This is a genomic window from Streptosporangium subroseum (assembly GCF_900188345.1).
Lineage (GTDB): Bacteria > Actinomycetota > Actinomycetes > Streptosporangiales > Streptosporangiaceae > Streptosporangium > Streptosporangium subroseum.
The window spans coordinates 98,941-155,797 of sequence record NZ_FZOD01000004.1 but is presented as its reverse complement, the minus strand read 5'-3'; the positions used below and the strand labels follow the sequence as shown (position 1 = coordinate 155,797).

The 56,857-nt window shown below is 69.6% G+C and carries 53 protein-coding genes (2 of these 53 running past the window's edge); 35 read left to right on the top strand and 18 right to left on the bottom strand.

Annotated elements, in window-relative coordinates; all coding sequences use genetic code 11:
- From hisH to hisF, 4 genes are all read left to right on the top strand, one after another.
- Window positions 1–553, top strand: partial view of an imidazole glycerol phosphate synthase subunit HisH gene (gene hisH / locus CHC08_RS05920; RefSeq protein WP_089206130.1) — the 3' portion only. The gene continues 80 nt to the left of window position 1, outside the view; only the last 553 of its 633 coding nucleotides appear in the window; the start codon falls outside the window, past its left edge; its stop codon occupies window positions 551–553.
- A gap of 79 nt (window positions 554–632) precedes the next feature.
- On the top strand, window positions 633–974 hold the full coding sequence (locus CHC08_RS05915; protein ID WP_089206129.1) for a hypothetical protein: 342 nt from the start codon (window positions 633–635) through the stop codon (window positions 972–974).
- Window positions 975–978: 4 nt separating this feature from the next.
- Window positions 979–1,701, top strand: a complete 723-nt coding sequence (priA, locus tag CHC08_RS05910) for a bifunctional 1-(5-phosphoribosyl)-5-((5-phosphoribosylamino)methylideneamino)imidazole-4-carboxamide isomerase/phosphoribosylanthranilate isomerase PriA (RefSeq protein ID WP_089206128.1) — start codon at window positions 979–981, stop codon at window positions 1,699–1,701.
- Between the two features lie 191 nt (window positions 1,702–1,892).
- Window positions 1,893–2,663 (top strand): imidazole glycerol phosphate synthase subunit HisF, encoded by a 771-nt coding sequence (gene hisF, locus CHC08_RS05905; protein ID WP_089206127.1) that lies wholly within the window; start codon window positions 1,893–1,895, stop codon window positions 2,661–2,663.
- Between the two features lie 35 nt (window positions 2,664–2,698).
- Here hisF and CHC08_RS05900 read toward each other — a convergent pair whose 3' ends face one another.
- A complete protein-coding gene (locus CHC08_RS05900) occupies window positions 2,699–3,277 on the bottom strand; it encodes a Uma2 family endonuclease (protein ID WP_143653123.1) in 579 nt (192 codons plus the stop codon).
- A gap of 102 nt (window positions 3,278–3,379) precedes the next feature.
- Between CHC08_RS05900 and CHC08_RS05895 the strand changes: the two genes are divergently transcribed.
- A complete protein-coding gene (locus CHC08_RS05895; RefSeq protein ID WP_089206125.1) occupies window positions 3,380–4,513 on the top strand; it encodes an IS630 family transposase in 1,134 nt (377 codons plus the stop codon).
- A 7-nt stretch (window positions 4,514–4,520) separates the two neighbouring features.
- On the opposite strand, the gene CHC08_RS05890 is transcribed toward CHC08_RS05895, so the two are convergent.
- Window positions 4,521–5,231: a class I SAM-dependent methyltransferase gene (locus CHC08_RS05890; protein WP_245878154.1), complete on the bottom strand. Its 711-nt coding sequence runs from the start codon at window positions 5,229–5,231 to the stop codon at window positions 4,521–4,523.
- Between the two features lie 1,029 nt (window positions 5,232–6,260).
- Here CHC08_RS05890 and CHC08_RS05885 point away from each other — a divergent pair.
- A complete protein-coding gene (locus tag CHC08_RS05885) occupies window positions 6,261–6,512 on the top strand; it encodes a hypothetical protein (protein WP_089206123.1) in 252 nt (83 codons plus the stop codon).
- Between the two features lie 298 nt (window positions 6,513–6,810).
- Here CHC08_RS05885 and CHC08_RS05880 read toward each other — a convergent pair whose 3' ends face one another.
- Window positions 6,811–8,511 (bottom strand): NsdA family TPR-like regulatory protein, encoded by a 1,701-nt coding sequence (locus CHC08_RS05880; RefSeq protein WP_089206122.1) that lies wholly within the window; start codon window positions 8,509–8,511, stop codon window positions 6,811–6,813.
- Window positions 8,512–8,732: 221 nt separating this feature from the next.
- Here CHC08_RS05880 and CHC08_RS05875 point away from each other — a divergent pair, with 221 nt between their 5' ends.
- Both CHC08_RS05875 and CHC08_RS05870 read left to right on the top strand, forming a co-directional pair.
- The gene (locus tag CHC08_RS05875) at window positions 8,733–9,191 is read left to right on the top strand and encodes an ATP-binding protein (RefSeq protein WP_089206121.1); all 459 of its coding nucleotides are present in this window, start codon (window positions 8,733–8,735) and stop codon (window positions 9,189–9,191) included.
- A gap of 249 nt (window positions 9,192–9,440) precedes the next feature.
- The gene (locus CHC08_RS05870) at window positions 9,441–10,706 is read left to right on the top strand and encodes an APC family permease (protein WP_245878153.1); all 1,266 of its coding nucleotides are present in this window, start codon (window positions 9,441–9,443) and stop codon (window positions 10,704–10,706) included.
- A 31-nt stretch (window positions 10,707–10,737) separates the two neighbouring features.
- On the opposite strand, the gene CHC08_RS05865 is transcribed toward CHC08_RS05870, so the two are convergent.
- Window positions 10,738–11,865: a hypothetical protein gene (locus tag CHC08_RS05865; protein ID WP_089206119.1), complete on the bottom strand. Its 1,128-nt coding sequence runs from the start codon at window positions 11,863–11,865 to the stop codon at window positions 10,738–10,740.
- A gap of 519 nt (window positions 11,866–12,384) precedes the next feature.
- On the opposite strand from CHC08_RS05865, the gene CHC08_RS05860 reads away from it, so the two are divergent.
- Both CHC08_RS05860 and CHC08_RS05855 read left to right on the top strand, forming a co-directional pair.
- On the top strand, window positions 12,385–13,317 hold the full coding sequence (locus CHC08_RS05860) for an SRPBCC family protein (protein WP_089206118.1): 933 nt from the start codon (window positions 12,385–12,387) through the stop codon (window positions 13,315–13,317).
- 10 nt (window positions 13,318–13,327) lie between these two features.
- The gene (locus tag CHC08_RS05855) at window positions 13,328–14,497 is read left to right on the top strand and encodes a zinc-dependent alcohol dehydrogenase (RefSeq protein ID WP_089206117.1); all 1,170 of its coding nucleotides are present in this window, start codon (window positions 13,328–13,330) and stop codon (window positions 14,495–14,497) included.
- 62 nt (window positions 14,498–14,559) lie between these two features.
- Here the strand turns inward: CHC08_RS05855 and CHC08_RS05850 are convergent, their stop codons facing one another.
- Entirely contained in the window at window positions 14,560–15,213 is a 654-nt protein-coding gene (locus CHC08_RS05850; RefSeq protein ID WP_089206116.1) for a VC0807 family protein, read from the bottom strand.
- A 205-nt stretch (window positions 15,214–15,418) separates the two neighbouring features.
- Here CHC08_RS05850 and CHC08_RS05845 point away from each other — a divergent pair, with 205 nt between their 5' ends.
- Window positions 15,419–16,000: a TetR-like C-terminal domain-containing protein gene (locus CHC08_RS05845; protein ID WP_089206115.1), complete on the top strand. Its 582-nt coding sequence runs from the start codon at window positions 15,419–15,421 to the stop codon at window positions 15,998–16,000.
- A 164-nt stretch (window positions 16,001–16,164) separates the two neighbouring features.
- Here the strand turns inward: CHC08_RS05845 and CHC08_RS05840 are convergent, their stop codons facing one another.
- From CHC08_RS05840 to CHC08_RS49330, 3 genes are all read right to left on the bottom strand, one after another.
- On the bottom strand, window positions 16,165–17,331 hold the full coding sequence (locus CHC08_RS05840) for a winged helix DNA-binding domain-containing protein (RefSeq protein ID WP_089206114.1): 1,167 nt from the start codon (window positions 17,329–17,331) through the stop codon (window positions 16,165–16,167).
- Window positions 17,332–17,677: 346 nt separating this feature from the next.
- Complete coding sequence (locus CHC08_RS05835; protein ID WP_089206113.1) at window positions 17,678–19,072, bottom strand: glutamine synthetase family protein; 1,395 nt, start codon at window positions 19,070–19,072, stop codon at window positions 17,678–17,680.
- Between the two features lie 143 nt (window positions 19,073–19,215).
- A complete protein-coding gene (locus CHC08_RS49330; protein ID WP_179281901.1) occupies window positions 19,216–19,377 on the bottom strand; it encodes a hypothetical protein in 162 nt (53 codons plus the stop codon).
- Between the two features lie 489 nt (window positions 19,378–19,866).
- Here CHC08_RS49330 and CHC08_RS05825 point away from each other — a divergent pair, with 489 nt between their 5' ends.
- From CHC08_RS05825 to CHC08_RS05800, 6 genes are all read left to right on the top strand, one after another.
- Complete coding sequence (locus tag CHC08_RS05825; RefSeq protein ID WP_089206111.1) at window positions 19,867–20,571, top strand: alpha/beta fold hydrolase; 705 nt, start codon at window positions 19,867–19,869, stop codon at window positions 20,569–20,571.
- A gap of 68 nt (window positions 20,572–20,639) precedes the next feature.
- The gene (locus CHC08_RS05820; protein WP_089206110.1) at window positions 20,640–21,878 is read left to right on the top strand and encodes an NAD(P)/FAD-dependent oxidoreductase; all 1,239 of its coding nucleotides are present in this window, start codon (window positions 20,640–20,642) and stop codon (window positions 21,876–21,878) included.
- Window positions 21,875–22,546 carry a DUF1365 domain-containing protein gene (locus CHC08_RS05815; RefSeq protein ID WP_245878152.1) on the top strand — a complete coding sequence of 224 codons (672 nt, stop codon included), beginning with the start codon at window positions 21,875–21,877 and terminating at the stop codon, window positions 22,544–22,546. The genes CHC08_RS05820 and CHC08_RS05815 overlap by 4 nt, the downstream gene beginning before the upstream one ends.
- A complete protein-coding gene (locus tag CHC08_RS05810; RefSeq protein ID WP_089206108.1) occupies window positions 22,543–23,760 on the top strand; it encodes a class I SAM-dependent methyltransferase in 1,218 nt (405 codons plus the stop codon). The genes CHC08_RS05815 and CHC08_RS05810 overlap by 4 nt, the downstream gene beginning before the upstream one ends.
- The gene (locus CHC08_RS05805; protein WP_089206107.1) at window positions 23,757–24,986 is read left to right on the top strand and encodes an SAM-dependent methyltransferase; all 1,230 of its coding nucleotides are present in this window, start codon (window positions 23,757–23,759) and stop codon (window positions 24,984–24,986) included. The genes CHC08_RS05810 and CHC08_RS05805 overlap by 4 nt, the downstream gene beginning before the upstream one ends.
- Entirely contained in the window at window positions 24,986–25,810 is an 825-nt protein-coding gene (locus CHC08_RS05800; protein WP_089206106.1) for a DUF1295 domain-containing protein, read from the top strand. Before CHC08_RS05805 ends, CHC08_RS05800 begins: the two co-directional genes overlap by 1 nt.
- A 90-nt stretch (window positions 25,811–25,900) precedes the next feature.
- On the opposite strand, the gene CHC08_RS05795 is transcribed toward CHC08_RS05800, so the two are convergent.
- On the bottom strand, window positions 25,901–26,530 hold the full coding sequence (locus CHC08_RS05795; RefSeq protein WP_089206105.1) for a TIGR03085 family metal-binding protein: 630 nt from the start codon (window positions 26,528–26,530) through the stop codon (window positions 25,901–25,903).
- Between the two features lie 168 nt (window positions 26,531–26,698).
- Here CHC08_RS05795 and CHC08_RS05790 point away from each other — a divergent pair, with 168 nt between their 5' ends.
- A complete protein-coding gene (locus CHC08_RS05790) occupies window positions 26,699–28,474 on the top strand; it encodes an ABC transporter ATP-binding protein (RefSeq protein WP_179281918.1) in 1,776 nt (591 codons plus the stop codon).
- Window positions 28,471–30,243 carry an ABC transporter ATP-binding protein gene (locus tag CHC08_RS05785; protein WP_089206103.1) on the top strand — a complete coding sequence of 591 codons (1,773 nt, stop codon included), beginning with the start codon at window positions 28,471–28,473 and terminating at the stop codon, window positions 30,241–30,243. The genes CHC08_RS05790 and CHC08_RS05785 overlap by 4 nt, the downstream gene beginning before the upstream one ends.
- Here CHC08_RS05785 and CHC08_RS05780 read toward each other — a convergent pair.
- The 4 genes from CHC08_RS05780 to CHC08_RS05765 are packed head-to-tail and all read right to left on the bottom strand — an operon-like array spanning window position 30,240 to window position 33,434.
- Window positions 30,240–30,710: a GNAT family N-acetyltransferase gene (locus CHC08_RS05780; protein WP_089206102.1), complete on the bottom strand. Its 471-nt coding sequence runs from the start codon at window positions 30,708–30,710 to the stop codon at window positions 30,240–30,242. The two genes, CHC08_RS05785 and CHC08_RS05780, sit on opposite strands and share 4 nt — an antisense overlap.
- Window positions 30,707–31,705 (bottom strand): ABC transporter substrate-binding protein, encoded by a 999-nt coding sequence (locus CHC08_RS05775; protein WP_089206101.1) that lies wholly within the window; start codon window positions 31,703–31,705, stop codon window positions 30,707–30,709. The genes CHC08_RS05780 and CHC08_RS05775 overlap by 4 nt, the downstream gene beginning before the upstream one ends.
- A 20-nt stretch (window positions 31,706–31,725) precedes the next feature.
- A complete protein-coding gene (locus CHC08_RS05770) occupies window positions 31,726–32,490 on the bottom strand; it encodes an amino acid ABC transporter ATP-binding protein (RefSeq protein WP_089206100.1) in 765 nt (254 codons plus the stop codon).
- Window positions 32,487–33,434 carry an amino acid ABC transporter permease gene (locus CHC08_RS05765; protein WP_245878151.1) on the bottom strand — a complete coding sequence of 316 codons (948 nt, stop codon included), beginning with the start codon at window positions 33,432–33,434 and terminating at the stop codon, window positions 32,487–32,489. The genes CHC08_RS05770 and CHC08_RS05765 overlap by 4 nt, the downstream gene beginning before the upstream one ends.
- Window positions 33,435–33,886: 452 nt before the next feature.
- Here CHC08_RS05765 and ppk2 point away from each other — a divergent pair, with 452 nt between their 5' ends.
- The gene (gene ppk2, locus CHC08_RS05760) at window positions 33,887–34,867 is read left to right on the top strand and encodes a polyphosphate kinase 2 (RefSeq protein WP_089206099.1); all 981 of its coding nucleotides are present in this window, start codon (window positions 33,887–33,889) and stop codon (window positions 34,865–34,867) included.
- Between the two features lie 97 nt (window positions 34,868–34,964).
- Here ppk2 and CHC08_RS05755 read toward each other — a convergent pair whose 3' ends face one another.
- The 4 genes from CHC08_RS05755 to CHC08_RS05740 form a co-directional block, all read right to left on the bottom strand.
- Window positions 34,965–35,774: an ABC transporter permease gene (locus CHC08_RS05755; RefSeq protein ID WP_089206098.1), complete on the bottom strand. Its 810-nt coding sequence runs from the start codon at window positions 35,772–35,774 to the stop codon at window positions 34,965–34,967.
- On the bottom strand, window positions 35,771–36,634 hold the full coding sequence (locus CHC08_RS05750) for an ABC transporter permease (RefSeq protein WP_089206097.1): 864 nt from the start codon (window positions 36,632–36,634) through the stop codon (window positions 35,771–35,773). The genes CHC08_RS05755 and CHC08_RS05750 overlap by 4 nt, the downstream gene beginning before the upstream one ends.
- Window positions 36,635–36,739: 105 nt before the next feature.
- Window positions 36,740–37,972 (bottom strand): ABC transporter substrate-binding protein, encoded by a 1,233-nt coding sequence (locus tag CHC08_RS05745; protein WP_089206096.1) that lies wholly within the window; start codon window positions 37,970–37,972, stop codon window positions 36,740–36,742.
- Between the two features lie 16 nt (window positions 37,973–37,988).
- Entirely contained in the window at window positions 37,989–39,032 is a 1,044-nt protein-coding gene (locus CHC08_RS05740) for an ABC transporter ATP-binding protein (protein WP_089206095.1), read from the bottom strand.
- Between the two features lie 213 nt (window positions 39,033–39,245).
- On the opposite strand from CHC08_RS05740, the gene hisI reads away from it, so the two are divergent.
- The 13 genes from hisI to CHC08_RS05675 all read left to right on the top strand — a co-directional run bounded on the left by hisI (window position 39,246) and on the right by CHC08_RS05675 (window position 49,584).
- Complete coding sequence (hisI, locus tag CHC08_RS05735) at window positions 39,246–39,593, top strand: phosphoribosyl-AMP cyclohydrolase (protein ID WP_089206094.1); 348 nt, start codon at window positions 39,246–39,248, stop codon at window positions 39,591–39,593.
- On the top strand, window positions 39,590–40,189 hold the full coding sequence (locus CHC08_RS05730) for a TIGR02234 family membrane protein (protein ID WP_179281900.1): 600 nt from the start codon (window positions 39,590–39,592) through the stop codon (window positions 40,187–40,189). The genes hisI and CHC08_RS05730 overlap by 4 nt, the downstream gene beginning before the upstream one ends.
- Before the next feature lie 197 nt (window positions 40,190–40,386).
- Window positions 40,387–40,785 carry a DUF4190 domain-containing protein gene (locus CHC08_RS05725; RefSeq protein WP_089206092.1) on the top strand — a complete coding sequence of 133 codons (399 nt, stop codon included), beginning with the start codon at window positions 40,387–40,389 and terminating at the stop codon, window positions 40,783–40,785.
- Window positions 40,786–40,907: 122 nt separating this feature from the next.
- On the top strand, window positions 40,908–41,321 hold the full coding sequence (locus CHC08_RS05720) for a DUF2752 domain-containing protein (RefSeq protein WP_245878150.1): 414 nt from the start codon (window positions 40,908–40,910) through the stop codon (window positions 41,319–41,321).
- 168 nt (window positions 41,322–41,489) lie between these two features.
- Entirely contained in the window at window positions 41,490–42,299 is an 810-nt protein-coding gene (gene trpC, locus CHC08_RS05715; RefSeq protein WP_089206090.1) for an indole-3-glycerol phosphate synthase TrpC, read from the top strand.
- A gap of 3 nt (window positions 42,300–42,302) precedes the next feature.
- The gene (trpB, locus tag CHC08_RS05710) at window positions 42,303–43,547 is read left to right on the top strand and encodes a tryptophan synthase subunit beta (protein WP_089206089.1); all 1,245 of its coding nucleotides are present in this window, start codon (window positions 42,303–42,305) and stop codon (window positions 43,545–43,547) included.
- A 70-nt stretch (window positions 43,548–43,617) separates the two neighbouring features.
- A complete protein-coding gene (gene trpA, locus CHC08_RS05705; protein ID WP_089206088.1) occupies window positions 43,618–44,412 on the top strand; it encodes a tryptophan synthase subunit alpha in 795 nt (264 codons plus the stop codon).
- Between the two features lie 368 nt (window positions 44,413–44,780).
- Entirely contained in the window at window positions 44,781–45,311 is a 531-nt protein-coding gene (locus CHC08_RS05700) for a MauE/DoxX family redox-associated membrane protein (protein WP_245878149.1), read from the top strand.
- Complete coding sequence (locus CHC08_RS05695; RefSeq protein WP_089206086.1) at window positions 45,311–46,063, top strand: DsbA family protein; 753 nt, start codon at window positions 45,311–45,313, stop codon at window positions 46,061–46,063. The genes CHC08_RS05700 and CHC08_RS05695 overlap by 1 nt, the downstream gene beginning before the upstream one ends.
- 27 nt (window positions 46,064–46,090) lie before the next feature.
- Window positions 46,091–47,344, top strand: a complete 1,254-nt coding sequence (gene lgt / locus CHC08_RS05690; RefSeq protein ID WP_245878148.1) for a prolipoprotein diacylglyceryl transferase — start codon at window positions 46,091–46,093, stop codon at window positions 47,342–47,344.
- On the top strand, window positions 47,341–48,045 hold the full coding sequence (locus CHC08_RS05685; RefSeq protein WP_089206085.1) for a VIT1/CCC1 transporter family protein: 705 nt from the start codon (window positions 47,341–47,343) through the stop codon (window positions 48,043–48,045). Before lgt ends, CHC08_RS05685 begins: the two co-directional genes overlap by 4 nt.
- Window positions 48,046–48,048: 3 nt before the next feature.
- The gene (locus CHC08_RS05680) at window positions 48,049–48,936 is read left to right on the top strand and encodes a hypothetical protein (RefSeq protein WP_143653121.1); all 888 of its coding nucleotides are present in this window, start codon (window positions 48,049–48,051) and stop codon (window positions 48,934–48,936) included.
- Between the two features lie 30 nt (window positions 48,937–48,966).
- Window positions 48,967–49,584, top strand: coding sequence for a hypothetical protein (locus CHC08_RS05675; protein WP_089206083.1), 618 nt, complete (start codon window positions 48,967–48,969; stop codon window positions 49,582–49,584).
- Between the two features lie 160 nt (window positions 49,585–49,744).
- On the opposite strand, the gene CHC08_RS05670 is transcribed toward CHC08_RS05675, so the two are convergent.
- The gene (locus CHC08_RS05670; RefSeq protein ID WP_245878147.1) at window positions 49,745–51,490 is read right to left on the bottom strand and encodes a bis-aminopropyl spermidine synthase family protein; all 1,746 of its coding nucleotides are present in this window, start codon (window positions 51,488–51,490) and stop codon (window positions 49,745–49,747) included.
- A 202-nt stretch (window positions 51,491–51,692) separates the two neighbouring features.
- Between CHC08_RS05670 and gltB the strand changes: the two genes are divergently transcribed.
- The gene (gene gltB, locus CHC08_RS05660) at window positions 51,693–56,198 is read left to right on the top strand and encodes a glutamate synthase large subunit (protein WP_179281899.1); all 4,506 of its coding nucleotides are present in this window, start codon (window positions 51,693–51,695) and stop codon (window positions 56,196–56,198) included.
- Window positions 56,199–56,382: 184 nt separating this feature from the next.
- Window positions 56,383–56,857, top strand: the 5' portion of a protein-coding gene (locus CHC08_RS05655) for a glutamate synthase subunit beta (RefSeq protein ID WP_089206081.1). 1,004 nt of this gene lie beyond the right edge of the window; only the first 475 of its 1,479 coding nucleotides appear in the window; it begins with the start codon at window positions 56,383–56,385; the stop codon falls past the right edge of the window.

The following is a 56,857-nucleotide window of genomic DNA, read 5'->3' as shown; positions in this document are numbered from 1 at the left end:
CGTCACGGTGACCTCCGACTACACGGAGGCGATGGAGGCCGACGGCCTGGTCGTCCCGGGCGTCGGGGCGTTCGCCGCCTGCATGACCGGGCTGCGCGCCGTACGAGGTGAGCGCATCATCGGGCGGCGCCTGTCGGCGGGGCGGCCGGTCCTCGGCATCTGCGTCGGCATGCAGATCCTCTTCGAGACGGGCGTCGAGCACGGCGTCACGACCGAGGGCTGCGGCGAGTGGCCGGGGACGGTGGAGCGCCTCGAGGCCCCGGTCCTGCCTCACATGGGCTGGAACACCGTCAAGGCACCCGCCGACACCGTGCTGTTCGCCGGAATCGACCCGGACACACGCTTCTACTTCGTCCACTCGTACGGTGTGCGGACCTGGGAGCTCCAGGCGGGGCCGGGTTTCGACGACCCCCTGGTCACCTGGTCGGAGCACGGTGTCCCGTTCGTGGCGGCGGTGGAGAACGGCCCGCTGATGGCCACCCAGTTCCATCCCGAGAAGTCGGGCGACGCCGGAGCCCAGCTGCTCACGAACTGGCTCGGAACCGTAAGGTGAGCGCTCGGCAGGTCTTTCGGCCGGGTCCTCGATCGAGCCTCTCGCCGGTTCCCTTACCGGTCCTCCCATGGGATCTGCCATGAGCAAGGAACGGGCCCGGCGCAGGGCCGAACGCGAGGCCGAGCAGGCACGCCAGGCGGCCCGGGTCGCCGAACGCGAGGCCAAGCTGGTGCGGCGCCGCCAGTGGGTCGGCAGGGTCACCGCCCTCCTGCCCGGCAGGCCCGTCCGGATCGCCTCCCAGGGCGGGATCATCGCCCGCCGCCGCCGCGCGCAGAACGGCGGCGTGGCGGTGCTGTTCATGATCGTCCAGGTGATCGCCTGGCTGCTGTGGTCCTCGTGGAGCGCACGGTTCGGGGTCTTCGTCCTGTCGCTGCTCTTCGTACCGCTTATCGTCACCCTTGTCTTCGACCGGAGGTCCTGATCAGATGTCGCTAGAGCTGCTCCCCGCCGTGGACGTCGCCGACGGCCAGGCGGTCCGCCTGGTCCAGGGCGCGGCCGGCACCGAGACTTCCTACGGCGACCCTCTCTCCGCGGCGCTCGCCTGGCAGGAGGCCGGCGCCGAGTGGATCCACCTGGTCGACCTCGACGCCGCCTTCGGGCGCGGTACCAACCGTGACCTCCTCGCCACCGTCGTGGACGCGCTCGACGTCAAGGTGGAGATGTCCGGCGGCATCCGCGACGACGCCTCCCTGGAGGCCGCGCTGGCCACCGGCTGCCGCCGGGTGAACATCGGCACCGCGGCCCTGGAGAACCCGGCCTGGTGTTCCAAGATCATCGCTGAGTACGGCGACAGCATCGCGATCGGCCTCGACGTGCGCGGGACCACCCTCGCCGCCCGCGGCTGGACCCAGGAGGGTGGCGACCTGTGGGAGGTCCTCAAGCGCCTTGAGGCCGACGGCTGCCCCCGTTACGTCGTCACCGACGTCACCAAGGACGGCACACTGCTCGGCCCCAACCTGGAGCTGCTCCGCGAGTTCTGCTCCCGCACCGACAAGCCGGTGGTCGCCAGCGGCGGCGTCTCCTCCCTGGACGATCTGCGCGCCCTGGCCGCACTGGTCCCGATCGGCGTCGAGGGCGCGATCGTGGGGAAGGCCCTCTACGCGCAGGAGTTCACCCTCGAAGAGGCCCTCGCCGCGGTGAGATCGTAGGTCGCGTGAAGTCGCGGTCGTGGGTCGCGAGGGCGGGGGAAGTCGTGGTCGTAGGCTGCGGGGAGAGTCGCGGCCGTTGGTTACGGGTGCGGGGAGAGTCGCGGTCGTAGGTTGCGGTCAAGGGGAGGTCGCGGTGGCCCGCCGCTGCGGACGAGGCGGAGGCGGAGGCCTGCCGTGGATGAGGAGCTTTGATGAGTGTCGCGGTACGAGTGATCCCCTGCCTGGACGTGGACGCCGGGCGGGTGGTCAAGGGCGTCAACTTCGAGAACCTCCGTGACGCCGGAGACCCGGTCGAGCTGGCCCGCCGCTACGACGCCGAAGGCGCCGACGAGCTGACGTTCCTCGACATCACGGCCTCCAGCTCCGACCGGTCCACGATGTACGACGTGGTCAGCCGGACGGCCGAGCAGGTGTTCATCCCGTTGACCGTGGGCGGGGGAGTGCGCTCGGTCGAGGACGTCGACAGGCTGCTGCGCGCGGGCGCGGACAAGGTGGGCCTGAACACCGCCGCCATCGCCCGTCCCGAGCTGCTGACCGAGGCGTCGCAGCGGTACGGCGCGCAGTGCATCGTGCTGTCGGTGGACGCCCGCCGGGTCACAGACGGTCCGCCGACCCCGTCCGGTTTCGAGGTGACCACCCACGGCGGTCGCCGGGGCACCGGCATCGACGCGGTCGAATGGGCCCGCAGGGGCGCGGAGCTCGGCGCGGGGGAGATCCTGCTCAACTCCATGGACGGCGACGGCACCCGTGACGGTTACGACCTGGAGATGATCCGCGCCGTACGGCGGGCCGTGTCGGTCCCCGTGATCGCCAGCGGCGGCGCCGGCTCCCTGGAGCACTTCCCTCCGGCCGTCGAGGCGGGGGCGGACGCGGTCCTGGCCGCGTCGGTGTTCCACTTCGGCCAGCTCAAGATCGGCGAGGTCAAGGAGACCCTCCGCCAGGCGGGCCACCCCGTCCGCTGACGCGGGCGGTTGCCCGGCATTCGAGAGCGCGGTGGTCAGGCGAGGGTGCCGGGGTCGATCGTCAGGGGAACGGGGCCGGGCAGGGTGGCGGTGGTGCCGGGTGCGATCGCTGCCACCTGCCGGTAAAGATCACCGTCGAGCTGGTAGACGTCGATGACGAGAGTGTTCTGGTCGACGATCCAGTACCACTCGCATTTGGTCCGGGCGTACCGGCTCATCTTGGTGAGGCGGTCGCGGTTGGAATTGGTGGACGTGACCTCCGCGAGGACCTCGATCTCGTGTGGCTCCACATAGAGATCGCTGTCGGTGTCACGGCGGAAGACGGCGATGTCGGGAGCGAACACGGTGTCGGAGTTGAGGCGGTAGTTGACCGGGCCCTCCACATCCAGGTCCAGACCGTCGGCCTGCAGGCATGCCTCGATGGCGTTGATGAGGCGCCGGGCGATGCGCTGGTGACGGATGGAGGGGGCGGGGGTCATGACGATGCAGCCGTCCTCAAGCTCGAAACGGCGGCCGAGGTCGCCGAAGTCGTGATGCATGAACTCATCCGCGCCCCAGTAGCGCGGAGCCCCCGGAGACGCCTCGTGGGGTTCGGACCCAGGCACAGCAGTCATGCCGACCACGCTAGTGCCGCATCAGGCAATGTTTGCCCTGTTGTGACGTGACGTGCCGCTCGGGTTCTGTCCAGGGCGGCGTGCGGCCGTCATGCTGTCCGGGTGGCAGATCGGGTACGCGTCCGTGAGATCGATGACGACGAGGGCAGGCGGCTGCTGCGGATCATCCGCCGCGGCACCGGGTCGGTGGTGACCTGGCGGCGGGCCCAGATGGTGCTGCTGTCCGCGCAGGGCATGCAGGTGGCGAAGATCGCCGAGGTATCGTTCACCAGCGACGACCGGGTTCGGGACGTGGTCCACAACTTCAACGCCGACGGCTTCGAGTCTCTGTATCCGAAGTACAAGGGTGGCCGGCCCAAGACGTTCACGCTGCCCGAGCGGCGCGAGATCAAGAAGATCGCCAAGTCCAAGCCGACCGAGCACGACCTGCCGTTCTCGACCTGGAGCCTGACCAAGCTGGCGGACTTCCTGGTCGCCGAGGGGGTGGTCGACGACATCAGCCACGAGGGCCTGCGCATCCTGCTCCGCGAGGAAGGAGTCTCCTTTCAACGCCTGAAGTCCTGGAAGACCTCCCGCGACCCGGACTATGCGGCAAAGAAGGCCCGCGTGGAGCATCTCTACGCGATCGCAGACGGCGAGGTCATACCCGAGGAAGGCGAGCCTGAAGTCATCTTCTGCATGGACGAATTCGGGCCGCTCAACCTGATGCCCCACCCAGGTCGGCAATGGGCTGAACGCGGCGGCAGGCACAAGGACCCTGACCGCGAGCCCCGCCGCCGGCGCCGGGCGACCTACAACCGATACGGCGGGGTCCGCCACCTGTTCGCCGCCCTGGACCTCAAGCGTGACAGGCTCTACGGCCACATCAAACCGATCAAAAAGCGGACCCAGTTCCTGGAGTTCTGCCGCTACCTGCGTACCCTCCACCCGCCCGAGGTTCGCATCGCGATCGTGTGCGACAACTTCTCCCCGCACCTGAGCACGAAACGATGCCAACGGGTCGGCACCTGGGTGGCGGCCAGCAACGTCGAGATCGCCTACACCCCGACCAACTCCTCCTGGCTCAACCGCATCGAGGCCCAGTTCACCGCCCTGCGCTACTTCGTCCTGGACGGCACCGACCACGCCGGTCACAAAGAGCAGGGCAGCATGATCCGCCGCTACATGATCTGGCGGAACCGCCATACCAACGACCGCCGCCTCCGAGCCGTCGTCGCCAAGGCAAACGTGGCCTGATACGGCATCAGTCGGCCTGAAGAACGAAGAACAGGAAGCACAGGAAGGCCCCCGAGGGCTTGTCCGCGAAGACATCGGGGAACAATTCGCGGGCCCCCGGTGCGGGGAACGGTTCGCTGATGACGGCGATCCGGAAGCCGGCTGCGGTGAAGGCGTCGGTCATCGCGTGCAGCGGCCGGTGCCAGAAGCTCATCTGGGCGGTCTGCCCGCCCATGGTCCATTCTTCGATCCGGTTACGGGTCTCGAAATAGCTGGGCTTTTCCCCTGCCATGTGACGCATGAGGGTGATGACGAAAGGATGATCGACCGAGACGAGGAGTCGGCCGCCAGGCCTCAGTACGCGTCGCAGTTCGGCCAGTGTCGGTCCCCAGTCTTCCAGGTAGTGCAGCACCAGGGACGCGATGACGTCGTCGAACGCGTCGTCGGGAAAGGGCAGTGGGTTGGCCAGGTCGGCGACCCGCAGGTCCGCGTCGGCGCCCAGCCGCTGCCGGGCCAGCTCCAGCATCCCGGCGCTCGCGTCGATGCCGGTCACGATGGCGCCCCGATCACGCAGCGCGTGGAACAGGGGGCCCGAGCCGCAGCCAGCGTCGAGGATGCGCCGGCCGGTCACGTCCCCGGCGAGCTCCAGCATCGCGGGCCGCTCGTAGTACGCGTTGAGGAGGTTGGTCTCGTTCTCGGTCGTGTACCCCTCGGCGATCCTGTCGTAGTCGTTGAGCACAGCCTGCTCTGTGGGCTCGGCGGAACCTTCGGGAACAGGGCGGATCCACGGCGGCTGCGTGGGGGCTGCGGTGTCTGCTTGCCCGGCAGAACTCTTAGGAGCGAAAGTCATACGGGCGATCTTGGCACGCTCGGCATATCCGGCATCGGGTGTTTCACGATCGTCCTGCGCACCCTGGGTGCCGATTAGCGCCACACAGGGCAAACGTTCTCTGACGCGGCACTAGCGGGGCTCTGGGGTGTCTCAAAGCGTGGCTGCTTTGTGATCATCGATCGCAGATGCGAGACCCTGCGGATCTTCCGCATCCGGATGCCCTCAATGATGGATGGCCCTCGACTGGCATCGTCTCTCCTCAAAACGAACGTATGCGAATCGTATAAGGATGATTACGGAGAGACACTGCAATGGGGAAAGTGGAGCGCTCGGCGGTTGGCGGGAGCGGGCGTGGTCGCGCTGCGGTGGGTCGGCGTTCCGGCCGGCCGTCGTGGTCGCGGTCTGGTGTTCCAGGCCTCCGGCCTGCGCGAGCGTGATGGTTGCGGTCCCTTTTTACGCCGGCCGAAACACCGGCCCACCTCCGCGCCCCTCTGCTCCGCCGTACCGGGTGCGGGCCGTAGCCGCTCTGTTTCCGGCCGCCCGGAATGCGTCCTGACGCTGAAGCGTCCGTGCGGACCGATTCGGGGTTGATCGCCGTTGCTGAAGCGACCCCGGCGGAGAGGAGCGCATGGTCGGGCACAGGGGGCGTATGACCCGCGCGATCTCGTTCTCCATCAGGTTCAGCGTGCCTACCGGGCTACTGTCGATGACTTCCCGGTGGATCCAGGATCAACTGCCATGCCAGCGAAAGCGTCGACAACTCTGACATGCTGCTTTGGTCGGGTTTGTGGTAATCGCCAGGCCTGCCGGCGGGAAGTGGGAGATGTGGAGCTCGATATAGATTATCCGGAAAGAATTTTCCGCCTATGGAGCTATGTGCCATCGCATTCTAGGCTCCTGATACGGAGCGGCAAGGAGACTTCCGGTACCACCCGAATGGACATCGCGTTCGGAGATGTTTTGGCGGTTGGCCTGCCTATCGCGTTGGATGGTGTGACCCTAGAAAAGGCGGACTCGCAGTTCATTCGCACAATAGCTCCTCAACTTGGATCCAGCCTGGATCTCGATAACCTTATTGTTATTCGTGGGCGGGATTATCGAGGATACGTGGTGGCGAGCATCGTCGAGATAGACGAGAGTGATCGCTTTTTGTGGGAGCCTGACAAGTGGGGGATCTGTGCGGATTGAACTGAACCTGGGAGGTCGGGTGCCCCAACACGCTGCGGCCGCTCTTCCGGAACCCCGGTGAATGATTACTGATCATGTGAGTCCGAGGATGGTCGGGGTGCGGGTGGCATCGCGGGCCGGGCGCAGAGCGACGATGGCGAGGTTGCGCAGGCCAGCCATGTTTTGGGGCGCGTTGCCGGTGCGAGTCTGGCAGTGCTCTTCGCCGTAGGTGAGGTCACAGACCCAGTGCGGTCGGTTTTCGATCGACCAATGGCCGCGGATCCAGGTGGTGATCCGGATGGTTCGCGAGGGAAGCTCTTCAGTGGACGATGGAGAACTCGCGGAGCCTTTGATCTAGATCTCGAACATATTTGTTATCTTCCCAGGGCCGGAGGCGGCGGCGGGCCTGTCGTACGGAGTTGGCGAGTCTGGTGGAGCTGTGGCTTGTAACGATCTGGGCGGTTTCGCCGATCATCGCGGCGGCTGCGGGGATCTCTCGCTTCTTGATCAACGTAGTGGCGTATTCGAGTTGCAGGATTCCTCGCTCCCGATTCCATCCGGGATCCATCTTCGCCATGATCCGATCTGCTTCGGCTATCGCTTGGTCGGGTCGGTTGAGCTCAACCAGGCAGAACACAATGTGACGGTCGATGTGGTCAGGGTTGCACCAGAAGAGATGCCGAAAATCGGCATCGTTGGGCTTCGCGCTCGCCAGGGCGATGGCGCGGTCAAGCACTCGCAGGCCGGCGTCGTCGTGACTGGCTCCGGAGAGCACTCGTGCGACCACATTGAACGTCGCTGCCTGCTGCAGGCGATTGTGGCTTTTCTTGGCCCATCCTTCGGCGGCGAAGCTGTGATCCATCGCGACGGTGGGTTTCCTCTGGTGAAGCGCCATATCGGCTAGCAGGCCATGCAGATGGGCGAGAAGGGCAGGAGCCTGTAATTCATGAGCTGCCGCGAGCCCTTCGGTATAGCGGCGGGTGGCGTTCGGAAAGTCCAGCAGGTCGTAGTGGCACCAGCCGCTCATGTGGGACAGGCTCCAATAGAGGCGGAGCAAGCGGTTTCGGAGGACAGGGCTGAGGGAGCTTTGATGGAGGAGGTCGTTGATCAGGGCGCGTTTGGCCTCGGCCACGGGGAGGACCTGTTGCGGGCCGAAGGATTCGTCTGCTTCCCAGAGGCGACTTGTGAGGCGTTCCAGCAGGTCGATGGTGCGGCTATCGATCGGCATTTGCTGTCGGGCGGTGAAGGCCAGACGTTCGTGTTCGGGTGGGGTGAGGTGGCGCAGCAGACTCAGGGCAGGGGTGCCGCCGAGAAGTAGAGCGAGCTCGAAGAGCAGTTCGCGTCTTTTCACGTCGGCCTCCTCGGCGCGCAGGGCGCGCAGAAGTTCGGTGTAGTGCGCAGGGTTTAGGGGCAGGACCCGCGCGGGAACCGGCTGCGGTTCCATGCTGTCACGGAGGGGCGCCGTCGTCACCAGGCCCCATGTGGAGAGTGGCTCGTCATAAGCGGCCAATCTGGGTGTCGATTCTCGTGGGGGAGCTTCGCCGTAGGCGGTCGACTCTCGCGCGGGGAACGCTTCGTTATAGATGGTGGGGGAACGTGGGTGACGATGTTGGTGGGGATCGAGATGGCGATGGTCGGCTCGATCGAGGGGATCGCGGTCGCGCGTGTTGTAGGAGGCGTAGACCTCGTCGGACAGTAGGCATCGGGCCGTGGTCTGGTACAGGCGGGCGAAGATGGCGATGATTCGAGCGGGGACGCGGCGGCCGGTGATCGGCCAGGCCTCGTAGTCGTAGAGCCGGGCTTCGCGCAGGGAGGCTGCGCCGGCAGGGTCGAGGTCGTTGTGAGCGGCCACTACGTCGGATGCTGTACGGCCGTGGGCGTAGCGGTACAGGCGCAGTGGGCTGGCGTCGTAGTCCAATGCCAGGACGTCGGCGATCTGGTCGAAGGTGAACGATCGGGCGCGTAGCGCCTTGCTGCGTCGTCGGCAGTCGAGCAGGATCCGATAGCCCTCGCCTGGCATTGACTCTCCTTGATGGACAGTAAAACGAATCGTACATAAGCGCTAACAGAAAGTGACATATCTGCGGGAAGATGGGGATGCTCAGGCGATTTGAGCGGCATCAGCGCAGGTCAAACGCATGGATGATGGGGTGGCTTGGAGCTGTCATACGGGGGTTACCTGGCGAGGCGGGCTGAGTCATCGTTCTGGAGGTGATTCCCGAACTCTCAGCAGGAGCCGATGTGACCATTACCCGAAATGACGTGGCCCCGGCGTTGATCGACGCGATGGTGGGGCTCCGGCCGGGTGGGATGACCTACCGGCGGACCTTTGCCGGTCGCCCGGATCAGATTCCTCGGGCTCGCTGTTTCATCAGATTTCTCCTGGAGGACTCGCCATGCCGGGATGACGCCGAGCAGATCGTCGCCGAGCTTGCGGCCAACGCCGTCGCCCACACGAGCAGCGGGCAGGCCCACGGCACCTTCATCGTCGAGCTGACCCGCAAGGTCGCGGTCATCCGGGTCACCGTCTACGACTGCGGCTGGGGCGGCATCCCCAGGTTCAATCGCCGCCGGGAGGCGGACCCGCTCGCCGAGCACGGCAGGGGGCTGGCAGTGGTCGCGGCACTGGCCTCCAAAGTCGGTTGTCGTGGCACGCAGGCGGTAGGTCACGCGGTGTGGGCCGAGCTCTCCCAGACTTGATCGTCGTATGTGCCCTGGCCAGAGTGGCAGCTGGGTGAGCTCGGGGAAGAGGCTCCGGCGAGCTTCCGGATCCTGCGGTGCGCCTTCTCCAGTTCACCGGCGAACTCCACGCCCAGTTCGTCCAGCTCCGGCTTCGCGATGGCGATCGTACGGACCGCTCAGTCGCCGGGCCCAGGCGGTGCCTGCGCACCGGGGCCCGTTATGGTGACGCGGTATCGAGTTCCGGTCTGTTCGAGGTGCGGGGGCGCTGTGACGGGGACGTCTGCCGGAACCGGGCAGCCGGGGTTGGAGCGCCGCCTGGGGCCGGCGGACGCGGTGGTGATCGGCCTGGGGTCGATGATCGGCGCCGGGGTCTTCTCGGCGCTCGCCCCGGCCGCGGCGGCGGCCGGATCAGGGCTGCTGCTGGGACTGGGTCTCGCGGCGGTGGTGGCCTACTGCAACGCCACCTCCTCGGCCCGGCTGGCGGCGCGCTATCCCGCCTCCGGCGGCACCTACGTCTACGGCCGGGAACGTCTGGGTCCCTTCTGGGGCTACCTGGCCGGCTGGAGTTTTGTGGTGGGCAAGATCGCGTCCTGCGCGGCGATGGCCCTGACCGTGGGCGCCTACGTGTGGCCGGGACACCAGCGGGAGGTGGCCGCGGCCGCAGTGGTGGCACTGACCGCGTTGAACTACACCGGAGTGCGGAAAGCCGCGTGGCTGACCCGCACGATCGTCGCGGTGGTGCTCCTCGTACTGGCCGCCGTGGTGGTGGCGAGCCTGCTCAGCGGGCAGGCGCGGGCGGCGCGACTGGACATCGCCTCCGACGCGGGCGTGGGCGGGGTGCTGCAGGCCGCGGGCCTGCTGTTCTTCGCCTTCGCCGGCTACGCCCGCATCGCCACCCTGGGTGAGGAGGTGCGTGACCCCGCCCGGACCATTCCCCGCGCGATCCCCATCGCCCTCGGCATCACCCTGGTCGTCTACGCGGCGGTGGCCGTCACCGCCCTGGCCGTCCTGGGGCCGCAACGACTGGGCGAGACGGTTGCCCCACTGGCCGAGGTGGTCGGGGTCGCGGGCGTGCCGGCTCTGGTCCCCGTCGTCCGCGCCGGGGCCGCCATCGCCGCCCTCGGGTCGTTGCTGGCACTGATCCTCGGCGTCTCCCGCACCACCCTGGCCATGGCCAGAGATCGTCACCTGCCGCCCGCCTTGGCCGCCGTGCACCCGCGTTTCAAGGTGCCGCACCGGGCCGAGCTCGCTGTCGGCGCCGTCGTCGCCGTGCTCGTACTGGTCAGCGATCTGCGCGGGGCCATCGGCTTCTCCTCCTTCGGCGTGCTGGTCTACTACGCCATCGCCAACGCCTCCGCCTGGACTCTTTCTCCCGGCGAAGGCCGACCGCCCCGGGCGATTCCCGTCCTGGGTCTTGTCGGCTGTGTGGCGCTGGCGTTCAGCCTCCCGCCGTCCGCGGTGCTCTCGGGCGCCGCCGTTCTGGGGGTCGGCGCCGTCGTGTACGGGGCCCGCCATCTGCTGAGCCGTCGATGACCCCGTCACCCGACAACCATCGCGCTGTGTATCAGGAGTCCGCTCGGCCGGCTCCAGGATCGGCTTCGCTGCTTTTCTGCTGCTCCCGGCGGCTGCGCTGGCGCCGGCCGTAGGCGGCGTTGTGGACGGTGCCGTCGTCCTCGAGCCCGGAGCCGAAGGCTCCGCCGATCATCGCGAGGGAGGTGACGAACCAGCTCAGGGCCAGATAGTCGGTGACGGTGGGGCGGTGTGCCAGGGCCTGGTCAAGTACGGAGGGGCTCAGCAGAAGGGCGGCGACGGCGTTGAGGACGACGAAGAGCACCGCGTACAGGAAGAGCACGCCCAGCCCGATGGTGAGGCTGGTGACAAGGTTGTAGAGGCGGGAGAGGGCGCGGGGAAGGTCGCCGTCGGGGCGCTCCCACAACTTATGGTCGACGATGATCCAGGCGGTGAGGGCGAGAACCGACAGGACGGTGACCAGAAACTGGCGCCAGGTATCCAGGGAGGCGGCGATCTGCCAGGCGGTGTTGTTGATCATGCCGTAGGCGGCAGTGGCGAAGACGCCGGCTAGGGCGCGGGAGAGAGCGGTGAACAGCCGCCAGGGGCGATTGGCTCGCACCATGCCTGCGATGAGATGGAGCATGCCACGCGGACTGGGCACGATGTAACGCTCAGGGACGGGCCCGTCGGCCGTGGGATCCAGCGGAGCGCCGGGGGTACGGCGGCCGATCACCTGGGACCGGCGACGGGCCGGGCCGCCGGTGTGGGTGCCGCCGGAACTGAGCGACCCGACCACGCTCAGCACGGCCTGGGCGGCCCGCCGGTGCAGGCGCAGAGAGCCGAGAGCGGGCAGGGAGATCAGGGCGACGTGGTCGGCCGGACTGACCTCGGCGCTGACCGGGCTCAGTCCGGCACGGCGAGGAAGATCGGTGAGAAAGACACCGATGTCCCAGTCAAGGCCATGCAGGTGGGGGCGGACACTACCGACCATGCCGGAGACGTCGACCTGTTCGTCCGTGATCAGGGGGGCGGTGACCATCAGCACCTGCCAGTCGGTTTTGGGGGTCTGCTGCTGTAACAGGTCAGGAAGGTCGTAGGCGAGGTTGCGGGCGATTTCGGTGGGTAGACCGGGGTCGGCGACAAGGACGACCCGCAGGGTGGTGGGATTCGTCGCGTTCACAGGCGTCTCTTCACTTCCCGGCGAGTGCGTCGGCCAAGAGCGGCGTTCGTCTCAGCGCCCCCACCGGCCGGACCAGGCGCCGGCAGCGGTTGCGGTCGGCGCCATCGTGACCGGGCGGCCTAGTTCGATGTCCCGGCGTTTGATACCCCGGCCCTCAGGCTCGATCACTACGAAGGATAAAAAACAGGCATAAGACCTCTTGTGGATGAACGGCTCGTCGATCATGAACCGGTCATGCGGCTCTGATCGACGTTCGAGGCGCCATCGCCCGCAGCGGGCGGCACGACGAAAAGACGAGCCGCGGTGAGGTGGTTCTGGAGTATCCCAAACAATTCGGACAATTGGTGTTATTGGGGACGCTCAGGGTACTGCCTGTGATTATGTGATTACTTATCAGGTTCGCCGTCGGCTGGGGTGACGATCATTGGGGTGGACGGCGTCCGCGTCATAGGCAGCGAAGCGGTGGGAAGAGGGGCCGGTGGACTGGGACCGAGAAGCAATCAGCCATGTGGGGGCGACATGAGCGAAGAATACGACCGCACAACCGATCGTCTTGCCTGCGCCCTGGGCTGGGCCAGTCTGGGCCTGGGCGCGGTACAGCTCGCCGCGCCGGACGCCGTCAGCAGGATCAGCGGCGTCGACGACTCGGCTGGGGCCCGCAGCGCGGTATCGCTGGTGGGCGCACGAGAGCTGTTTCACGCGGGGGTGCTGCTGGGCAGCCGCGAACCCGCCCCCTGGGTGTGGACCCGCGTCGCGGGCGATGCCCTGGACCTGATGCTGCTGGGCCGGTCGCTCGCCGACCGCACCGGCTGGAGGCGCCAGCGTGTCGCGGCCGTCATGGCGGCGGTCGCCGGCATCACGGTCGTCGACCTGTACACCGCGGTACGCGCGAACCGGAGCCGCGGGACTAGAAGGATGGAGCATCCGATGGACCTTCATGCCGCCATAACGATCAATCGCCCCCGCAAGAAGGTGTACCGCCACTGGCGCGACGTCGAGAACCTTCCCCGCTTCATGGCGCACCTGGAGTCGGTGGAGACGACCGGCGACGGGCACTCGCACTGGAAGGTGAAAGGGCCCCTGAAGAGGACCGTCGAGTGGGAGGCGGAGATCGTCGAGGACCACCCGGACGAGCTGATCTCCTGGCGTTCCACGAAGGGCGCCCTCGTCGGCAACAGAGGTTTTGTGCATTTCTCCGACGCTCCCGGCGGGCGCGGCACGGAGGTGCGGGTGAAGCTCATCTACGACCTGCCGGGCGGAAAGGTCGGCGAGGTCGGCATGGCCCTCGCCAGGTTGCTGGGCGAGCATCCCGAGCAGCAGATACGAGACGACCTGCGCCGGTTCAAGCAGGTCATGGAGACCGGCGAGGTGGTTCGCTCCGAGGGCAGCCCGGAGGGCACCCTCACATCGCGCCAGGTCAGGCAGCGTCCCGCCCAGCCCGCGATGCGGTAAGGAGAGTCACATGAAGGCCAACTGCTGGATGGGCCGGAACACCGTCGAGGTCCGCGAGGTTCCCGATCCCAGGATCCTGAACGCCCGCGACGCCATCGTCCGCGTCACCTCGACCGCGATCTGCGGCTCCGACCTGCACCTGTACGACGGCTACATCCCGACCATGAAGAAGGGCGACATCCTCGGCCACGAGTTCATGGGCGAGGTGGTGGAAGTGGGCCAGAAGGTGTCGACCCTGAAGGTCGGCGACCGGGTGGTCGTCCCCTTCCCGATCGCCTGCGGCAACTGCATCGCCTGCGAACACGGCCTGTACTCGGTGTGTGAGAACTCCAATCCCAACGCGGGGCTGGCGGAGAAACTCATGGGCCATGCCCCCGCGGGCATCTTCGGTTACTCCCACATGCTCGGCGGCTACCCGGGGGGCCAGGCGGAGTACGCGCGCGTGCCGTTCGCCGACGTGGGGCCGATCAAGATCGAGAACGGCCTGACGGACGAGCAGGTGCTGTTCCTGTCCGACATCCTGCCCACCGGCTGGATGGGCGCGGAGATGTGCGACATCAAGCCCGGGGACGTCATTGCCGTGTGGGGAGCCGGACCCGTCGGTCAGTTCGCGGTCGCCAGCGCCTTCCTGATGGGGGCAGAGAAGGTCATCTCCATCGACCGTTTCCCGTACCGGCTGAAGAGGGCCGAGCGGGCGGGCGCGCAGACGCTCAACTACGAGGAGGTCGACGTCCTCGACGCGCTACGGGAGATCACCGCCGGGCGGGGCCCGGACGGGTGCATCGACGCCGTGGGCATGGAGGCCCACCACCCCACCGGGGTCGTGCACGCCTACGACCGGGTCAAGCAGGCGACCCGGATGGAAACCGAGCGGCCGCACGCCCTGCGCGAGGCGATCATGTCCTGCCGCAACGGCGGGACCGTCTCCGTGATCGGTGTCTACGGCGGCCTGCTCGACAAGTTCCCGATGGGCTCGCTGATGAACCGGTCACTGACGCTGAGAAGCGGCCAGTGCCACGTGCAGCGGTATCTGGAGCCCCTGCTGGGGAGGATCCGCAACGGCGACATCGATCCCAGCTCCGTCGTCAGCCATCGCATGCGGCTGGAGGACGCCCCGCGCGGTTACGAGATGTTCAAGAACAAAGAGAACGAATGCAACAAGATCGTCCTCACTCCCTAGCAGGACTCTGCCGGCTCGCGGTGGTCGTGCTCGGTCCGTCGGCGGATCTCGTAGGGCCGCGCTCACGGAGTGCCGACGGCCTCCGGGCCGGAGGGGAGTCGCTGCGCCGCCTGCTCGCCGCGCCTGCCGTACCAGGAGCTCCACAGGGCGAGCAGCCCGATGGTCCCTATCAGGAGGATCGATGACAGGCCGACCATGACGTCGGTCGGCAGCAGGTAGATCAGTGGGATGCGGATGGCCGACTCGGCCAGGAGGGTGATGCCCCACACCAGGGTCATCACCAGGTAGACGCGGCGGAAGGCCGGCTCCGCGGCGTACAGGGCCTCCCAGCGTCGTACGGTGTCCGCGTTCTCGGCGCCGAAAAGCTTGGCCACGGCGAAGGCGGCGGGACGGCCGAGGGCGCAGGTGCCCAGGAAGATCAGGCCGGCGACCGAGGTGGTGACGGACTTGACGGCCATCAGGAACTTCTCGTCCCCAGAAAGGAGGGACAGGACCAGTCCCACACCGAAGACGGTTCCCATGAAGGCGGCGAAGCCGTCGAAGCGGCGCTGCCGGAGGGCGACGTAGGCCACGCGCAGGAATCCGACGCTCGCCGCCGTCAGCATGGCGGCGTACTCGCTCACGCCCAGGGCGCGGCATCCGTAGTACGTGGCGATCATCGGTGCGATGTCCCACAGCACCACCGAGGCGATTCCACCGTTGCCAGACCGGTTCATTCCATGCTCCCGAGGGGTTTCGTCCAGCCGGTCGCCGATGCGGGTCGTTGAGGGATGACGCTCTGATCCGGGGATGAGCGCCGCCGCGTGGCTGTGGCCCGCATTTCGCGAGGACCAACGGCCCTTAACGCAAGTTTTCTTGCGTTGAGGGAAGCGTAGAGCGGCGGAAAATTTAAAGCAAGTATTTTTGCGTTAGGCTGTTCCGGTGGAAGCAGAGCAACCCGCCCGCCGTCCCGGGGGCCGTACGGCACGCGTCCGGGCGGCGGTGCACGAGGCCGTCGTCGACCTGCTTCGCGAGGAGGAGTGGGGCGACCTGAGCATCGCGCTGGTGGCCGAGCGGTCCGGCGTCCACCAGACGACGCTCTACCGGCGTTGGGGCACCCTGGCCGCATTGATCGACGACGTGGTCACCGAGCGGCTGACGCGTTCGTCGCCCGTCCAGGACACCGGGACGCTCCGGGGTGATCTCGAGGCCTACGCGGTCCAGGTGGCGGAAGACGTGGCCAGCCCCCTGAGCGCCGTGTTCCTCCGTGCCGCGATGGTCGGCACGCATGCGGAGGGGGGAGAGCCGCCCCGGCAGATCTACCTCCTGGAGCGGGGCGTGCAACTGCAGGCCATGCTCGACCGCGCCCGGGACCGTGGGGAGAACCCGCCCACCCTGCTGGAGCTGCTGGAGGTCGTGCTGGCGCCGCTCTACTTCCACGTGATCTTCTTCAACAGCCCGGCCGGCGCGGACCACGCGCGAGGGCTGGTGGACAGGTTGCTCGCCCTCACCGCGAGCACGTGAGTCCTGCCGCCGCGACGAGCCCGGCCTGATCCCCGGCGTCCGGGCTCAGGCGGACCGGAAGCGGCTCAGGTGCCCGCGGACATCCACGACGCCCCTGCCCGCCTGTTTCCCGGCGTCCGGGCTCGGACGGTCCGGGGCGTGACGCCCCTGCCCGGGCAGCGGATCTAGGCGTGGCCGCCCACGGTCACGACGCCGATGGTCAGCCGGGGCCTGGCTTCGAGGATCTCTCCGACGCGTTCTCCCTGGTGGTCGAGCTCGTCGCGTTGCGAGGCCGTGAGCCGCACGAGGGGCTCGACGGTGATGTCGATCCGGCGGCCCGAGCGGCGCTGGTGCCACAGTCCGGCGACGACGCCGTCGACCAGGAGGACCTGGAAGTTGCCGGGCAGCACGCGCCCGGCCGCGCGGCCGGGGTAGAGCAACTCGGGTGGCTGGTTGCCGACCCGGTAGGCGTAGCCGTCGAAGTACGGGAGCAGCCGCACGCCCCGGGGCGGGGCGGAGGGAACCTCGGTGTCGCCGGCCGTCACCCACGCGGAGGCGCCCTCGACCTCGACCCGCTGGAGCTCGCCGGCCAGGGACTCGAAAAGGTCGCTCGCCCAGCGGACCGGGGCGCTCAGCCAGTGCGCGAACCGTCGCGGGGTGGCCGGTCCGTACGCGTGCAGATAGCTCCTCACCACGTGGGATAGGGCGGCCGAGGTGTCGGCCGGCTCGGAGCCGGGCAGCCATCGGCTTGGGCTGGTGTAGGTGACCTTGCGGCCCCGGTTGGGGCCGAAACACAGGGCGCCCCGCATTCCGGCCAGGTGCATGACCTGGCGCCAGCGAGGCCACATGCCCTGGAACGCGGGCATGACAAGGTCTCCGGCCCACGGCCCCGTACGGTGGACCACCGCGTCGCCGAGCTCGTCGATCGTGAGTTCGTCGTCCCGCAAGGCGTCCGCGATGGCCGCGAGGACCGCTTCGACCTGGCCGGGGCTCATCCGCACGTCGTCGGAGAAGCCGTTCTGAGAGGGCGGGAGGGCTGACAGCGCCGTGACCCACAGGGGCAGGTCGCGGGTGGGGAACAGGTGAACGGTGCCGCGCGGACCGAACGTCTTGACCAGGCTGTGCTCGGTCCAGAGGGCCTCACGGACGTCGGTGCGCGTCGCGCCGGCGAGGCGGAGCCCGATGGCCAGTTCGGCGGCGGACATGACCTGCGCGTGAGTGCCGGCCATGGCACCGACGATGTCGGCGGGCCGGGCGTTCTCGGACGGGGCGGTCAGCGCATGCCGTTCCAGACGCCGGGCGCGCACCTCGGCCCAGGAGAGACACGGGACTTCCGTCGGGCGGTCGGACATCGAGTACGGCTCCTTGGCACGAGGGGGATGAAGGGAGTGGGGCGGTCGCGTCCCCCCGGAAGATCCGGGCGGTGTGCCGCAGCGACGTGATCGACGGTAGGAGTCATCTAGGACAGATCCTGTCCCATATGGCCGAGCATGATGGATCCCATGCCATGGGGGGCACGGGGGGCACGGGGGACACGGCGGAACCGGTCGTCCGGGCGAATGACGTCGCCCGCCGGGAGGGGTGAGGCCGCCCGGCGGTGTCGATCGGCCCCACGCCGCCCGGCGGGGAGCCGCCCGGAGATGTGACCGCCGGGCTCGCCGTCGCGGCGAGCCCGGACCCCTCGCGAACGGCCCGGCCTCAGAAGGCCTTGAAGTGGTGGAACAGCTCGTAGGCGACGTCCTGGGCCGCGAAGGACTTGACCTCGGAGCGTTTGACGGCCAGGTATGCGGAGCTGCGGAGGGGGCCGAGGGCGTTCATGAGGACGTCGTCGGCCTCCAGGGCGTCCAGGGCCTCGCCCAGGGAGCTGGGAAGGCGGGGGACGCTGCCCTCGGGGAGGGTGGCGGGGTCGACGTTGACCGCCTCGCCGGGGTCGAGCTCGCGGCGGATGCCGTCCAGGCCGGCGTGGATGACGGCCCCGAGCGACAGGTAGGGGTTGGCCGAGGAGTCGGAGGGTTTGATCTCCAGGTTGGTGGAGGCCGCGACGTCCTTCCCGGTGGGGGAGCAGATCCGCACCGCCGCCTCCCGGTTGTCCATGCCGTAGCAGGAGTAGGCGCTCGACCACATCTGCGGCGCCAGGCGCCGGAAGCTGTTCACCGATCCACAGGTCAGCGCGGTGAGCGCCGGAAGATGGGCGATCAGGCCCCCGATGAAGTGATATGCCTTGGCCGACAGGCCGTATCGGCCGGAGGGGTCGCTGAAGGTGTTGACGCTGAGCTCGGGGTCCCACAGGGAGACGTGGATGTGGGCGCCGTTGCCCGCCTGGTCGGCGATGGGCTTGGGGGCGAGGGACGCCCACATGGACATGCGGGTGGCGACGCCCCGGACCGTCTCGCGATAGATCACGTGGTTGTCGGCGGCGCGCAGGGCGGGGGCGTGGCGGATCGAGAGCTCCTGCTGGCCGTGGCCGAGCTCGGGATGGCAGTGCTCGGGCCGCAGGCCCTGGCTCTCCAGGGCGTGGACCAGGGCCATCGTGTAGTCGTGGGCCTGGTTGAAGCCGGTGGTGGAGTAACACAGGCTGTCGTCGACGGGGACCAGCCGGTCCGGGCCGCCCCCGGGGTCGGGGACGCGGTGGCCGAGGGTGAACTCGGGTTCGTAGGCGGCGACGAGGGCGTGGCCCTCGTCGGCCAGGGTGGCGACGGCCTCGCGCAGGAAGGTGCGCGGACAGGCGGCCCAGGGGGACCCGTCGGGCAGGCACAGGTCCGACAGCATGGCCGCCGCGCCGGGAGCGTAGGGCAGGCGGACGAACGTGGCCGGATCAGGGACGATGCGGACCTCGCCGACCGGGCCGAGATGCTCGACGCTCTGAAGCCCGTCGAGCATGTTCATCGCCATCATCGCCACGGTGTGCCCGATGCCGGTGCCGAGCCGTTCGGCGAGCAGGGAGCGTGAGGTGGCCTTGCCCCGGATCACACCTCCGTGGTCCGCGTAGAGAAAACGGATCAGCTCGACGCCCTCGGTGTCGGCGCGTTCGACGACGCGCCCCGCCGCGGGATCGAGGGTGTGGACTCCGGTGATGTCGTAACGATCGGCCATGCTCTCTGCCTAACACGTCCCTGGGGGACAGCGAAAGCACATCGCACGGTTGCTCGGCGTAGGGAGGGTCCTGCGCTCCCCCGTGGCTCGGACGGGAGCGCCGAATAACTCACATCAGGGCGGGGTGAACCACCGCCGGCCGGTCAGGTGAGCACCCGAGTGAAAAACAGAGCCAACTGATCGGCTCCTCTCGCGATCCCATCAACGACTCCGTTGACCGCACTCGCCGCCTCGGCGGGCCTGGTAAACAGATAGAAGACCACGAACGCTACCGCGAGGTAGGTGAGGACCTTCTTGACCTGCATGGGGGCCTCCCGCAGTTCCATTCCCAGCCGTATGTACCCATATTTTACCGATCTTTGACATGTGCGGCCCGAGTGGCTCCCGGATTCTGGTGATCATACCCGTCTCGCAGGCGCGATCCATTGCCTGAGCGAGGATTGGCATAGGTCACACCGTCATGGTGGGGTCGCCGGGGGCTCCTGTCCAACCTTTACTGTCACATGTACCGGTAGAGCTAGGAGGGCCGTGCCGGCGTGACGGCACGGCGGGCGCGGGCGAGGCGACGAGCGGGGCCGTGATCGAGGACGCCGGCGCGGCTTCCATCGCCGCGAGGACGACATCCGGACCCGGGTGAACCGGCCGCCCCCACCGGGCCGGGCCGGGGCGGGACACCCGCCCCGGCCCGCACGGATGAAGATCCTTCCCGAAAAACCGAGGGAACTCGGCATCGCGGGGCATCCGGATCCCCGACGGTTCCGAATAAGGGGTCATACCGACCCAAGGGACCCCCGATGACCCCACCTGCCTCCGCCGTTCTCATCCTCCACGGCGGTCGTGCCACCGGCCGTGAGCCCACGGCGCCGACCCAGCTCGCCGTGCTCAGAATGATCCCCTTCGAGCGTGCCGTACGGCATGCCACCCGCGGGCGCGACGTCGCGGTCTCGCGCCCGCGGTTTCGGGTGCGCGGCTGGAACGGGGCCGAGGCCTCGCCGGTCGCGGACGTGTACGCGATCATCGAGCGGCTCGGCGTCCCGGTGGTGCTGATCGGGCACTCGATGGGGGCGCGCGCGGCGCTCCGGGCGGCCGGGCATCCCCTGGTGACCGCGGTCGCGGCGCTGGCGCCCTGGCTCCCCGCCGGTGAACCCGTCTCCCCGCTCCCGGGCAAGCACGTGCTGCTCGCCCACGGCGACCGCGACGCCGTCACCGATCCCCGCGCGACCTGGGCCTACGCGGAGCGGGCGCGGCACGCGGCCGCGCGCGTGCCTTCGCGGGGCGCGCGGGACGGAGCCGTGCGCGTGCCTTCGCGGGACGGCGCGGGCGCCGTGGCCGTGATCGAGGTGGCCGGAGACGGCCACGCGATGCTCCGCAGGGCCGCTCTCTGGCATCGCCTGGCGGTGGAACTGACTCTTCTGTCGCTCGACCGGCAGACCGCACCGGGGCCGGTGGCGGACGCCTTCTCCAGGGCCGCCGACGGATCGCCCCGGCTCGTGCTGTGAACGCCGTGAGTGCTGTGAACGCCGTGAGTGCTGTGAGTGCTGTGAGTGCTGTGAGAGGACATCGGTCGATGGAGAGGCGCAGGATCGCCGTCATCGGAAGCGGCGTGGCCGGTCTCACCGCGGCGTACGTGCTGGGGCGGCGCGACGACGTCACCCTCTTCGAGGCGGACGACCGTATCGGCGGGCACGCGCACACCCACGACGTGACGTCGGCGGACGGCCGGACTCTGGCCGTGGACAGCGGGTTCATCGTCCACAACGAGCGGACCTACCCCCGGCTCATCCGGCTCTTCGCCGAGCTGGGCGTGCGGACCCAGCCCTCCGACATGAGCATGTCGGTCTCGTGCGGGGGCTGCGGCCTCGAATACGCAGGGGGCAAGGGGGCGCCGGGCCTGTTCGCCCGGGTCTCCAGCGTGGCCCGCGCGCCGTACCTGAGGATGCTCACCGAGGTGCCGCGCTTCCACCGGATGGCCCGCGAGGCGCTGGAGCACGGTGACGACCGCACGCTGGGGGAGTTCGTCGCGGGCTTCTCGCCCTATTTCATCTCCCACTTCACGACCCCGCTGGTGTCGGCGGTCTGGTCGTGCCCTCCCTCCGACGCCGGGCGCTATCCGGCGCGCTACCTGTTCGCGTTCCTGGCCAACCACGGCATGCTCACCGTCTCCGGCTCCCCGCGCTGGCGGACCGTCACCGGGGGCTCACGCGACTATGTCGAGAAGATCGCCAAGACCCTCACCGCCGTGCACACCTCCACCCCGGTCCGGGCGCTGCGCCGTACGGGGGAGGGGGTGGAATTCCAGGCCGACGGCGTCCAGCGGTTCGACGCGGCGGTGGTCGCCACCCACCCCGACCAGGCGCTGCGCCTGCTCGCCGAGCCGACCCCCGGCGAGCGGGAGGTGCTCGGCGCGTTCCGCTACTCCCGCAATCCCGTCACCCTGCACACCGACCCGTCGGTGCTGCCCCGGGCGCGGCGCGCGCGAGCCTCGTGGAACTACCGGATGGAGTCCTGTACGGCGGACGCCGCCGGAGCCCGGGTCACCTACGACATGAACCGCCTGCAGCGGCTGGAGACGTCGCGGCCCCATCTCGTCACCCTGGGCGCCGAGATCCCCGACGGGCACGCGATCGCCCGGATGACCTACGAGCACCCGGTGTACACCCCCGAGTCGGTCGCCGCCCAGGAGCGGCTGCCCGCGCTCGACGACGACGTGATCGCCTACGCGGGGGCCTACCACGGCTGGGGGTTCCACGAGGACGGCTGCGGCTCCGGCGTCCGCGCGGCCGAGGCGCTCGGGGGGCGGTGGTGACCGCCCTGTACGAGTGCGTGATCACCCACGTCCGTTCCGAGCCGATCCGCAACGACTTCAGCTACGGCTCCTACCTGTGGCTGGTGGACCTGGACCGGCTGCCGCGCAACCGCCTGCTGGCCGCGTTCCACGCGCGCGACCACGCGGGTGATCCCGCGCTGAGCATCAGGCAGAACGTCGACGCCTTCCTCGCCGGGCACGGGATCACCGCGGGCCGGATCACGATGCTCGCCAACGCCCGGGTGCTCGGCCACGTGTTCAACCCGCTGACCGTCTACTGGTGCGACACCGGCGACGGAACCGTCGTGGTGGCCGAGGTGCACAACACCTACGGCGGGCGTCACAGCTACCTGCTGCGCCCCGGCGAGCGCGAGGTGGCCAAGGAGTTCCGCGTCTCGCCGTTCAACGCGGTGGAGGGCCACTACCGGCTCAGCCTTCCCGAACCCGGCGAGCGCCTCGCGCTCACCGTCGTCCTGCACAGGCCGGGACGGCCCCCTTTTGTCGCCGGGGTGCGAGGACGCCGCAGGCCGGCGACCGGGCCCTGGCTCTGGCGGATGGCCGCCAGGCACCCGATGGCCCCCCTCGTGGGCAGCGCCAGGATCCGCCGCCAGGGGATCGGCCTGTACCTGCGCGGCCTGAGAACAGTTCCCCCGGAAGGACCCAGATGACCTCGACGACCGAGCGGGTGGCCACGGCCTGGCCCGATGTCGACACCGTGCCCGCCTCACGCCTGCGCGGCGTGCCCGTGCGATTGCTCTTCCCGCGCGCCGTACGGCGGCTGCCCCTGACGGTGGAGTTGCCGGACGGGCGGCTGCTCGGCACCGGCGGCCCCGTGATGCGGGTGCGACGCCCCGAGGCGTTCTACCGCCGGGTCGGGGCCTCCGGGCTCATCGGGTTCGGCGAGGCCTACATGGCCCGCGACTGGGAGGCCGACGACCTGCCCGCCGTGCTCACGGTGATGGCCGAGCGGCTGACCACGCTCATCCCCCCGGGGCTGCAGCGGTTGCGGCGGCTGGCCGTGCGCGGGGTGCCGCGGGACGAGCTGGGCGGCCAGGAGAGCGTCCGGCGCAACGTCTCGCGCCACTACGACCTGTCCAACGAGCTGTTCGCCGAGTTCCTGGACGAGACCATGACCTACTCCAGCGCGCTGTTCGAGGGGCCCGCGTCGTGGGAGACGCTCGCCGGCGCCCAGCGAGCCAAGATCGACCGGCTGCTGGACCAGGTGGGGGCGGGGCCGGGCACCCGGCTGCTGGAGATCGGCACCGGCTGGGGCGAGCTGGCGCTGCGGGCGGCGTCGCGGGGCGCGCGGGTCACCTCCGTCACCCTGTCGCGGGAGCAGCGGGCGCTGGCCGTCGCCAGGGTCGCCGACGCCGGATTGTCGGACCGGGTGGAGATCCTGCTGGCCGACTACCGGGAGGTGGACGGCAGCTACGACGCGATCGTCAGCGTCGAGATGGTCGAGGCGGTCGGCGCCCGTTACTGGCCGGTCTACTTCCGCGTGCTGGAGGAACTGCTCGCCCCCGGCGGCCGCATCGCGATCCAGGCGATCACGATGCCGCACGACCGGATGCGGGCCACCCTGAACACCCACACGTGGGTCCAGAAGTACATCTTCCCCGGCGGCATGCTGCCCTCGGTGACCGCGATAGAGGAGAACCTCGGCGGGCTGCGGATCACGCGACGGCTCTCGCTGCGCGACGACTACGCCGAGACGCTCCGCCTCTGGCGCGAACGCTACCTGGAGCGGGTCCACGCCGTCGGCGCGCTCGGGTTCGACGAGGTCTTCCACCGCATGTGGACGCTGTATCTCGCCTACTCGGAGGCGGGATTTCGCTCACGCTACCTGGACGTCTGGCAGTTCACCCTCGGGAGGCAATCATGACCGTCACCGCACCCGCCGCCACCGGCGCGGCAGGAGTCCTGGCCCCGCTGCTGCGCGACCTGTTCGGCGGTGAGCCGCCGCTGCGGCTGCGCACCTGGGACGGCGGTTCGTACGGCCCGGCGGACGCGCCCACCGTGGTGCTGCGCTCCCCGAGGGCGCTGCGGCGCGTGCTGTGGAGCCCGGGGGAGCTCGGCCTGGCCAGGGCGTACGTGACCGGTGAGCTGGATGTGGAAGGGGACCTGGCCGACGGGCTGCGCCGGGTCCGGGAGGCGGTGGCGGGCGGACCCGGAGCGGCCCGGCCCCGGGTCGACCGGGTGCGGGCCGTACGGGCGCTGCTGAGGCTGCTGGGAATGCACAGCGTGATCGGCCGCCCTCCGGCCCCGCCCGCCACCGAGGCCCGGCTCGGCGGCAGGCCGCACAGCCGGGTCAGGGACCGGGCGGCGATCTCCCACCACTACGACCTGTCCAACGACTTCTACGCGCTGATCCTGGACGGGTCGATGGCCTACTCCTCGGCGTTCTTCGAGCCGGGAGACACCCTCGCGGACGCCCAGCGCCGCAAGCTGGACATGATCTGCCGCAAGCTGCGCCTGGAGCCCGGCATGCGGCTGCTCGACGTGGGGTGCGGGTGGGGCTCGCTGGTGCTGCACGCCGCTCGCGAGTACGGCGTGTCGGCCACCGGGGCCACCCTGTCCGGGGAGCAGAAGGCGTTCGTCGAGTCGCGCTCGGCGGGGCTGGACGTGACGGTCCGGCTGCAGGACTACCGCGACGTCGCCGACGGCCCCTACGACGCGATCGGCTCGGTCGAGATGGGCGAGCACGTCGGCCGGGACAACTACCCGCTCTACGCCTCGGCCCTGCACCGGCTGGTCAGGCCGGGCGGGCGGGTGCTGGTCCAGCAGATGTCACGCGGGGCCGGGCATCCCGGGGGAGGGCCGTTCATCGAGACCTACATCGCCCCCGACATGCACATGCGCCCGGTCGGGGCGACCATCGCGCTGCTGGAGGCCCCCGGCCTGACCTTCGAGCACGCCGAGGCGATGGGAGAGCACTACGTCAGGACCGTGCGCGAGTGGCACCGCACCTTCGAGTCCCGGTACGCCGAGGCCGTCGCGCTGGTCGGCGAGGAGATGACCCGCGTCTGGCGGCTCTATCTGGTCGGTGGTGCGCTCGCCTTCGAGCAGGGCAGGATGGACGTCCACCAGGTCCTGCTGAGGAGGCCGTGATGTCCTGGTGGATGTTCTGGTGGTCCCTGCTCGCCTCCGCGGCCGCCCTCGCCGCGCTGCTCGCGGTCACCCTGGCCGTGGCGCTCAGGGTGGGCCGCCACTCGGTGATCGACGTGGCCTGGGGTCTCGGATTCACGCTCGTCGCCCTGGTGTCCTACCTGCTGTCCGGCTCGTCCGGCGGCGAGGAGGCCAGGCGGCTGCTGGTGCTGGTGCTCACCGCCGCGTGGGGGATGCGGCTGGCGCTGCACATCGGGCGGCGCAACCTCGGCGAGGGCGAGGACCCGCGCTACGAGCGGATGCTCGGCCGCGCCCCCGGCAGCCGCACCCTGTACGCGGTCCGCACGATCTACGTGACCCAGGGCGTCGTCCTGCTCTTCGTCTCGCTCCCGGTCCAGGTGGCGATGTTCGAGAAGGGCCCCCTCGGCTGGATCACCTGGGCCGGTACGGCCCTCTGGCTGGTCGGATTCGTGTTCGAGACGGTCGGCGACCGGCAGCTCGCCCGCTTCCGCGCCGACCCCGGCAGCGGGGGCAAGGTCCTGGACACCGGTCTGTGGCGCTACACCCGCCATCCCAACTACTTCGGCGACGCCTGCGTGTGGTGGGGCCTGTTCCTGGTCGCCGCCGATCAGTGGCCGGGCGTGCTGACGGTGCTCTCGCCGGTGCTCATGACCTATTTCCTGGTGGCCGGGACCGGCAAGCCGCTGCTGGAGAGGCAGCTGTCGAAGTCTCGCCCCGGCTACGCCGACTACGTCCGCCGCACCAGCGGGTTCTTCCCGCTCCCGCCCAGGGGCGCACGCGACGCCCCCGGGCGCTCGCGCGGGTGACTTTCGGAGCGGGGCCCGGCATTCGGGTGAACCCGCGTCGGTCCGGACGGGCCGTGACGGGACCGGGAGGGGGAGACGGGAGCGGGCGGGTCAGGTGCCCAGCGAGGCGTCCATCAGCTTGGCCACCACCTCGTCGTCGCCGGTGACGTCGACCCTGGCGTGGGACTGGCGGCCGAAGCAGAAAAGGATGAGCTCGCCCGCCGTGCCGGTCACCTCGGCCTGCGGGGTGTCCTTGGGCCCGCCGATGGCGACGCCGCCGCCGATGCGGTGCAGGACGACGCGGACCGGTGACTTGCGCAGGAACACGCGGGTGCCCGCGCGGGTCTGCTTCCAGAGGGTCTCGTCGAAGTCGGCGGGAAGCTCGCGCGGCTCCCAGACCCGCTGCGCACGCCGTACGTCCTCGTGGTGGATGAAGTATTCGGCGGTGTTGACCAGCCGGTCCAGGCCGGGCAGGCGGTAGATCCCGGCGGGGCCGGAGCGCAGGAGCTCGACGAGGCCCGCGTATCCGTGCTTGGCCTTCAGGGACTCCTGCACCCTGGCGGCGTATCCGGCCAGCGACGAGAGCATGATGCCGCCGGCGGCGTCCGTGCGGCGTTCGCGCAGGACCAGGTGGGCGGCGAGGTCGAAGGTGGTCCAGCCCTCGCAGAGAGTGGGGGCGTCCGGACCGAGCCCGGCGAGCAGGTCGCTGAGCGCGGCGCGTTCGGCGCGGGCGTATGTCACATGTCCGACCCTATCAAGGTTGTTGTTCGGGCAACCACAGCGCCGGATGCTCGCCTGGCGTCACGGACTCGGGAATAAGCGCTTGATCCAAATTGATAGTGACTTAGGCAGAAATATTTCCTCTGAAAGGACACCCCCCGAGTGGCGAGCAAGGTGACTCCCGCCGTCATGCGCCGGGGGCTTCAGGTCCTCGGGGTGGCCATCCGGACGGAGAAGGCGGTCTTCGCCGCCGCCGTCGTGTTCAGCGCGCTGTACGGCGGCATGACGGTCGCGTCGGCGTGGGCGCTCGGCTGGGCCACGGAGAACGTCGTGGAGCCCGCGCTCAAGCAGGGAGAGATCACCACCGGTGCGCTCACCTTCGGCACGGCTCTCATCCTCGGCGTCGCCCTCCTCAAGGCGATGGGCGTGGCCGGACGACGGTTCCTCGCCGGGGTCATGCAGTACCGGATGCAGGCCCACTCCCGCCGGGCCGTCACCCGGCAGTACCTGAAGCTCCCGCTGGCCTGGCACCACAGGCACCCGACCGGCCAGCTCCTCTCCAACGCCAATGCCGACGCCGAGGCCGCCTGGGCGCCGCTGGCCCCGCTGCCGATGGCGGTCGGCGTGATCGTCATGCTGGTCACCGCGGCGGTCGCGATGGTGATCACCGATCCGATCCTCGCCCTGGTGGGCTTCCTGATCTTCCCGGCGATCGCCGTGCTGAACCTGGTCTACCAGCGCAAGCTCAGCCCCCTGGCCACCCGGGCCCAGCAGCTGCGCGCGGAGGTCAGCGAGATCGCGCACGAGAGCTTCGACGGCGCCCTGGTCGTCAAGACCCTCGGCCGCGAGACCGAGGAGACCGACAGGTTCCGGGCCAGGGCCAACGAGCTCCGCGACGCCAACATCGCCGTCGGCAGGGTCCGCGGCCTGTTCGACCCGATGCTGGAGGCACTGCCCACGCTGGGCGTGCTCGCGGTGCTGCTGATCGGCGCGTTCCGGCTGGAGAGCGGCGCGATCACCTCGGGCGTCCTCGTCCAGGTCGCCTACCTGTTCACCCTGCTGGCCTTCCCGATCCGCGCGCTCGGCTGGGTGCTCGGCGAGCTGCCCCGCGCCGTCGTCGGCTACGAGCGGATCAAGGGCGTGCTCACCGCGACGGGCTCCATGGAGTACGGCACCGCCACACTGTCCGGCACGTCCCCGGCCAGGCTGGAGGTCCGTGACCTCGGCTACTCCTACGGCGACTACCCCGTCCTGCACGACGTGAGCCTGAAGGTCGAACCCGGCCGCACCGTCGCGCTGGTCGGCCCCACGGGCTCCGGAAAGTCCACGCTCACCCAGACCTTCATCCGCCTGGTCGACCCGGAGGCGGGCGCCGTGCTGGTGGACGAGGTGGACCTGCGCGAGGTCGCGCACGGCGGGGTCAGCGACGTGGTGGCGCTGGTGCCCCAGCAGACGTTCCTGTTCGACGACAGCGTGCGCGGCAACGTCACCCTCGGCCTGCCGGTCGGGGACGAGGACGTCTGGGCGGCGCTGCGCCTGGCCCAGGCCGACGGGTTCGTCAGCGGTCTCCCCTCGGGGCTCGACACCATGGTCGGCGAGCGCGGCACGACCCTGTCCGGTGGCCAGCGCCAGCGGGTGGCACTGGCCCGCGCGCTGGTCCGCCGCCCGCGGCTGCTCATCCTGGACGACGCCACCTCCAGCGTGGACCCGCAGGTCGAGGCCAGGATCCTGTACGGCCTGCGGGACGCGGCCCAGGCCTCGACCGTGATCGTCGTCGCCTACCGGATGGCCACCATCGCCCTGGCCGACGAGGTCGTCTACCTCCAGCAGGGCAGGATCGCCGACCGCGGCTCCCACGAGGAGCTGCTGGCCCGCTGCGAGGGCTACCGCAACCTGGTCACCGCCTACGAACGTCAAGAGGCCGAGCGCGAGGCGCTCGGCGCAGAGGAAGAGGTCAGCGCGTGAGTTCGTTGCAGGGAGTCGAACGGTCGGCGCTCGCCACCGTCCGGCATGGACTGTCGCTCACGCCGGAGTTTCGCAAGGGATTGGCCGGGACGCTCCTGCTGGCCGTGGTGGCGACGCTGGGCAAGGTGATCGTGCCGATCGCCGTCCAGCAGACCATCGACACGGGGCTCCAGGAGTCGGGTCCCGACCTGGCCTACATCCGCACCGCCGTACTGCTGTGCGCGGCCGCCGTGGTGATCACCGCGCTGTGCGCGTATCTGATGAACGTCCGCCTCTACAAGGCGAGCGAGTCCTCCCTCGCCACGCTCAGGGTGCGTGGCTTCCGGCACGTGCACGACCTGTCGGTGCTCACCCAGAACGCCGAGCGCCGGGGGGCCCTGGTCTCCCGGGTCACCGGCGACGTCGACCAGATCAGCGTGTTCATGCAGTCGGGCGGACTGATGATCATCATCGCCCTGGGCCAGCTCCTGGTCGCCACCGTGCTGATGTTCGTCTACTCCTGGCAGCTCGCCCTGCTGGTCTGGCTCTGCTTCCTGCCGCTCCTGGTGGCGCTGCCGCGCTTCCAGCGGTGGCTCTCGGGGGCCTACACGCTGGTCCGCGAGCGCACCGGCGACATGCTCTCCGCCGTCAGCGAGGCGGTCGTGGGCGCGGCGGTGATCCGGGCCCACGGCTCGGAGGCCCGTACGGCGCAGCGGCTCGACGTCGCGATCGAGGCCAACAAGGCCGCCCAGGCCCGCACGCAGAAGATCGTCGCGACCGTCTTCCCGCTGACCGAGATCGTCGCGGCGGTGGCCGTGGCCGGGGTGGTGCTGCTCGGGGTGAAGCTGGGCATCGGGGGCGACATCACGGTCGGGCGCCTGATCGCCTTCCTGTTCCTGATCACGCTGTTCGTCTCGCCGCTGCAGATCGCCACCGAGGTGCTCAACGAGGCGCAGAACGCGATCGCCGGATGGCGGCGCATCCTCGGTGTGCTCGACACCCCGCCTGACGTCGTCGACCCGGGCCCGGAGGGCGTCGAGCTGCCCCGCGGTCCCATCTCGGTCTCCTTCGAGGACGTCGGGTTCGCCTACCCCGGTGGCGTGCCGGTGCTGCACGAGGTCTCGGTGCGCATCCCGCCGCGCTCCAGGGTCGCCGTGGTGGGGGAGACCGGTTCCGGCAAGACGACCTTCGCCAAGCTGCTCACCCGGCTGATGGACCCGGCCTCGGGCCGGGTCACCGTGGACGGGGAGGATCTGCGGACGGTCCGTTTCTCCTCGCTGCGCGAGCGGATCGTCATGGTGCCGCAGGACGGTTTCCTGTTCGACGGCACCCTGGCGGAGAACATCCGATTCGGCCGCCCCTCGGCGACCGACGAGGAGATCCGGCTGGCCCTGACCGAGCTGGGGCTCGCCGACTGGCTGGAAGGCCTGCCCGACGACCTCTCCACCCGGGTCGGTCAGCGCGGCGAGTCGATGTCGGCGGGCGAGCGCCAGCTCGTCGCGCTGGCCCGCGCCTACCTGGCCGACCCGGACCTGCTTCTGCTGGACGAGGCCACCTCCGCGGTGGATCCGGCGACGGAGGTACGGCTGGCCCGCGCGCTCGAGGGTGTCACGCGGGGCCGTACCGCCGTCTCCATCGCCCACCGGCTGTCCACCGCCGAGGCGGCGGACGAGGTGCTGGTCTTCGACAAGGGCCGGATCGTGCAGCGCGGCCCGCACGCCGAGCTCGTCAGGGAGCCCGGTGTCTACGCCGACATGCACGCCTCCTGGGTCTCGGCCCGCAGCTCCTAGAGGAGTTTTTCGAAGGGGTGCACGCCGACGGTCTCGGGGTCGGCCTCCACGTCGTAGAGCGGGGTGTAGCCGCCGGTCAGGTAGAGTCCGGCGGCCTCGGGCTGCCGAGGGCCGGTGGTGAGGTAGATCCGGCGGTAGCCCTGCCGCAGCACCTCCCGTTCGAGCTCGCGCACGACGGCGAGGCCGAGACCGCGCCGCCGGTGGTCCGGATGGGTCCAGATCCGCTTGAGCTCGGCGGTCTCGGGGTCGTAGCGGCGGAACGCGCCGCCGGCGATGGTCTGCCCGTGCTCGACGAGGATCAGGAACGCCCCTCCCCGCTCCGGGGCGAACTCGTCGTCGGGATAACGGGAGAGTTCCTGGTTGGGGCCGTACCGGCTGGTGTACTCGAAGTGCAGGTCGTCCAGGAGCGGCCGGACCTCCGGGTCCCTGACCGCGACGTGCCGTACCTCGATGGAGTCGATGCTCACTTGGGCTGCCTCGGGAGGCCGGGGGGGTTGATCAGGGACTCGGGCAGCGCCTCGTTCTCGAGACCCCAGCGCTTGAGCACCTCGGCGTACTTGCCGTTCTTGATGAGCGTGTTCAGCGCCTCGTTGACCGGCTTGACGAGCCCGTTCCCCTTGAGGGTCATGACCGCGATCAGGCCCGGGATGGAGCCGCCGCCCGGAACGGTTCCCACGATCCTGCTGTCGCCGCCGACGGCCACCTGGTAGGCGATGGACGGGTTGGGGCCGAAGTAGGCCTGGATGCGACCGGACTTCAGGGCGAGCAGCACGTCACCGTACTTCTGGTAGTACTGGATCTGGGCCGCCTTGAGCCCGGCCTTCTGGTTCTGGGCGTCCCAGTCCAGCAGGATCTTCTCCTGGTTGGTGCCCGACCCGACCGACACGTTCAGCCCGGCGATGTCGGCGGGCTTCTCGATCTTGGTGATCGGGCTGTTCGCGCCCACCTGCCAGGCGAGCTGGTCCACCCGGTAGGTGGCGAAGTCGTAGATGTCCTTGCGCTCCTCGGTCACCGTGACGTTGTTGAGGACCGCGTCGTACTTGCCGGACTTCACGGCGAGGAACAGGTTCTCCCACGAGGTGTTCTCCGCCTTCACCTCCAGGCCCAGGACGTCGCCGATGAGGTGGGCGAGGTCGGTCTCGACGCCGATCAGCGTGGTGTCGTCGTCGGCCAGGAACACCAGGGGCGGGGAGCCCTCGCCGTTGAAACCGACGGTGAGCTGACCGTCGGCGCGGATCGCCTCGGGAACCTCGGCGGCGATGGTCTCGACCTTGTCGGCGCGGACCCGGTTCTGCTCGGGACTGGTGTTGATCTTCGCGCCGGCGGCTCCGGACGGAGCGGCGGCGGGGGCGACCTCGGATTTGTCCGTTGTCCCCGCCGTGCTCTCACCCGCACCGCAGGCGGACGAGAGAAGGAGGGGTAGGGCGACGGCGATGGGGACGAGCCTCGATATGAACGACATGTCGATCCTTGCTAGGGGGGTCAGAGAACCTTGCTGAGAAACAGGCGGGTGCGTTCGTGCCGGGGCGCGTCCAGCACCTGGGCGGGGGTGCCCCGCTCGACGATGCGGCCCTCGTCCATGAACACCACCGTGTCGGCGACCTCGCGGGCGAAGCCGATCTCGTGGGTGACGACGATCATGGTGGTGCCGCTCACGGCGAGGTCCTTCACCACGTCGAGCACCTCCCCGACGAGCTCCGGATCCAGCGCGGACGTCGGCTCGTCGAAGAGGATGACCTTGGGTTCGAGGGCCAGGGCGCGGGCGATGGCCACCCGCTGCTGCTGGCCGCCGGAGAGCTGCCGGGGGTAGGCGTCGATCTTGTCCGAGAGCCCGACGCGTTCCAGCAGCCGGACCGCCAGGGCCTCCACCTCGGCCTTCGGCCTGCGCTGGGCCGAGGTGGGCGCCTCGGTGACGTTCTGCCGCACGGTCAGGTGCGGGAACAGGTTGAAGCTCTGGAAGACGAACCCGATCCGGGTCCGCTGCCGGAGGATCTCGCGCTCGGAGAGCTCGTACAGCCTGTCGCCCGCCCGGCGGTAGCCGACGAGCTCGCCGTCGACGGTGACCGACCCGCTGTCCACCTTCTCCAGGTGGTTGACGGTGCGCAGCAGGGTCGACTTGCCGGATCCGGACGGGCCGATGATCACGGTGACCTCACCCGCGCCGACCTGGAGGTCCACCCCGCGCAGGACCTCCAGCGACCCGAAGCTCTTGTGCACGGCCTTCAGGTCGACCATCGCGGCGCTCATGCGCGGCCCTTCCCGTAGTGGCGCTCGATGTAGTGCTGCGCGACGGACATCACGGAGGTCATGACCAGGTACCAGATGGTCGCCACCAGCAGCAGCGCCATGACCCGGCCGTTGCGGTTGTAGATCACCTGGACCTGGTAGAACAGCTCAGGCAGGGCCATGATGTAGACCACCGAGGTGCCCTTGACCAGGCCGATGATCTCGTTGCCGGCGGTGGGCACGATCGACCGCATCGCCTGGGGCAGGACGATCCGCAGCAGCTGCCTGGTCCTGGGGATGCCCAGCGCCGCGGCGGCCTCCCGCTGTCCGTGGTCCACCGAGAGCAGGCCCGCCCGGACGATCTCCGCGGCGTAGGCGGCCTGGTGGAGCGCGAGGCCGAGCGCGGCGGCGGTGACCGGGCCGATCAGGTCCATGGTCCCGATGTCGAAGAACGCCGGGCCGAACGGGACGCCGAAGGAGAGCCTCGGGTACAGCAGGGCCAGGTTGTACCAGAACAGCAGTTGCAGGATGAGCGGGATCGAGCGGAACAGGGCGATGTAGCCCCAGGCCGCCGAGGACAGCAGCGGGTTCTTCGACAGCCGCATGAGCGCCAGTACGGTGCCCAGCAGGAAGCCGAAGACGATCCCCAGCGCGGTCAGCTCCAGCGTGAAGACGACCGCCCGCAGCACCGAGGGGGCGAACAGGAACTCCCCGACCACCTCCCACTCCCAGGCGGGGTTGGTGATCAGCGCGCTGGCCACCATGGCCAGCAGTACGGCGATGACCGCGGCGGCCACCCACCGTCCCGGATGCCTGGTGGTGATCACTTTCAGCGCGGGGCTCTCGGGCTCTCCGTTCTTCCCGGCGCCGTTCACCGGGGGCGCGGCGGCCCGCGCAGGGGCGGCGGATCCGGATCCGGAGGCGAGGAGCACCCGGTCCCAGCCGTATCTCCGGTGCGCTCGCACCGATCGCGCAGCCGACCGGCGTGGGCCGGGAGCCGGACGCGGTGCCGTCTCCGGTCCGTCGCGTGTGTCACCGCCACCGATGCCTGGAAATTCGACGGGCATGGTTGAAGCCTTTCTGGCTGGTCGTCCGGGAGAGAAGAGGGGAGGCGCGCGGGCGGCGCTCCGCCGAAAGAGCTGGAGCGTCAGTGGCGACAGGAGGAGGACCACACGCGGCACAGGTCGATGTGACCGCGGATCACCAGCCGGAGCTCGGACTTCATGCCCACACTTCAACACAGTCCCTCAATCCCGTCAAGACCTACTTGTTTAGTAGGTTTTTATCGTGGTGATCTCGTGGCAACCCCGAGGGCGGTGGCGTGCCCCGCACGCGATGATTCCACCGAGGATTAACGCCCCCCGGAGGAGGCAGGAGATAGAACGAGGGCTAAATTCTGTCTCAGGGGTAGGAAACCATGACGAATGTGCTGGGTGATGAACCGGTGGATAAGCAGTTCCCGATCCTTCACGTGCGCTCGGCCATAGCCCGCGGTGACCTGCTCGACGAGCTGCCGAACCTGCGGGTCAGGGACGACGACGACGATGATCCCGTCCTGGTGCGGCTGGACGGCAGCGCCGTCGACACCTGGCGGGAGAAGTATCCCTACGGCGAGCGGATGGACCGGTCGGAGTACGACCGGCTCAAGCGCCTGCTCCAGATCGAGCTGCTCAAGCTGCAGTACTGGGTGAAGGACACCGGCGGCCGGCTGGTGGTCCTGTTCGAGGGGCGTGACGCGGCGGGCAAGGGCGGCACGATCAAGCGGTTCATGGAGCACCTCAACCCGCGCGGGGCGACCGTGGTCGCGCTGGAGAAGCCGAGCGAGCGCGAGAGCACGCAGTGGTACTTCCAGCGCTACATCTCGCACCTGCCGGCCGCGGGGGAGATGGTCTTCTTCGACCGGTCCTGGTACAACCGCGCCGGGGTCGAGCGCGTGATGGGCTTCGCCACGCCGGAGGAATACCTGGAGTTCATGGAGCAGACCCCCGAGTTCGAGCGCATGCTCGTCCGGGACGGCATCCACCTCGTGAAGTTCTGGTTCTCGGTGTCCCGCTCCGAGCAGCGCACCCGGTTCGTGATCCGCCAGGTCGACCCGGTACGGCAGTGGAAGCTGTCGCCGATGGATCTGGAGTCGCTGGACAAGTGGGAGATGTACACCGAGGCCAAGGAGGACATGTTCCTGCACACCGACACGGAGGAGTCGCCGTGGACGGTGATCAAGAGCAACGACAAGAAGCGGGCCCGGATCGAGGCCATGCGCCATCTCCTCAGCCTGTTCGAGTATGACAACAAGGACCACGACATCGTGGGGTCCCCCGACCCCCGGATCGTCGTCCACGCCACCGACCTGCTCGACGACGACCGCACACCCGGAACGCCGTCCCTGCCGCAGGCCTGATCGATCGACGACGGCCGCTCTTCCGGGCCGTCAGACGACGCCGCCTCGCCGCTCGCGGGCGGCGAGGGGTTTCGCCGGCCCGGGGCCGGTCGCCCGCTCAGCGGGTGCCCGCGTCGCCGCCCGACAGGCGCTGGGCGAGGTAGATGGGAACGATCGACGCCACGATCAGGGCGGCGGCCACCACGTTGACGACCGGGGCCTGGTTGGGGCGGAAGAGGTTCTCGAAGATCCACAAGGGAAGCGTCCTGACCCCGGCCCCCGCGGTGAACGTGGTCACGATGATCTCGTCGAAGGACAGGGCGAAGGCGAGCAGACCGCCCGCGAGCAGTGCCGAGCGCATCATCGGGAAGGTGATCAGCCGGAACGTGGTGAAGGTGTCCGCGCCCAGGTCGGCCGAGGCCTCCTCCAGGGAGGAGCCCATGCGGCGCAGGCGGGCGAGCACGTTGTTGTAGACGGTCACCACGCAGAAGGTCGCGTGCCCGATGATCACGGTGAACAGGCCCAGGCTCACCCCGAACGGTTCCAGCACCGCCCGGAAGGCGTTGTTCAGCGCGATGCCGGTGACGATGCCGGGCAGGGCGATCGGCAGCAGGATCAGCAGCGAGACCGCGTTCTTGCCGAAGAAGTCGTAACGCTGGATCGCGAAGGCCACCATCGTGCCGAGCACCAGGGCGATCGCCGTGGCGCCCAGCCCGGCCTGGACGGACGCCCACAGCGCGTCGCGCACGCCGGTGGAGTTCCAGGCCGCCTCCCACCACCGGACGGTGAACCCGGTGGGCGGCCAGGCGAACGTGCGGTCGGTGTTGAAGGAGTTGACCAGCACGATGAGCAGGGGCACGTAGATGACGCCGAGCCCCGCGGCCAGCATCGCCCACAGCGCCGTGCGTGCCGTACGGGAGAGGTTCACAGGTTCTCCAGGGCTCCGGTGCGGCGGACCGCGGCGAGGTAGACCAGCATGATCACCACGGGGACGGTGGCGACCGCGGCGGCGAAGGGGAGGTTGTTGGCCGCGCCGATGTTGTCGTAGACGACGTTGCCGATCAGCTGCGACGTGCCGCCCACGATCTTCACGGTGATGTAGTCGCCGAGCGACAGCGAGAAGGTGAAGACCGAGCCCGCGATCACGGCGGGGAAGGTGAGCGGCCACACGACGGTCCGGAACGTCCGCGGGCCGCGCGCGCCCAGATCGCCGGCCGCGTCCAGCAGCGAGTCCGGCAGCCGTTCGAGTCCGGCGTAGATCGGCAGGATCATGTACGGCAGCCACAGGTAGGACAGGGTGAGGATCGTGGCGGTCAGACCGTACCCCCAGCCGAGGACGCCGTCGGCGGAGAGCATGATCCGCCAGGCGTAGGCCTTCACCAGATAGGACGCCCACAGCGGGGTGAGCACCGCGATCACCAGCCAGCGCTGGGCGCGGGGAGAGGCCAGCTTGGCCATCGCGAACGCCATCGGGAACGCGATGACCAGGTCGATCAGCGTCACCGCGACCGCCACCCCCACCGAGCGCAGGGCGATCGTCCGGTAGACGTCGAGGGTGAACAGGTCCTGGAAGTTGACCCAGGTCAGCTCCTTGACCACGTCGCCGGTGAAGGTGTCGGTGCTCCACAGGGCCGTCACGAACAGGGCCGCCAGCGCGCCGAGGTAGGCGACGCCGAGCCAGAGCAGGGGCGCGGACAGCAGCAGCGACAGCCGTACACCCGCGTGCCGGTGCAGAAAGGCGGTGAGCCGGCGTCGCGGCGTGCGGCCCGCCGTCGCGGTGGGGGTCAACTTCGGCTCCTCCGTGCATGGGAACCCTGGGAAGGGGGGCGAGACCGGACGGGCAGGCGGCCCGGGGGCCCGTACCTCCCGCCGTGCGGATGGTTCCTGCGGGGATCAGCCCTTGATCTCGGTCCAGGCCCGGGTCCACTCGGAGTAGTCCTTGCACGTGACGTCCGTGCGGCCGTCCAGGCACTGGGCGATCGGCGTGGTCCAGTACCAGACCTTGGAGTAGTAGTCCTCGTCGGCCGCGTGGAAGGTCTCGCAGTGCTTGGGATCGGCGGTCAGCTCACAGGACTTGGCGTTGGACGGAGCCTCCCCGAAGTATTCGGCGACCTGGGCGTTGGCCTGAGGGGAGATGATCCAGTCCATCCACTTGTAGGCGCAGTTCGGGTGCTTGGCCGCGGCGGCGATCATCCAGGTGTCCGACCAGCCGGTCGACCCCTCCTTGGGCAGGGTCACCTCGATCGGCGCCTTGTCCGCGGCGGCCACGTTGGCGATGACCTGCCAGGTGGTGCCGAGCACGGAGTCGCCGCTCTTGAAGGCCTGGACCTCCTTGGTGTAGTCCGACCAGTACTCGCCGACGAGCTTCCTCTGCTGCTTGAGCAGGTCGACCGAGGCCTGGAACTGCCTGTCGTCCAGCGCGTAGGGGTTCTTGATGCCGAGCTCGGGCTTGGTGGCCATCAGATACAGCGCCGCGTCCGCGATGTAGATCGGGGAGTCGTAGGCCGTGATCTTCCCCGCGTACGGCGAGGCGGGGTCGAACACCACGCCCCAGGAGTCGGGCGCGGGTTTGACCGTGTCGGTGCGCCACATGAGCAGGTTGGCCCCGCGGCCGTGCGGCACGCCGTAGGCCACACCGTCGATCGAGTTCCACGCCTTGTCCTTGAGGCCGGCGAACACGTCGGCGTAGTTGGGGATCAGCGCGGTGTTGACCGGAGCGACGGTCCCGCCGGCGATCAGCCGCAGCGAGGCGTCGCCCGAGGCGGAGACGGCGTCGTACTCGCCGGTCTTCATCAGGTTGACCATCTCGTCGGACGTGCCCGCGGTCTTGGCGTTGACCTGGCAGCCGGTCGCCTTCTCGAACGGGGTGACCCAGTCGACCTTGGGGTCGTTGCCGCCGTCCTCGACGTATCCGGCCCAGTTGACCAGGTTGACCTGGCCCTCGCCCGCGCCGAGGGTCTTCAGCGACTCGATCTTGGGCGGGGTGAAGCCGCTCCTGCCGGGGGCGGGGGCACCGGCACCGGGCTCCGGCGAGGAGGCGCCGCCGCAGGCGGTGACGGTGGCCAGGGCGAGCGCCGAGAGAGCGACCGTGCTGTGCCGGATGAGAGTCCGGGGGGTGGATCGCATGTGATGACTGCCTTTCCTACGAGACGCCTTCTTGCGAGACGATCGCGAACTCGTGCCGGCGGTGCCAGACGAGGCGGACCCTGGTGCCCCGCAGACCCATCACGTCCATGGACGAGACCTGCAGGTTCTGCTGGAGGGCGATGAGCCGCCCACCCACGTCGAGCTCGACCACGAACCGGGTGGCGGGCCCGGCGTAGACGACCTCCGAGACGGTGCCCGTCGCGCTGTGCTCGGCGGCGTCGACCGCGTCGTCGAGCCCGGCGACGCGCAGCTTCTCCGGCCGCACGCTGAAGGTGCCCTCCCTGCCGAGCACGGCCTGCGCGGCCTCGCCGGAGATCAGGTTGGAGGTGCCGACGAATCCCGCGACGAAGGGGCTGACGGGTTTTTCGTAGATGTCGGCCGGGGTGCCCACCTGCTCGATCCGGCCGCGGTCGAACACCGCCACCCGGTCGCTCATGGTCAGCGCCTCCTCCTGGTCGTGGGTGACGAACAGGAAGGTGATTCCCACCTCGCGCTGGATCGACTTGAGCTCCACCTGCATCTCCTCGCGGAGCTTGAGATCCAGCGCGCCGAGCGGCTCGTCGAGCAGCAGCACCCGGGGGCGGTTGACCAGGGCGCGGGCCAGGGCCACCCGCTGGCGCTGGCCGCCGGAGAGCTGGTTCGGCCTGCGCCGCTCCAGACCCTCCAGCCGGACCGACTCCAGCGCGGCCAGGGCTCGGGCACGGCGCTCGGCCTTGGGGACCCGCTTCACGCGGAGGCCGTACTCGACGTTGTCCACCACGTTCATGTGCGGGAACAGCGCATAGTCCTGGAAGACGGTGTTGACGTCCCGCTCGAAGGGGGCGAGCCGGGTGACGTCCACCCCGCCGAGCTCGACCCTGCCGGAGGTGGGGGCCTCGAAGCCCGCGATCAGCCGCAGAACGGTGGTCTTGCCCGAACCCGACGGCCCGAGCATGGCGAAGAACTCGCCGTCGGCGATGTCGAGGTCGACACCGGCGACCGCGGCCACGGCGCCGAAGCTCTTGCTGAGGCCGCTCAGCCTCACAGCTGGGTCTGACATGGCGAAAACCTATGAGGCCAAATCTCTCACCGCAAGGCTCGTCGCGATATCACCGGTGCGGGCCGCCGGGGGCGAGGCATCCGTGCCGGCTCCCGCGATCGGGCGGACGGGATGGCCGCCCAGTGTGCGGCAGCCGTGATCGCCGATGAGTCCGGGGTCTCGTCCGGCCATGCCGGACGCCGTACCTCTCCCTGGTTGCGGCACAATTGCGGCATGTCCCTTGACCCAGCCATCGCGGCACGACTGAAGCGCACCGGCGACGGGCTGGTGCCCGCCGTCGTCCAGCAGTACGACACCGGCGAGGTGCTGATGCTCGCCTGGATGGACGACGAGGCGCTGCATCGCACGCTCACCTCCGGCAGGGCCACCTACTGGTCGCGCAGCCGCGGGGCCTACTGGGTGAAGGGCGATACCTCCGGCCACGTCCAGCACGTCAAATCCGCCGCCCTCGACTGCGACGGCGACACGATCCTGCTCAAGGTCGACCAGGTGGGCGCCGCCTGCCACACCGGCGACCGGACCTGCTTCGACGCCGACGAGCTGACGGTGGCCTCGGCGTGACGGCCAGGCGGGCGCTGTGGACCTGGGTGATCGTGTGCGTGGCGGGCGCCGCGCTCGTGCTGCTCACCGCCGGGCGCGACTGGTTCACCGTGACGTACGGCGTGCGCAAGGTGGCGGTCTCCGCCGCGGAGCTCGCTCCCGCGCTCGGCCCGGCGGCCTGGGCGGGGCTCGCCGCGGTGGTCGCCGTGCTCGCGACCAGGGGCGTGTGGCGCAGGATCATCGGTGGCGTGATGGCGCTCTGCGGGGCCGGAGTGATCGCCGCGGCCTGGTGGGGGAGCGGCGCGAGCGCGGCGCTGCGGATCTCGGCGAGTCAGGCGCCGATGACCGGAGGAGGCGCTCCGCAGGTCGCCTCCGTCGTCGCCTGGCCGCTGATCGCCGCGGCCGGGGGACTGCTCCTGCTGGGCGGGGGAGTGACGGCGGTTCTCAGAGGTGGTCGCTGGCCCGGCATGTCCGACCGCTACGACCGTCCCGGCGCGAATCCCGAAGGCGCGGGCCGTACCCTCGCCGAGAGTGCTCCCAGTGAGCGGGCGCTGTGGGACGCCATCGATCTCGGCACCGACCCCACGGCCGGACCGGAGAACAGGGAGCAGCGCTGACAGCGCTGCCCCGTTCCCTCGTTCCCTCGTTCCCTCGTTCCCTCGTTCCCTCGTTCCCTCGTTGCTCCGTTGCTCCGTTGCTCTGTTTCCTGGTTGCCTTTCCGGCCACAACTTGCTCACAAGGCGGGCGGGGCTCCTCGTCCACGGCGTGTTTTAGCTAGGATTTCGCCCGCAACTTGCATATAGGGGAGCTATTCATGAGCTATGGGAATCAGCCGGGTGGTTACGGACCGCCTCAGGGTGGCGGTTACGACTCCGGTGGGTACGGTTCCGGCGGGTACGGCACGCCGCCCGGCGGCCATGATCCCTATGGCGGCTACGGCTACGGCGCGCCGCCGCCCCGAGGCAACAACGGCATGGCCATCGCCGCGCTGGTCATGGGCATCGCCGGACTGTTCGCGTGCGGTATCACCTCGATCGTGGGCGCCGTGCTCGGCCACATCTCGCTGAGCCAGATCAAGCGGACCGGCGAGGAGGGGCGGGGCATGGCCATCGCCGGTCTGGTCCTGTCCTACTTCGGCATCGCCTGCTGGGTGCTGGTGCTGGGGGGACTCCTCTTTCTGGGCATCATCGGCTCGACCAGCATGCCGGGCTAGCCGGGGGGCGACGGGGACGACGGGGACGACGGGGACAGGGCTTCGCTCCCCCTGAGTATCGTGGCCGGTGGCGGGTCGCCGCCGGTGGGGAGTTCGGGCGAATCATGGTGACGGGGAAGATCGTGAGATCGCGTGGGGCGCGGGCGCGGGCCCTGCTGGCGCCGCTCGGCACCGCGGCGGTGGTCGGCGCCGCGACGGTGTTCGTGAGCGCGGTGGACCCGAACGAGCCCGGTCACTACCCCACCTGCCCGTTCCTCATGCTCACCGGGCTCTACTGCCCGGGCTGCGGTGGGCTCCGGGCCGTCTACGCGCTCGCCCACGGCGACCCCGTCACGGCTCTGGGGCTCAATCCGTTCGTGGTGGTCCTGGTGCCGGTGCTGGTCGTGCTCTGGGGGCGCTGGGCGCTGCGATCCTGGCGTGGAGCGTCATTTAACGGTAAATCCATACATACTGCCTATATTTGGATATTTCTCGCTTTAATGATCGCCTTTTGGGTGGCGCGAAATGTTCCCTTTGGGGAATTCCTGGCGCCCTAGTCACCTATAGGCGTTACCCGGTGGCAGGGCGACCTCGGCCGGGCCGATACCATCGGCGAGACAGGGCAATCGACCGGGAGGGACCTTACTCGTGAGCGAGCGGAGCGAGCGAACCATGGGCACGGCAACGTTCGCGGACCTGACCTCGGAGCTTCGCGAGGAGGACAGATGAGCGTGCTGGAGGAGATCCTCGAAGGGGTCCGCGCCGATCTGGCCGAGCGGCAGAAGAGCGTATCGCTGGCCGAGCTCAAGGAGCGGGCCGGGCGGGCTCCCGCACCCCGCGACGCCTACGCGGCGCTGGGCGGCGACCCCGTGGCGGTCATCGCCGAGGTCAAGCGTTCGAGCCCGTCAAAGGGGGCACTGGCCGCGATCGCCGACCCCGCGGCACTCGCCGCCGACTACGAGTCGGGCGGCGCCCACGTCATCAGCGTGCTGACCGAGAGGCGCCGCTTCGGCGGCAGCCTCGAGGATCTGGCCGCGGTCCGCGCCGTCGTCGACATCCCGGTGCTGCGCAAGGACTTCATCGTCACCTCCTACCAGCTCTGGGAGGCCCGTGCCTACGGCGCCGACCTGGCGCTGCTGATCGTGGCCGCGCTGGACCAGAACGCGCTGGTCTCGCTCATCGAGCGGGCCGAGTCGATCGGGCTGACCCCGCTGGTCGAGGTGCACACCGAAGAGGAGCTCGACCGGGCGATCGAAGCCGGAGCAAAGATCATCGGCATCAACGCGCGAGACCTCAAGACCCTTGAGGTGGACCGCGAGGTGTTCGCCAAGCTGGCGCCCAAGATCCCCGAAGGCATCATCAAGGTCGCCGAGTCGGGCGTGCGCGGCCCCCATGACCTCCTCGCCTACGCCAGGGCCGGTGCCGACGCCGTCCTGGTCGGCGAGAGCCTGGTCACCGGCAAGGACCCGCGGGCCGCCGTGGTCGACCTGGTCACCGCCGGTGCCCACCCCGCATCCCGACCCGAGGGGCAGTAAGCAGTGACAGCGCAAGAAGGAACCGTTCTCACCACCGCCGACCTCGCCGGGAACGGCGCCCACGGCAACGACCCGGATATCCACGGCAAGTTCGGCGTCTTCGGCGGACGCTACGTGCCCGAGGCGCTCATCCCGGCGCTGGACGAGGTGGCGGCCGAATACGACAAGGCCAAGAACGACGTCGCGTTCATCCGTGAGTTCGACCACCTGCTGCGCACCTACGCCGGGCGGCCGACCACGCTGACCGAGGTGTCCCGCTTTGCCGAGCAGGCGGGCGGCGCCCGGATCATCCTCAAGCGCGAGGACCTGACGCACACCGGCGCCCACAAGATCAACAACGTGCTCGGCCAGGCCCTGCTGACCAAGCGGCTGGGCAAGACCCGGGTGATCGCCGAGACCGGCGCCGGCCAGCACGGCGTCGCCACCGCGACCGCCGCCGCCCTGATGGGCCTGGAGTGCGTGATCTACATGGGGGCCGTCGACTGCGAGCGCCAGGCGCTCAACGTCGCCCGCATGAAGCTGCTCGGAGCCACCGTCATCCCGGTCACCAACGGCAGCCAGACCCTCAAGGACGCGATCAACGAGGCCTTCCGCGACTGGGTCGCCAACGTCGACCACACCCACTACCTCTTCGGCACCATCGCCGGGCCGCACCCCTTCCCGGAGATCGTCCGCGACTTCGCCCGCGTCATCGGCGTCGAGGCCCGCCGCCAGATACTGGAGCTCACCGGCAGGCTGCCGGACGCGATCGCCGCGGCGGTCGGCGGCGGGTCCAACGCGATCGGCATCTTCCACGCCTTCCTCGACGACGAGGGCGTCCAGCTGCACGGTTACGAAGCCGGCGGCCGCGGGCTGGAGAGCGGTGAGCACGCCCTCACGCTCACCCAGGGCTCCGTCGGAGTGCTGCACGGCTCACGCACCTACGTCCTGCAGGACGACGAAGGCCAGACGATCGAGTCCCACTCGATCTCCGCCGGTCTCGACTACCCCGGTGTCGGCCCCGAGCACGCCTGGCTCAAGGACACCGGCCGCGCCTCCTACCACGGCATCACCGACGCCGAGGCGATGGACGCCTTCTCGCTGCTCTCCCGTACCGAGGGCATCATCCCCGCGATCGAGTCCTCGCACGCGCTGGCGGGGGCCCTCAAGCTCGGGCGCGAGATGGGTCCGGAGGCGACCATTCTGGTCAACCTCTCGGGCCGCGGCGACAAGGACATGGGCACCGCCATGAAGTACTTCAACCTCTGACGACCGACTTGCTTCCCCTCCGGCCGCGCCCGGAGGGGACGGAGGCCACGAACCGCAACGGAACTCAACGATGACGACTCTTCAGACGGTGTTCGCCAAGGCGAAGGCGGACGATCGCGCCGCCCTCATCGGATACCTGCCCGCTGGATTTCCCACGCAGGACGGCGCGATCGCCGTCGCCACCGCCATGGTGGAGGCGGGCTGCGATGTGATCGAGATCGGCCTGCCCTACTCCGACCCGCTCATGGACGGCCCGACGATCCAGGACGCCGTGCACAGGGCGCTGACCAACGGCACCCGCATCGCCGACGTGCTGCGCACGGTCGAGGGCGTGGCCAAGACGGGCGCCGCCACGCTGGTCATGACGTACTGGAACCCCATCGACCGCTACGGCGCCGAGCGTTTCGCCCGTGACCTGGCGAACGCGGGCGGGACGGGCACGATCACCCCCGACCTGACCCCCGAGGAGTCCGAGCCCTGGCGTACGGCCAGCGCCGCGGTCGGGATCGACACGGTCTTCCTGGTCGCGCCGAGCTCCCCCGAGACGCGCATCAAGGCCGTCATCGACAGCTGCACCGGTTTTGTCTACGCGGCCTCGCTGATGGGCGTCACCGGCGCCCGCGAGTCGGTCGGCTCGGCGGCGCAGGGCCTGGTCGAGCGGACCCGCGCCCACACCGACCTGCCGATCTGCGTCGGCCTGGGCGTCGGCACCGGCCGGCAGGCCGCGGAGGTGGCGGGCTACGCCGACGGCGTCATCGTCGGCTCGGCGTTCATCCGCCGCGTCCTGGACGCCCCCGACGAGGCCTCCGGTCTGGCCGCGGTCCGCGCGCTGGGCGCCGAGCTGGCGGCGGGCGTCCGAGGCTGATCGTTTCATCGGGAATCTCATCGAGAATGCGGCCGTCCGGCAGGGCGGCCGCATTTTCGTTTCCGTTCCGGGCTGGCCGTTTCCCACTACCCTGAGATCCGCGTCGATCGCGGTGGGTAGCCGTTCCGGTGGTGTCATGCCGCCCTCCCGGCGTGTCCGAGGGCTCAGATTGCTATCGTGGTACTCCGTCCATCGTCACTCTCCCTTCTGCTTTAGGCCGACCGGTTTATCCGACGCTTATCCAGCTCATGATGGGGTTTCCTTCAGATACAGCGGGCACCCGCAGGGGACGGCCGTGCCGGGCGCCCGGATAGGAGACGAAGGTGCTTGTGACTTCCGATAAGCCCGCGCCTCTTAGGTCGCGTGCGGTGGGTTCAACGCTACTCTGGGTAACGACCGTCTCGCGTCTGCTGCTGGCGGGCGTGCTGATCGTCGCTGGTTGGGGCAAGATCGGCACTCCTGTGCTCTCGGTGCAGGCGGTCAAGGCATACGAACTGCTTCCATACTCTCTCGCCACGGTGGTCGGCTACGGCCTGCCCATCCTGGAGATCGTCCTAGGGGTGTTGCTGATTGTCGGGCTGCTCACCCGTGTCGCGGGCGCCATCTCGGCGCTGCTCATGCTGGCGTTTGTCATCGGCATCGCCTCGGCGTGGGCCCGCGGGCTGCGGATCGACTGCGGCTGCTTCGGCGGCGGAGGTCCGCTCAAGGCGGGAGTGGAGCCCAACTATCTCTTCGACATCGTGCGGGACTTCGGCTTCTTCGTGCTCGGCGTGCTCATCGCCTGGTTCGCACCAGGACGGTTCGCGCTGGACTCCGCGCTGGGGCTGGTCCCCGGGCAGGAGCCATACGACGGCATCGAGGGTGACGAGGAGGAGCCCCATGAAAAGGAGAACCACTGATGGGCAAGGCCGCGCGGGATCAGTCAGCGCGTGACCGCGTCAAGGCGCAGCGCGAGGAGCAGCGGCAGAAGGAGCGGATGAGGCGCATGGTGACCATTGTGGCCGCCGTCGTGGTCGCACTGGCCGCGGTCGGGGCAGGCTGGTGGGTCGCGGCCAAGGGCAGCGAGTCCGAGCAGGCCACCACGGCGATCGCACCGATCACCGTTGACCCGGACGGTTCCGTCGTGATGGCCAAGGCGGGCGTGGAGAAGCCCGTCCTGGACGTCTACGAGGACTTCCAGTGCCCCGCGTGCAAGGCTCTGGAGGAGACCAGCGGAGCCACGATCAAGAATCTGGCGGCCGAGGGCAAGGCCAAGGTGGTCTACCACCCGATCACGATCTTCACCACGCCCGTCACCCGTGGCAACTCCGTCCGTGCGGGAGCCGCCGCCCGCTGCATTCCCGGCGGCACACCGTGGATCACGTATCACGACAGGTTGTTCAAGGAGCAGCCTTCGGAGACCGCGGAAGGTTTCAAGATCAATGATCTGGTCGCCTGGGGCAAGGAGGCGGGAGTCACCGCTCCGAACTTCGAAAAATGCGTGACCAGTCAGGAAAAGGCACCCGCACACATCGCGTACAGCACCAAGATCCTGGATACCCAGAAGCTCACGGGCACGCCGACGCTGAAACTCGACGGCAAGGAGCTGAGTCAAGACGTGGCCTTCAAGCCGGCCTCGCTGCGTCAGGCTATTCTTGATGCCGCAAAGTAGTCTGCGAACACGGTAACGTCACCTGACATGCCCCTCGCCTCGATTCCCAGCCCCTCCCAGGGGGTCTGGCATCTCTTCGGTGTGGTCCCGCTTCGGGCCTACGCACTGTGCATCGTGCTCGGCGTCATCGTCGCGGTCGTCATCGGTGAACGCCGTTGGCGCGCCCGCGGCGGTGAGCCCGGCACGATCGTGGACCTCGCCGTCTGGGCCGTGCCGTTCGGCCTGGTCGGTGGTCGCCTGTACCACGTCATCACCGACTGGCAGCTCTACTTCGGACCCAACGCGCCCAATGAGCCGATCGAGGCGCTGTACGTCTGGAACGGTGGTCTGGGCATCTGGGGCGCCGTCGCCCTCGGTGCCCTGGGAGTGTGGTTCGGCTGCCGCAACCGGGGACTCTCCCTGGGCGCGGTGGCCGACACCATCGCCCCCGGCATCGTGATCGCCCAGGCCATCGGCCGATGGGGCAACTACTTCAACCAGGAGCTGTTCGGCAGCCCCACCGACCTGCCGTGGGGCCTGGAGATCGACCCCGACAGGCCGGGCACGGTGCCGGGCGTGGACACCTACCACCCCACGTTCCTGTACGAGTCGATCTGGGACCTGGCCCTGGGCCTCGCCCTGATCTGGGTCGGGCGCAGGTTCGCCCTGCGCCACGGCCGGGTGTTCGCGCTCTACGTCGCGGGCTACACCGTGGGCCGGTTCTGGATCGAGGGCCTGCGCGTCGACACCGCCCACCACATCCTGGGCCTGCGGCTCAACCAGTGGACCTCGATCATCGTGTTCATCGGCGCGATGATCTACTTCTGGTACGCCAGGAACAAGACCAACGACGAGCAGGTCGGCATGACGCCGGAGCTCGCCCTGGGCTCGCCGGGCGCGGAGGGTTCCATCGACCCGGCGCACCCGTCCGACCAGGCTGACGACGAGGCTGACGCCGCCGACACCGCTGACGGCGAGGGGTCTTCGAGGCGCGGGGAGCCGGAGGCGATCGCGAGCACGCCGGGCGAAGGCGCTGTGGCTGCTGCGAATGCCGTGGATGTCGAGGAATCCGCCGATCCGGCGCATCCGGCCGACCAGGCCGACACGTCCGGCCCCGCGGGCGAGGAGCCTCAGGACCTGCCCCAGAGCGTCGTCGTGACCGAACCGGCTCGGGAGCCCGGCGCGGACGACGAGCGTCACAAGGTGGCGGCTGAGAAGGTCGTCGTGCCCGGGAAGGACGGCGCTCTCCACGAAGACGTCACGGTCGACGCCGTGTCCGAGGGAGAGAAAGAGCGGCGATGAGCCCGGGGGGCCGCGCCGAGATCCATCATGAGCATCGTGATGTCAACGGCGGCTGGCTGCGTCCGTCGGTGTTCGGCGCGATGGACGGGCTCGTCTCGAACTTCGCCCTGATCGCGGGGGTCGCCGGCGGAACGGCCAGCACCAGGGTCATCGTGCTGGCCGGGGTGGCCGGCCTGGCGGCCGGCGCGTTCTCCATGGCCGGCGGCGAGTACGTCTCGGTGGCCAGCCAGCGAGAGCTCGCCCTGGCCGAGATCGACGTCGAACGGAACGAGATCGAGCGTCATCCCGAGGCCGAGCAGGAAGAACTGGCCAAGTTCTACGAGGGCCGCGGCGTCGACCCCGTCGTGGCGGCCGAGGTGGCCAGGCAGATCTCGATGGATCCGGTGAAGGCTCTGGAGGCGCACGCCAGCGCCGAGCTCGGCGTCACGCTTGAGGATCTGCCCTCGCCGAGGATCGCCGCGCTCTCCTCGTTCCTGTTCTTCAGCGTGGGCGCGCTCCTGCCGCTCCTGCCGTATCTCCTGGGGGTCACCAGCCTGGTGACCTCGGCGGTGCTCTCCTGCCTGGCCCTGTTCGGCGCGGGTGCGCTGGTCTCCCGGGTGACCGCGCGCAGCTGGTGGTACAGCGGGCTCCGCCAGCTTCTCGTCGGTGTGGTCGCGGCCGGCCTGACCTTCACCCTGGGCAACCTCCTGGGAGGGAGCTGACCGATGAGCACACCCCCGCGCAGACGCCGCCGCAGTCCGGTCAGGTCGACCCAGGCAGTGAAGGAGCCACAGGAGCCGAAAGCGGCGAAAGAGCCGAGGCGGGCGAAAAAGCCGAAGGAGCCCTGGAGCGTCCCCCGCCTTGAGGAATGGGGCCTGAGCCGGCTCCAGCAGCGGCTGGTGGTGGGCGTCGGGTCGGTGGTCGGCGTGGTGGTCGCCGTGGTCGGCTTCATCCTGGCGGTCAACGCGATCGGCAGCACCTACGTGCCCGAGCGGGCCGCCTCCTCGGCCATCGGCAGCCAGCCCCGGCCCGACACCTACAAGGGCTGGGTCTCGCCCAAGCTGTTCGCGCCGATCGCGCAGAGCGAGGCCGACCCCAAACCCCTGACGCTGAAGGACGTCTTCGCCGAGAAGACCCTCAAGGGGGACAGGATCACGCTGCAGCTGGCGGGCACCCACCTGGACGCCGACTGCGCGACGGCCGTCTGGGGCCAGGAGCTTGTGGATCTGCTCGCCGAGGGAGGGTGCACCCAGGCCGCCCGGGGCATCTACACCAGTTCCGACGGCCGCTACGTCGCCCAGTACACCCTGCTCAACCTGCGCGACACCGCCTCCGCCGACGCGCTCGTCCAGACGCTGACCACCCTGCACCGGGGCGGCTGGGTCCAGATCCTGGAGGCGGACAAGGCGGTCTTCCCCGTCGGCGGTCACACCGAGGGCAGCGGCCACGCGATGGGCCACTACGTGGGCCTGGTCTGGTACGGCCGCGCGGACGGCGCGGATCCGGGCCCCAGGGACGACTTCCTCTCCCTGGGCCTGACGGTCCGGGGCGCGGAGAAGGCGGTGTTCCGCCGGGTCGTCGCGGCCGATCCCAGCGCGGCTCCGGCACCCTAGCCCCCGCCGGTCCCAGTAGGGTCGTCTGTCATGCGTAAGTGGATCGTCGGCGTCGTGCTGGTCGTGGTCGCCGGGGCGGCGGTGTTCCTGTGGTCGCGGGGCGGTGAGGCCGCCCCGCGTGCGGCCGTCTTCCGCGGCGAGCCGACCTCGGCCCACTACGATCCCATCGCCACCCGCGCCCTCGACCCCGAGCCGCTGACCGTCGCCGAGATCTTCCCCGGCGGGTCGGTGACCTCGGGCGCGGTCACGCTCACGGTCAAGGGGACCGAGACGCTGACCGACTGCGCCCAGGCGGTGTGGGGCAGCGCCGAGGGCGCGGTCGCCGGGTGCACACAGGCGCTGCGGGCCCGCTACGAGACCCCGGACGGCCGGATCTCCGGGCAGTTCCTCATTTTCAACCTGGCCGACTCCGCCGCCGCCGACAAGCTCGTGGCCGCCTTCGGGAGCGGCGGTTTTGTACGGCTCGCACCCGGCACGCCCGCCGGTTTCGACGGCGCCCACAGCTGGGCCCAGGCCCGCGCCCTGGGGCATTACGTCACCCTGAGCTGGGTCGGCCCGGCGGCGCCGGAGGACCAGGTGGACCTGACCTACGCGCAGGTGGCGGTGGACGGCCTCAGCCTGACCATCCAGCGGCGGCTGCTGCTCTGAGGGAGCTTGCCGCCGGGCCGGGGATCTCCTCCGCTCGGTGGCGTGCCGCCCGGGGGCCTGCCGCTCCGCCGCGTCCTGCCCGCCAGGTCCCGCCCAGGGGCCGGCCGCTCCGCGATGTCTCGCCCTCAGCCGCGTTTCGCCCGGGGTCCGGGCCGTCCCGCTACGTCTCGCTCGGCACGGTCAGCGAGCTCGCCACCGCGGCGGGGAGCTCCTGGAGGCGGTGAGCGGGAAGTTCGAGGACGGTGACGTCGTCGGCCCAGGGGGCGACGGCGGTGATGACCGCCCTGGCCTGTTTCTTGGTCAGATCGCCCCGGGCTCTGATGAGGGCCTCGCGCCAGGTGTTGGCGAGCTTGCCGTGGGCGTTGTCCAGGATGCGGCGCAGGATCCGCCCCATGTCCGTGGTGGGAGGCGGCAGCCGTACGACGTGAACGGCGCTCCCGTCGGCGGTGAGCTCGTAGACGGGGGAGAGCAGGTCGGCGGGCAGGTCCTTCGGCGGCCCGGCCAGCGTGATCCGGATGTCCTGGGCGCGGGTGGCCAGCAGCAGCCGGGGGAGCGCGGCCTCCAGGGCGGCGGGGACGGCTATCGCGACCCGGGCGGGGTCGGTGGCGTAGGGCTTGGCGAGCCAGGTGGTCAGGCGCGCCCGGGGCACCTTGGGAAACACGTCCCCCGGCCACTCGCCGACCAGCACCTCGGGGGTGAACTCGCCGAGAGAGGTGGCCGGTGCGGGCACAGAGAGACCGGCGGGGCCGGAGGGAGAGCCGGTGGACTCCACGGACTGCGGGCCCTGGGTGTAGATGGCGGTGCCGTAGCCGTCGACGCGGGCGGCCACGGCGGGCCAGGTCCTGGTGGTGGGACGCAGGACGTAGAGGTCGGCGGCCGAGCCGATGGCCTCCGCGCCGAGATAGCGGTTGAAGTCGGGATAGATCGCCTCGTTGACGAGGTTGAGCTGGGACAGGGCGTGCTGCACCTTGAGGGCGAGAGCCGGGGTGCGCTCGCTCGCGCCGTAGGCCAGCAGGATCCTGCCCTGCTCGCGGTCGCGGAGCCCCTCCACGCCGCGGGCGACGAACAGCCCGACGCCCTCGGGGGTGTAGGGCGGGTCGGTGATCACCAGGTCGGCCCAGGCCTGAGCCGAGGCGGGCAGACCCAGGCGCAGGTCCGCCCAGCGGGTCCGTACGTTGAGGCCGAGCCGGTCGGCCTGGTCGGCGATGTAGGCGAGGATGCGCTCGTCGAGGTCCACGACGGTCACCTCGATTCCGGGGTGCAGCATCGCGGTCGCCAGCGAGGTCAGGTCGTGGTCGCCCACGCACAATAGCCGGGCGCCGTCCAGCCAGAACCGGGCGTCCAGCAGCAGCGCCCGCCTGACCACGGTGTCGGCCGTCGCGGCCACGTGATCCAGCGTGTGGCGGCCGCGGGGCGCCTTGGCGATCAGCTCGTCCATTCGCGCGAGCAGGCCGGTGTGATCCGGCAGCAGGTGTGCCACCGGATCGGCCGGTACGGCCTTGCTCACGGTGAAGCCGGTGAGGCCCGCGCGGCCGGCCGGACCCGTGGGGCCGGTCAGGCTCGCCGGGCCCGTGAGACCCGTCGGGTCCACGGGACTCGCCGGGCCCGTGGGATCCGTCCGGTCCGTGGGATCCGTTCGGTCCGTGGGATCCGTCCGGTCCGTGGGATCCGCGAGGCCCGCCGGGGGTTCGGGGAGCCGGAACCGGTCGCCGGACCGCTCCAGCTCGACCTCGCGCAGCAGGGACTCGATGGTCCGCCGTGACGTCGCGGTCTCCCGGACCAGCTCCGCGAGCGTCCACCAGCGCCCGTCGCTCAGCGCCGCCAGCGCGTTCCGCAGTCGCCTGCCGTCCACTCCCGCACGCGCGACGAGCGTCATCAGCGGGTCCATCGGGCCACTCGGTTCCATTGGCCCACCTTAAAGCCCGGACCTGGAATGCCTCGCCACGCTGCGGCGTTCAACGAATCGGGGCGAACCAGCACTAAATACGTGCGATTCGGACCGGGTAGGCAGGTTTCCGGCAGGGTACGGTAATGTCTACCCACCACGCAGCAGGGCCAACGTCGTCCCTTTGCTTGTTCCAAAGAAGCAAGACGACGGGAGGGATTCAATGCCTGCTGCCCACCTCGGCTTTCCCGAGCCTCAGGGCCTGTACCACCCCTCGCACGAGCACGACGCCTGCGGTGTCGCCATGGTTGCGGATGTGGCTGGACGCCGTAGTCACGACATCGTCGCGAAGGCCTTGACCGCGCTGTGCAATCTCGATCATCGGGGGGCCCAGGGTAGCGAACCAGACACCGGTGACGGAGCCGGGATCCTGACGCAGATCCCCGATGCCTTCCTCCGCGCGGTGGTAGATCTTTCCCTGCCCCCGGCCGGCGCCTACGCCGTCGGCATGGCCTTCCTGCCCAGCGACTCCGAAGCCCGCGAGATCGGCGTGCGGATGATTGAGGAGATCGCCGCGGAGGAGGGCCTCACGGTCCTCGGCTGGCGCGACGTCCCGGTCGACGCGGAGCTTCCCGGGCCCAGCGCCCGCGCGGTGATGCCGTTCTTCCGGCAGCTGTTCGTGACCTCCCCGAACGGCGAGACCGGCCTCGACCTCGACCGGCTGGCCTTCTGCCTGCGCAAGCGCGCCGAGCACGAGGTGGACGTCTACTTCCCCTCGCTGAGCTCCCGGACGATCGTCTACAAGGGCATGCTCACCCCGCTGCAGGTCGAGGCGTTCTTCCCCGACCTGAGCGACGAGCGCTACGAGACCGCGATCTCACTGGTCCACTCGCGCTTCTCCACCAACACCTTCCCCTCCTGGCCGCTGGCGCACCCGTACCGCTTCATCGCCCACAACGGCGAGATCAACACCGTCAAGGGCAACCGCAACTGGATGCGCGCCCGCGAGGCGATGCTGGAGACCGCCAACATTCCGGGCGACCTGTCGCGGCTCTTCCCGATCTGCGACCCGAGCGGCTCCGACACCGCCTCCTTCGACGAGACGCTGGAACTCCTCCACCTCGCGGGGCGCAAGCTGCCGCACGCCGTGCTGATGATGATCCCCGAGGCGTGGGAGGGTCACACCGAGATGGACCCCGCGCGGCGGGCGTTCTACGAGTTCCACTCCACGCTCCTCGAGGCCTGGGACGGCCCGGCCTCGATCACCTTCTCCGACGGCACCCTGGTCGGCGCGGTCCTCGACCGCAACGGGCTGCGCCCCGGCCGGTTCTGGGTCACCGCGGACGGACTGGTCGTGCTGGCCTCCGAGGCGGGCGTGCTCGACATCGCGCCGGAGAACGTGGTCAGGAAGGGCCGCCTGCAGCCCGGCAAGATGTTCCTGATCGACACCGAACTCGGCAAGATCATCGAGGACGACGAGATCAAGGCCGAACTGGCCGCCGAACTGCCCTACGCCGACTGGCTGCACGCCGGACTGGTCCGCTTCGAGGAGCTGCCGGCCCGCGCGCACGAGATCCCGACCCACGAGGCGCTGATCAAGCGGCAGCAGACCTTCGGCTACACCGAGGAAGAGCTGCGCATCATCCTGTCGCCGATGGCCAAGGCGGGCATCGAGCCGATCGGCTCGATGGGCACCGACAGCCCCGTCGCGGTGCTCAGCGAGAAGCCCCGCCTGCTGTTCGACTACTTCAGCCAGCTGTTCGCACAGGTCACCAACCCGCCGCTGGACGCGATCCGCGAGGAGCTCGTCACCTCCCTGGCCAGCACGCTCGGCCCCGAGGGGAACCTGCTCGACCCGGGCCCGGTCTCCTGCCGCCAGCTCGTGCTGCCCTACCCGGTGATCGACAACGACGAGCTCGCGAAGATCATCCACATCAACGACGAGGGCGCGCTGCCGGGCTTCCACCCGCACGTGATCTCCGGCCTGTACGAGGTCAGAGGCGGCGGCGAGGCACTGCTCCACCGCATCGAGGAGATCTGCGCCGAGGCCTCCGAGGCGATCAGGGGCGGAGCACGGGTCCTCGTGCTCTCCGACCGGGGCTCCTCCGACGTCCTGGCGCCGATCCCGTCGCTGATGCTCACCGGCGCCGTCCACCACCACCTGATCGCCGAGAAGACCCGCACCCGGGTCGGCCTGGTCATCGAGACCGGCGAGGCCCGCGAGGCGCACCACATGGCGCTCCTCATCGGGTACGGCGCGGCCGCGATCAACCCTTACCTCGCCATCGAGACCGTCGAGGACATGGTCGCCTCCGGAATCCTGGAGATCGACAGGCACAAGGCCGTGCGCAACCTCATCAAGGCGTACGGCAAGGGCGTGCTGAAGGTCATGTCCAAGATGGGCGTGTCCACGGTCGCCTCCTACACCGGCGCCCAGATCTTCGAGGCGCTCGGCCTCGGCCAGGACGTCATCGACACCTGCTTCGCCGGGACGACCTCCCGCCTGGGCGGCATCGGCTTCGACATCCTCGCCCAGGAGGTCGCGCTCCGCCACCAGCGGGCCTACCCGCGCGCCGAGAACGCGCACCGCCGCCTGGACGTCGGCGGCGAGTACCAGTGGCGCCGCGAGGGCGAGCCGCACCTGTTCAACCCCGAGACCGTCTTCAAACTGCAGCACGCCACCCGCTCGCGCCGCTACGAGGTCTTCAAGGAGTACACCGGCCTGGTGGACTCCCAGGCCGAGCGGCTGATGACCCTGCGCGGCCTGTTCAAATTCAAGGAAGGCGTCCGCGAGCCGGTCCCGATCGACGAGGTCGAGCCGGTCAGCGAGATCGTCAAGCGGTTCTCCACCGGTGCGATGTCCTACGGCTCCATCTCGATGGAGGCGCACGAGACCCTCGCCATCGCGATGAACCAGCTGGGAGGCAAGTCCAACACCGGCGAGGGCGGCGAGGACTCCGAGCGGCTGAACGACCCCGCCCGGCGCTCGGCCGTCAAGCAGGTGGCCTCCGGCCGCTTCGGCGTGACCTCGGAATATCTCGTCAACGCCGACGACCTGCAGATCAAGATGGCCCAGGGCGCCAAGCCCGGTGAGGGCGGCCAGCTGCCCGGCCACAAGGTCTACCCGTGGATCGCCAAGACCAGGCACTCCACCCCCGGCGTCGGCCTCATCTCGCCGCCGCCGCACCACGACATCTACTCCATCGAGGACCTCGCCCAGCTCATCCACGACCTCAAGAACGCCAACCCCGCCGCCCGGGTGCACGTCAAGCTCGTGGCGGAGGTCGGCGTCGGCACGGTCGCGGCGGGCGTGTCCAAGGCCCACGCCGACGTCGTGCTCATCTCCGGCCACGACGGCGGCACCGGCGCGTCCCCGCTGACCTCGCTCAAGCACGCCGGCGCCCCCTGGGAGCTCGGCCTGGCCGAAACCCAGCAGACACTGCTGCTCAACGGCCTGCGCGACCGGATCACCGTACAGGTGGACGGCCAGCTCAAGACCGGCAGAGACGTGATCGTCGCCGCGCTGCTCGGCGCGGAGGAGTACGGCTTCGCCACCGCCCCGCTGGTCGTCTCCGGCTGCGTGATGATGCGCGTGTGCCACCTGGACACCTGCCCGGTCGGCGTCGCCACCCAGAACCCCGAGCTGCGCAAGCGGTTCACCGGCAAGCCCGAATTCGTGATCAACTTCTTCGAGTTCATCGCCGAGGAGATCCGCGAACACCTCGCCGCGCTGGGCTTCCGCAGCCTCGACGAGGCCGTCGGCCACGCCGAGATGCTGGACACCACCTCGGCCGAGCAGTACTGGAAGGCCGGCGGCCTGGACCTCGCGCCGATCCTGCACCAGCCGGAACTGCCCGCGAGCGCCGCGCTCCGCCGCACCCAGGGCCAGGACCACGGGCTGGCCAAGGCCCTGGACCACACCCTGATCCAGCTCGCCGAAGGCGCGCTCAAGGACGGCCGGCGGGTCACGCTCGACCTCCCCATCCGCAACGTCAACCGCACGGTCGGCACCATGCTCGGCCACGAGGTGACCAAGCGGTACGGCGGCTCGGGCCTGCCCGACAACACCATCGACATCCGCTTCACCGGCTCGGCGGGCAACTCCTTCGGCGCCTTCCTGCCCAAGGGCATCACGCTGCGGCTGACCGGCGACGCCAACGACTACCTCGGCAAGGGCCTGTCAGGCGGCCGGATCACGGTCCAGCCACACGACGAGGCCCCGCTGGAAGGTCACATCATCGCCGGAAACGTCGGCCTGTACGGCGCGACCTCCGGTGAGGCGTTCGTCAGGGGCGTCATGGGGGAGCGGTTCTGCGTCCGCAACTCCGGCGCCACCGCGGTCGTCGAGGGCGTCGGCGACCACGGCTGCGAATACATGACGGGCGGCAAGGTCGTCGTCCTCGGCCCGACCGGCCGTAACTTCGCGGCGGGCATGTCCGGCGGCATCGCCTACCTGCTCGACCTCAACCTCGCCCGGGTCAACCGCGAGATGGTGGAGATCGAGACGCTGACCGAGGCCGACTCCGAAGCACTGCGGGAGATCGTCGAGGCACACATGACCGAGACCGGCTCCACGGTGGCCAAGACGCTCCTCACCGACTGGGACCCGTCCCGCTTCAGCAAGATCATGCCGAAGGACTACAAGCGGGTCCTGAAGGCCGCCGAATCCGCCCGGCTCGAAGGCCGCGACATCGACGAGGCCGTCATGGCCGCGGCGGTCCAGGGATGACGCCGATGCCGGCACAGACCGGCGACCACGGCAGGCCGCGCTCACCGGGCCACCCCGGAACGACGCCCGCCGGCGGTGCCCGCCGCCCGCGCTCATCGGACCGTCCGGCGACGACGCCGGCGTCGACCCAGGCCGTCACCGGCCGCGCCCACCAGACCGTTCAGGATTAAGGGAGGTACGACCGATGGCTGACCCTAAGGGTTTCCTCACTCACGAACGCGAGCTGCCGGCCCGCCGCCCCGTGGATGTCCGCATCCGCGACTGGCGGGAGGTCTACCAGGACTTCCCCAAGCCCGAACTGACCAAGCAGGCCGCGCGCTGCATGGACTGCGGCATCCCGTTCTGTCACAACGGCTGCCCGCTCGGGAACCTCATCCCCGAATGGAATGACCTCGTCTACCGCGACGACTGGCAGGAGTCCATCGAGCGCCTGCACGCCACCAACAACTTCCCGGAGTTCACCGGCCGCCTGTGCCCGGCTCCGTGCGAGGCGGCGTGCGTGCTCGGCATCAACTCCGACCCGGTCGCGATCAAGCGGGTCGAGGTCGAGATCATCGACCGCGCCTTCGCCGAGGGCTGGGTCACCCCCCGGCCCCCGACCTCGAAGACCGGCAAGAAGGTCGCGGTCGTCGGCTCCGGCCCCGCCGGCCTGGCCGCCG

Coding starts and splice junctions, on each gene's coding strand:
- CHC08_RS05790 (WP_179281918.1), top strand. CDS start 26,699: ATGCGCCGGGGGCTTCAGGTCCTCGGGGTGGCCATCCGGACGGAGAAG.
- CHC08_RS05685 (WP_089206085.1), top strand. CDS start 47,341: ATGAGCCCGGGGGGCCGCGCCGAGATCCATCATGAGCATCGTGATGTC.
- CHC08_RS05770 (WP_089206100.1), bottom strand. CDS start 32,490: ATGAGCGCCGCGATGGTCGACCTGAAGGCCGTGCACAAGAGCTTCGGG.
- CHC08_RS05775 (WP_089206101.1), bottom strand. CDS start 31,705: ATGTCGTTCATATCGAGGCTCGTCCCCATCGCCGTCGCCCTACCCCTC.
- lgt (WP_245878148.1), top strand. CDS start 46,091: ATGCCCCTCGCCTCGATTCCCAGCCCCTCCCAGGGGGTCTGGCATCTC.
- CHC08_RS05840 (WP_089206114.1), bottom strand. CDS start 17,331: ATGTCCGACCGCCCGACGGAAGTCCCGTGTCTCTCCTGGGCCGAGGTG.
- gltB (WP_179281899.1), top strand. CDS start 51,693: ATGCCTGCTGCCCACCTCGGCTTTCCCGAGCCTCAGGGCCTGTACCAC.
- CHC08_RS05675 (WP_089206083.1), top strand. CDS start 48,967: ATGCGTAAGTGGATCGTCGGCGTCGTGCTGGTCGTGGTCGCCGGGGCG.
- CHC08_RS05820 (WP_089206110.1), top strand. CDS start 20,640: ATGGAGAGGCGCAGGATCGCCGTCATCGGAAGCGGCGTGGCCGGTCTC.
- CHC08_RS05740 (WP_089206095.1), bottom strand. CDS start 39,032: ATGTCAGACCCAGCTGTGAGGCTGAGCGGCCTCAGCAAGAGCTTCGGC.
- CHC08_RS05835 (WP_089206113.1), bottom strand. CDS start 19,072: ATGGCCGATCGTTACGACATCACCGGAGTCCACACCCTCGATCCCGCG.
- CHC08_RS05725 (WP_089206092.1), top strand. CDS start 40,387: ATGAGCTATGGGAATCAGCCGGGTGGTTACGGACCGCCTCAGGGTGGC.
- CHC08_RS05805 (WP_089206107.1), top strand. CDS start 23,757: ATGACCGTCACCGCACCCGCCGCCACCGGCGCGGCAGGAGTCCTGGCC.
- CHC08_RS05880 (WP_089206122.1), bottom strand. CDS start 8,511: ATGCCAGGCGAGGGCTATCGGATCCTGCTCGACTGCCGACGACGCAGC.
- priA (WP_089206128.1), top strand. CDS start 979: ATGTCGCTAGAGCTGCTCCCCGCCGTGGACGTCGCCGACGGCCAGGCG.
- CHC08_RS05860 (WP_089206118.1), top strand. CDS start 12,385: ATGAGCGAAGAATACGACCGCACAACCGATCGTCTTGCCTGCGCCCTG.
- CHC08_RS05885 (WP_089206123.1), top strand. CDS start 6,261: ATGGACATCGCGTTCGGAGATGTTTTGGCGGTTGGCCTGCCTATCGCG.
- CHC08_RS05810 (WP_089206108.1), top strand. CDS start 22,543: ATGACCTCGACGACCGAGCGGGTGGCCACGGCCTGGCCCGATGTCGAC.
- hisI (WP_089206094.1), top strand. CDS start 39,246: ATGTCCCTTGACCCAGCCATCGCGGCACGACTGAAGCGCACCGGCGAC.
- trpC (WP_089206090.1), top strand. CDS start 41,490: ATGAGCGTGCTGGAGGAGATCCTCGAAGGGGTCCGCGCCGATCTGGCC.
- CHC08_RS05680 (WP_143653121.1), top strand. CDS start 48,049: ATGAGCACACCCCCGCGCAGACGCCGCCGCAGTCCGGTCAGGTCGACC.
- CHC08_RS05900 (WP_143653123.1), bottom strand. CDS start 3,277: ATGACTGCTGTGCCTGGGTCCGAACCCCACGAGGCGTCTCCGGGGGCT.
- CHC08_RS05855 (WP_089206117.1), top strand. CDS start 13,328: ATGAAGGCCAACTGCTGGATGGGCCGGAACACCGTCGAGGTCCGCGAG.
- trpA (WP_089206088.1), top strand. CDS start 43,618: ATGACGACTCTTCAGACGGTGTTCGCCAAGGCGAAGGCGGACGATCGC.
- CHC08_RS05670 (WP_245878147.1), bottom strand. CDS start 51,490: ATGGAACCGAGTGGCCCGATGGACCCGCTGATGACGCTCGTCGCGCGT.
- CHC08_RS05850 (WP_089206116.1), bottom strand. CDS start 15,213: ATGAACCGGTCTGGCAACGGTGGAATCGCCTCGGTGGTGCTGTGGGAC.
- CHC08_RS49330 (WP_179281901.1), bottom strand. CDS start 19,377: ATGCAGGTCAAGAAGGTCCTCACCTACCTCGCGGTAGCGTTCGTGGTC.
- CHC08_RS05825 (WP_089206111.1), top strand. CDS start 19,867: ATGACCCCACCTGCCTCCGCCGTTCTCATCCTCCACGGCGGTCGTGCC.
- ppk2 (WP_089206099.1), top strand. CDS start 33,887: ATGACGAATGTGCTGGGTGATGAACCGGTGGATAAGCAGTTCCCGATC.
- CHC08_RS05800 (WP_089206106.1), top strand. CDS start 24,986: ATGTCCTGGTGGATGTTCTGGTGGTCCCTGCTCGCCTCCGCGGCCGCC.
- CHC08_RS05915 (WP_089206129.1), top strand. CDS start 633: ATGAGCAAGGAACGGGCCCGGCGCAGGGCCGAACGCGAGGCCGAGCAG.
- hisF (WP_089206127.1), top strand. CDS start 1,893: ATGAGTGTCGCGGTACGAGTGATCCCCTGCCTGGACGTGGACGCCGGG.
- CHC08_RS05695 (WP_089206086.1), top strand. CDS start 45,311: ATGGGCAAGGCCGCGCGGGATCAGTCAGCGCGTGACCGCGTCAAGGCG.
- CHC08_RS05745 (WP_089206096.1), bottom strand. CDS start 37,972: ATGCGATCCACCCCCCGGACTCTCATCCGGCACAGCACGGTCGCTCTC.